The organism is Vibrio sp. 10N.222.47.A9, assembly GCF_963872585.1.
GTDB classification, from domain to species: Bacteria; Pseudomonadota; Gammaproteobacteria; order Enterobacterales; family Vibrionaceae; genus Vibrio; species Vibrio splendidus.
The window spans coordinates 115,344-162,040 of the sequence record NZ_CAWNBB010000071.1; the positions used below are offsets into that span (position 1 = coordinate 115,344).

The following is a 46,697-nucleotide window of genomic DNA, read 5'->3' on the forward strand; positions in this document are numbered from 1 at the left end:
AATTCACCCTTTTCGTAACTGCCGTTTACGTCTTTTTCAAAAAGCTCGATCGCTTTCGCGATGTCACATGGATCGTTTTCGTAAGAAATAGACACAGGAACGATCTTCAACGACTTCACGTACTCAGGGAAGGCAATTTTCTGCTTACGACCTTCAACGTGGAACATCTTCAAGATTGCTGGCTCAGTAAAATCATTACCGTCTTTTGCACGGCCTTCCTTTTGAGCGATCCAGATAGAATTGCCCGTTTCCAAAGAATGCTTAATGTACGAAGACAACTGCCCTAGTGCTTTCATCATCTCACGCGGCCCTTTCAAAGAACGCTTTACAATAAAGCTCTTATTAAGGCGCATCAGTTCAGTCGCACATGGTTTCTTCAACAAGTTGTCACCAATTGCAATTCGGCAAGTTTGGTGATTGTTGTGATGCAATGCGTAATTAACTAATGCTGGATCCATAGCAATATCACGGTGATTTGAAATAAACAGGTAAGCTTGACTAGCGTCCAGTGACTCTACACCTGTGTATGTCACACCATTCGTGGTTTTCGCTAATGTATCTCGCAAGTATTTCTTAACTTCAATCTGAATGGATTCAACGCTGGTCAGCTTGCTCCATTTCATTTTCAAGTAAACGCGCAAGATCGGGCTCATTAATGCTTTAAACCAAGACGCATGGTTTGAAAAACGATAGTGCAGAATCGCACTGATAAATTCTTCATCATTAATAAGACGGTTTAGTGCCGCTGGAATTTCATCATCGCCGTAAGGACGAATATCAACATATGGATCGGTCGGAGAGGTCATTTTTTAATTCAAATAATAAAAATCTGGCTCATTCTACGCGTTGTTTTGACTTCTCGCAGCTACAGAGTCCATACTTTTGACAAGGTCAGACCAGAAAGATTGAAAATACCCTGTTATTGTTGGCATTCTTTAAAATTAACGGTAATCTTGACGCCCCAAAATTAAGGTACTATCTATGAACTTCGCTATTGAATATACATCGGCTTACTTTTCACACTTGGTGATCACACCTCGCAAGAAAGTACTTAAACATAGCCTTGTATCGGTTCAAAGTGGCTTGGTTTTGATAAAGCTGGGTAAACAAGAGTATGCCGTCGAGCCAGGCCAGAGTGTATGGATTCCATATGACTGCCTAACATCACTGACCTACTTTCCAAACACCCAGGTTAATCGTGTCGATTTCTCAGTTCGTTTGACCGACTCATTCCCGAGACAAGCAGGATACATCACGCAAACCAACCTCTCTTCTGCGTTACTGGAAAAGTTGGAGCTAACCAAAGCTCGCGCTTCAAATGCCAATAATACGGAGCAAGCGTTTAAAGATATGCTTTCTGTTCTCAAGCAAGAAGTGTTGGCATTTAAGCCACTGCTTTGCGAAAGTGCTTTGTCTCAGCGATTCAATCAGTGGAACATCGATGACTCGAACCTACCGCAAGAACACACCTTGGTGATGGTAATGCGCGAGGCAAAGAAACGTATGCAGTCGGGTCAGAAACGTGCACTTGTGATTGATGATTTGTTCTCAGGCAAAGAAGAAGAGTTTGAACAGCTGTGCATGCTTGTTTTTGGTGAAGATTTATAGCTTAGCGATAAGTTATAGCTAATATGAAAGCAACAAACCAGATACTAAAAAGCCGCAAAAACTCAGTTTTTGCGGCTTTTTTAATTCTTAGCATCGATTAATAACCTAACGGTCTAGAACGGCAATTCAACCTGCATCATTAGGTCAGCGTCTCGTGAGTCATGCCAACGGTAATCAAATCGCATGCGTGGTTGCCCTTCTACTTTATCACCAAAGCCAATGCTTAATTGAAGACCATGATTCATCAACCACTCTTCTGTCGACATATCATACTGATCATCTTCGAGATCTTCTGGGAACCACATACCTAATCCAACGTAGTTAGATTCAAGGCTTTGAGTTAATAGAGGCGTATCTTTGCTCTGAATAACCCAATCAGACCAATAGTCTGCCGTTGATTCAGATTCATCTTCGCTTAATCCACTGAGCTCCATCATACGTTGACCGAAGGATTCAAGGCTCGTAGACAAGTCTAAACAGTTATTTTCATCGTCAGAAGTCAGCATGATCGAATCTAAGCTAAAGAAATCACAATCAGCGTGAGCAGGCATACTGCATGCTGCAATGATCATCGTCGCTGGTATCGCGCGCTTTAGCATAGTCATCAGACCTCTTAAATTAGTGAATCTACATTATTGTATACAGTTCACCATCTTGCAATATCTTTGTAACTGACTTTGTACTCAATTTCGCAACATTGCTCCCATTTTGCAAAGCAAGGCGGATATCGGTACTACGAATCTTTACTTTTTCAGGGCAAGCCATCACAGACCACTGCTTGGTAATCTCATCTGATTTATAGAAAGATGAGAATTTAAAGAAGTTATCTGGGCCAATAACAAACGTCAGTTCAGCGTCACGATGTAACTTTTGGAGTTCACTGAGCACTGCATAAGTCGTGACGCTTTCACCTGGAGTAAACAAACTTTTTTCGATCAAAGAAAGCTCCACTTGATCCAGTGAAAGATCGCTAATAAATGCGTTAACTAACTGACATCTCGTATCAAAGTCTAGCATCTCTTTTCCCCAAGCATGGGCAATACTTGGAACAAGTAGAATTTTGTCAAAGTGAGCCAACGAATCAATCACACTTTTGTGCCCTAAGCTCGGCGGATTAAACGCACTACCGAAAATGGCTATTTTTTCCATTATTTATTACTGCCTTCTCTTTCTAAGCTTGTGCAAAGAGGTTTTTAAATCGGATGATTTAGGTATGATAACACTAGATTTTTAATTTGCTTGCAGGAAAGGAATACGAATGGAACAGTTAATTCGTGACGAAATGCGCGTACTACCTTCAATTGACCCTCACTTCGAAGTGACTCGCCGTGTGGACTTTATCAAAACTAAACTTCAGCAGTCAGGCTGCAAGTCTCTGATCCTTGGTATCAGTGGCGGTGTAGACTCAACGACCTGTGGCCGTTTAGCACAAATGGCAGTTGATAGCCTGAATGAAAGCGCTGGTAGCGACAACTACCAATTCATCGCCGTTCGCCTGCCTTATGGTGAGCAAAAAGATGAAGACGAAGCACAACTTGCTCTGTCTTTCATTCAGCCTTCTCAATCCGTTTCTGTAAACATTAAAGCGGGTGTTGATGGGCTTCACGCCGCATCTCACGTTGCTCTTGAAGGCACAGGCCTGCTACCAACAGATTCAGCAAAAATCGACTTTGTGAAAGGGAATGTGAAAGCACGTGCTCGCATGATCGCACAATACGAAATCGCAGGTTACGTTGGTGGTCTTGTCATCGGTACCGACCACTCAGCGGAAAACATTACTGGCTTCTACACTAAGCACGGTGACGGCGCATGTGATTTAGCACCTTTGTTCGGCCTGAACAAACGCCAAGTTCGTGAGCTTGCAGCAACGCTGGGCGCTCCAGAGCAACTTGTTAAGAAAGTACCAACTGCTGATCTAGAAGAGCTTGACCCTCAGAAAGCCGATGAAGCAGCATTGAACCTTTCTTACGATCAAATCGATGATTTCCTTGAAGGCAAAGAAGTCTCTCAAGACGTATCAGATCGCTTAGTTGGCATCTACAAAGCAACACAGCACAAGCGTCAACCAATCCCAACGATCTACGATTAATTTTTAAATTAGTCTCAGAATCAAAAAGGCCGGAAGCTCATTTACGAACTTCCGGCCTTTTCTATTTAGTGTTTTTCCTTTTGACCGAACGTGTCGTTAATCCACAACTTCGATATCGGTTTGAGGCACACTGCAACACGCCAGTATCTGACCCATATTGCGTTCATGCTCTTGCAATGCAGGCACATCAGGTTGATGAACTTGCCCAGACTCGAGGGTCACTTTACAAGCGCCACAGAAACCAGCACGGCAGCTTGAAGCGATAGACACACCAGCCGACTCTGCTTGCTCTAGCAAGGTTGACTGATTATTACCTTCGAACAAGTAGCCATTGACACTCAACTGAAGTTGCTTCACAGCTTCCTCAGTCGACTGAGCCACGCCAAACGCTTCTTGGTGGTAATGCTGAGGGTTGAGTCCCATTTGAATCAGCAGTTTCTTTGCATTATCCATAAAGCCGTCAGGGCCACACACGAACGCTTGGCGCTTGTGTAGTTCTTCAATTTTAGCGACATGCGACACGCTTAGACGCCCAGATAAACCATCCCACTCTTTGGTTGGTTGGCTTAATGAATAAATCACACGAAGACCATCGTGCTCACTGGCGATCTTGTCAATCTCTGCTTGATAAGGGATGTCTTCTTCGCTGCTGCATTGATGATAGAAAACCACATCATCAATTTGACCATGGTCTGCCAAGTAGCGAAGCATCGACAACATTGGCGTAATGCCACTACCTGCGGATAATAGTAGTAACGGGTGCGTTGGATTTTGTTCTAGATAGAAAGCACCATCTGGGTTTTGAGCAACAAGAGTATCCCCCACTTGGAAGTGATCAATGAGCCAGTTTGAGATTTGACCATCGTCCACTCGCTTTACAGAAATCGCTAAACGCCCTGCGCGTGATGGGCTCGAAGATAACGTGTAACGACGAGACACTTTTTCGCCATTAATTACCATTTCAATCGGTAGATGTTGCCCTGGCTGATAGCTTGGTAATGCGTGGTTCTCTTTCGCTGGCTCTAGCCAGAACGTCGTAAAGTCTCGAGCGATCTCTTCACGCTCAACGCAAGTTAAGTGTAGCGATTCTACCCATGTATCTTCGTAGTGCTCTTTTTCTTTAGTTTCTAATACTTCAACAACATCACCGGCTTTGACTAAGCCTTCATTTTTAGCCACAAGGTTTTGGCCAAAGAAAACGCCACCGCGCTCGTTTGCTCTGAATGATGAAAAGGTGTTAAGCGGCTCTTTTGTCGCTCTAAGCTCGCCACTCTCGACATCAACCGTGGTTAGGATACATCGTTCACAAGGCTTAACGGATTCAAATTCAACCTCACCAATTCGGATACGCTTCCAGCTATCTTCAGCAAAAGGTTCTGTGTTGGAAACAACAAAGTTGGTGCGGAACTGATCCATTGAATGGGTTTCAGGGCTGCGGCGATTGAGTTCATCAAGAGAGGCTTGGCTGATCACTAACATTGGGTAACCGTCGGCAAAGCTCACATTATGACCGAGCTTTTCTCGAACACGATTCGATTGCTCGCCAGAAAACAGTAGCTCAACGCGCACGCCCAACACATCACTGAACCAATCATCGGCTTCATCACATGTCGTGTATGCCGTGAAGCTGTCTTTCCACACCGTTGCTGGTGCTTCTTGCATCTTGAAGCTCGCATACTTTAAGCGCAGCGGTTCTTTAGCTTCATAAGTGAAGATCAAACCATCGGGTTGCAAGCTAGAAGATACTTTGACCATTTTAGGGTACTTACGCGCCGTCACCATTGAACCATCAGCCAACGCCAACATAAAGCGTCTGTCGAAAGTAAGACCTTGTTTTTCGACCCAAGCAGAAGAGAGTGCAATCCCGCCCACTGACTTAACCGGAAATACATTGATTTGAGATAGAGAAGGCACTTGCTGTGAAGCCTTTTGATCTGACGGTAGCTGCGACATAACGATTCCAATGTTTTGTTATTTGTCCCAATGCTAACAAATGGTTATAAATAGATAAACTGGCAGGCATTAAACACTTGATACTAAGCTATTATCTTGAGATGTTTAGCTTTCTATTTTGATACATTAAGGCAGCAATGCAGTAACACTCTCCATACGCTCTATACTTTGAACACGATTGCTGCTTTGAACTTTCATTGAATAAAAAGGATTTATCATGAACAAACTCGTCATTATCATCTTATGTGTACTACTTCCGCCTGTTGGCGTGTTCTTCGCTCGTGGTGCAGGTAAAGACCTATTGATTAACATCATCCTGACTTTCTTCTTCTGGGTGCCAGGAATGATTCACGGACTCTGGGTGGCGACTCGTTAACCCGCCTCCTAGCATCTACGAGAATTAATACCGAATAAAATACTCAGAAAAACAAGCTCCTAGCCCTGAAGAGTTAAAAATAGGATGAAATGAAAGTACTTTTCCACTATCATCCTGTCGCCTAAACGTAAGCGATTGCTTTCACAGATTTCGCTGAGTTTAGGCTCCAACTACATAACACTTCAAATGGTGGGAGCCTTCAATGACACAACTTACGATTACTCGTCCTGACGACTGGCACGTTCATCTACGCGATGGCGAAGTATTAAAAGATACAGTGCGCGATATCAGCCGCTACAATGGTCGAGCGTTAATCATGCCAAACACCATCCCACCGGTAACCGATACCGAAATGGCTTTAGCTTACCGTGAACGCATCATGGCAGAGCAGCCAAGCGAGCAATTCCAGCCTCTAATGGCACTTTACCTGACAGACAACACAACACCTGACGAAATTCGCAAAGCGAAAGAGTCTGGTGCAGTAGTCGCTGCAAAGCTTTACCCAGCAGGCGCAACGACTAACTCGGATTCAGGCGTAACGTCAGCGCAAAAGATTTACCACGTGTTAGAAGCCATGCAAGAAGTGGATATGTTGTTACTGGTTCACGGTGAAGTAACGGCTCACGATGTTGATATTTTTGACCGTGAAAAAGAGTTCCTAGACACAGTTCTAGCACCGATTGTGAACGACTTCCCTAACTTGAAGATTGTTCTTGAGCACATCACGACTGCAGATGCAGCGACTTTCGTTAAGAATGCTAACGACAACGTAGCAGCAACCATTACAGCGCACCACTTGCTTTATAACCGCAACCACATGTTGGTTGGCGGCATTAAGCCACACTTCTACTGCCTTCCTATTCTGAAGCGCAACACTCACCAATTAGCACTTATCGAGGCGGCAACAAGCGGCAGCAAGAAGTTCTTCTTGGGTACAGACTCTGCACCACACGCAAAAGGTGCAAAAGAGTCAACATGTGGTTGTGCGGGTTCTTACACAGCGCACGCTGCCGTTGAACTGTACGCAGAAGTGTTCGACTTAGAAGGTAAGCTTGAAAACCTAGAAGCGTTCGCGAGCCACAACGGCCCAGACTTCTACGGCATGCCACGTAACTCAGACACCATCACTCTCGTTAAAGAAGAGTGGAACGTTGCTGAAACCATGCCTTTCGGTTCAGACATCGTTGTGCCAATCCGTGGCGGCGAGACGATTGCTTGGTCCGTAAAATAAACACTTGGTCGGTAAAATAAGAACTTGGACAATGAAGTAAACACTTCCATTCCAAATAAAAAGGGCCACCATAATGATTATGGTGACCCTTTTTTGTTTCGTGGAGAGATGGTTTTATTAAGGTCAGTAATTAGCGATTACTTACCGCGAATTTTTCCAATCACAGTCCAAACAGCAACAACGATCAATCCAGCTAAAACCCCAATCACACCATTCAACAGTGTTGGTACCACCGCGGTTGCAATCGAATGTCCACTGAAGTCCATAATAATCGGTTCAATTAAATGATGAATCGCAGGAACGTTGTGCACCACAATACCGCCGCCAACCAAGAACATCGCCGCAGTACCGACCACCGCAAGCGTCTTCATTAACTTGGGCGCAAACGCGACTAGCCCGTTACCCAATTGAGTTTTAATGGTACTCCCATTCGATGTTCGCTGGAGATAGAAACCTAAATCGTCCAACTTCACGATCCCAGCAACTAAGCCATAAACACCAATCGTCATCACAACTGCAATCAAACTCACGACAAGAATCTGAGTGACGATACTTGTACCCGTCACGGTACCCAGAGCTATCACGATGATTTCCGCAGATAATATGAAATCAGTACGAATCGCGCCTGCGACCTTTCTCTTCTCATATTCCTCTATGGATTCGCCAGTACTCGTATCCTCTCCCTTTTCATCATCTTGATGAGAATGAGGAAACAGCTTCTCTAAGATTTTCTCTGCGCCTTCAAAACAAAGAAACAGACCACCAATCAAAAGCAAAGGCATGATCAGCCAAGGAATAAAGGCACTGATCAATAATGCCGCAGGCACCAAAATCAGCTTGTTTTTAAATGAGCCTTTGGCAACCGCCCATACCACTGGGATTTCTCTTTCAGCAGAAACACCGGATACCTGCTGAGCGTTCAGCGCTAAATCATCCCCCAACACACCTGCGGTTTTTTTAGCTGCCACCTTAGACATCAGTGCGACATCATCCAACACGGTTGCAATGTCATCCAGTAGCGTTAATAAACTTGCTCCAGCCATTTTATGGTCTCTTTTAAGGGATTAAACAATTGATAAAATGTAACACCATCAATCCACTCATCAAAGTTATGAGTCTGTAAAAAATAGAGTCACAAGTTGTGTTTTCTATTGCCGTCTCAGCTAGACAGGACTAGTCTGTCTTCATCTTTCACGAACATAAAAGAAGAAGTATAGATGAAAAGTGAATACTCCTACCCAATCGGTGAGCCAGGACAAAAATGGCAACAAGCAGAACGTCAAGCATGGTTCGCTCAAAGAACGGTTAAGCGTGAATATCAACAAGAAGTTGTACCAAAGATTAAAGCACTTGCAGACCGTTTTGATATCGAACAATACGGTGCACTAAGCTACGACGAAGCTCGCTTCCCACTCTTCGCAATCAAGAGCAAAAACTGGGACGAGTCAAAGCCTACGATTCTGGTAACAGGTGGTGTTCACGGTTACGAAACCAGTGGTGTGCATGGCGCGATCAAATTCGCCGCGACTCAAGCAGAACAATACGCAGCGCATTTCAACATTCTAGTAGCACCTTGTGTGAGCCCTTGGGGTTACGAAGTCATCAACCGTTGGAACCCAAATGCTGTCGATCCAAACCGCTCTTTCTACGATGGTACACCAGCAGAAGAATCAGCGAACCTACGTGCATTAGTCGCTTCTTTACCAGAAGTGTTGGTTCACGTTGATCTACACGAAACGACGGATTCTGACGAAACAGAATTCCGACCAGCACTCGCAGCGCGTGATGGTATTGAGTACATCGAAGGTATGATCCCAGACGGTTTCTACACAGTTGGTGATACTGAAAATCCACAACCAGAATTCCAAGCAGCGGTTATTGCTTCGGTCGAAAAAGTGACCCATATTGCACCAGCAGATGCAGACGGCAAGATCATTGGTTCTGAAGTTACCCAACATGGCGTGATCAACTACCCTATGAAGAAGCTAGGCTTGTGTGGTGGTGTGACTGATTGTAAGTACGGCACAACCACTGAGGTTTACCCAGACAGCGATAAAGTAACAGATGAAGAGTGTAATGACGCTCAAGTTGCTGCGGTAGTCGGTGCTTTGGATTACGTAATCCAACACGAATTAAACGCTTAAGCGACTACTTAAGACCTCGCACCAAGCACTTAATAGCGAGTTCCCCAATAACTAGTCTCCTAAAGCTAATCCCTAAAACTAAAAAAGAGCCATAAGTGACGATTCACTTGTGGCTCTTTTTTTGTCTTATCGGCTTGTCTTTGATTTCTTCTTGGGCATAAAAAAGCTCCCTTGCACACAGTACAAGAGAGCTTTGAAATAATACTTAGTAAGGAGTAACTAGCGAACTATCTACTCCCCATACTTAATTACTTTATTTAACGGTTTCGCTAACGTTTTCTTGTCCTTTATCTACTTCAGTCAGTAGACCTTTCAACAAGCTGAAACAACCAATCAGAAGAATGATCGTAAACGGCAATGCAGCAATGATCGTGATCGATTGCAGAGCTTGGATAGATTGAGTACCACCAATCCACAGCATCACCATTGCAATAGCACCTGAGATAACCGCCCAAACCACTTTCTGCTTCACTGGCACTTCAAGCTTACCACCCGCAGTCATACCATCGATAACAATAGAACCTGAGTCTAGTGTTGTAACGAAGAACACGATGATCAGCGCGACTGCGAGAACTGACAGAATGCTACCGAACGAGTAAGCATCTAGCATGTAGAACAAGCTTAGAGATACGTCTGTAATGCCTTGGTCGAGGCCAAGTTGTCCCACATGGTTAATCACCTGCTCGATAGCCACGCCACCGAAGATAGCCATCCAAGCCGACGTTACCAATGTTGGGATAATCAGTACGCAAAGTAAAAACTCACGAACCGTACGACCTTTAGAAATACGCGCTACAAACATGCCGAAGAAAGGTGCATACGCAACCCACCATGCCCAGTAGAACACAGTCCAGCCATGCAGCCATGTTGTGTCTTCACGACCAGAGCTTTGGCTCAACGCTACGATGTTATTCGCATAACCCGTCACCGCCGTTGCCACAGAATCAAGCACGGTTGTGAAGTTCAGAACAGCGATAAGACCAAGGAATACGAACGCAATAACCATGTTCAGGTTACTTAGGAACTTAACACCACCGTCCATGCCACGCATAACAGAGATGATCGCCAAGCCCATAATCAAAACGATAATAGATTGCTGAAGGTAGATGTTGTTTTCCAAGCCAAACACGTGGCTAATACCACTTGCTGCCTGCGTACCACCTAGGCCTAATGAAGTCGCAAGGCCAAACAGAGTAACCAGTACCGTTAATACGTCGATCACATCACCGGTTTTGCCCCATACTCGTTCACCCAGTATTGGGTAAAACACAGAACGCATTGATAGCGGTAAGCCTTTGTTGTAAACAAAGTACGCTAGACAAAGCGCCGTCATGCCATAGATAGCCCATGCATGAAAACCCCAGTGGAACAGTGTCGCGCCAAGAGCTAGTTCACGGCCTGCTTCTGTAAAAGGTTCTGCACCGAGTGGCGTTCCGAACCAGTTCGTGAAGAACGCGGTTGGCTCTGCAACACCCCAAAAAATAAGCCCGATACCCATACCCGCTGCGAATAGCATTGCTATCCAAGATGACATGGAGTAATCCGCCGTCGCGTCTTCGCCACCTAGACGAATTTTACCCAAAGGTGAAAACGCGAGAACAACGGCAAACGCTAGCATGATGTTAGCTCCCCACATAAAGAGGAAGTCAAACTTTGATAAAACAGCACCCTTGATAGAATCAATAGCAGCTTTAGCATCTGCAGGAGGAAGAGCAAGAAGAGTGATGATGAAGAGAAGAGATAAGCCTACTGAGGCTACGAAGACTGTGTTATGGACATCCATGCCCCATTTACTGACGTTGTCTTGACCAACTTGATAGTCAGTAGAATCAATACTGTATTTTTTTGATTTAAAACTCATAAATTATGATGTTCGCATATCCGAATCAACGAATATAAGGACGCTCTCCATATCCAATTACTACTTGATTGGCTCGCCGCACCACCTAAATAAAAAGGCGATAAAAATCACAATGATTGGTGACAAATGGACTTATTGGCTCAATCCCAAGGCGCGGATTATAGCACAGCTCAAAGCATTTTGACTGAGTTTTAGCTCAATAGTCACCCAAACCACCGTCAATAGTGATAGTTAAGCCAATAAAAACAGAATAAAATAAACAAATAAAGATCTTTAAATACAGTGCTTTAAATTAAAATAACGCACCGTAAAATCTCATTCAAACTTTCTAAAGATAAAATCAACAACAGCCTAATTTATTTATAGCTCTAACAAAAAAGCCCCGCTATAGGGGCGGGGAAATTACCAAAGGTAAAAGAGAAATCAGTATTCAAATGTCAGTGCTACGTCTAGCAGAGCAGCACTTCACATTTCAAAGACAGCACATTAGATCACGAAGCAAAAACCTAGGTTATAGTCTTCGCCATTTTTTGCCGTGAACTCTTTATCTTCACTTGAAGCGTTCGGTCGACCGCTCTCATCGCCTTTCACTAAGCTCACCCAGTGACGGATGCCAGAAGAACGGCTCGCCTCAGTTTGGCCAAACGTGGTGCATGTCTCTAACTGGATATCTTGAATATCAACCAATTCTAAGTAGCCAGTGCCTTTACGAGCACCGATTGTCACTTCAACGTGTGTACCGCTTTCATCACGAAATAGGATTGCTGAAGGCTTAGACTTATCGCCCGTGAAAGCAACAAAGTGCTTCGCTCGTTTTAAGCCAGTATGTTCGCCATTTTTGAAGTAAACCTGAACATGTCGGTAGTCAATCTCATAGCTCACTGCGTCTTCGTGTGAACCTGCCTCAAGAGGAAATAGAGTATCAAGCAACTGTTTCGCCATTTTTTGTTTTTCGAGCTGCTTATCTGCTTTCACCATTTCTACGGCAAAGACAGCTTCAGCAATAAATGTTGAATGGTTTCTGTGAAGTTCTGTTCTGTCTAGTGTCAGCATATTCATAGTCTTTCCCTCTTACGGCTTTGAATTTCATGTAGGTCAAAAATCCTGATTGACCCTTTTCAAAATTGTTCTTTACTGTGTTGCTTCCATGTATTTCATACTACTTGTATTTTAGAAACAATTTCACAACAAAAATTTCACAGTGTTAATTTTACTAAATTGCTTTTTTACACAAACCGGTATTTTGAGCCCCTAGCCCTTTATCTAACTGGGTTGAGGGCTCAGTAGAAACACTTTTACGTGTTGTTTGAATTTGTGTAATAACCAACACCAACCAACTTATTGTCGATCACTCGATAATAAGTGTGCTTGGTTTCCACTTTGCTCGACAGCGGGTTTAACCATTGATAGGTATAAACGCCTCGGCCATTTTCTTTGGCTAGGTTTAACATCTCAGTGAGAATTGGCTTATCGTCAGGGCTTAGGATTTCGTTGTGTGAACGCCCGACAAGCTCAGGGGATACACCGTGCGCGAGCAACTTTCCAGAGCTCATATCCATCACGAACACATACAAGTCTCCCTCAACAAAGCTGCCTTCGGTATCATTGAACTCCGCGAGACTGTCCTGCTCTGATTCCACTATCGCGGCCATCGCTCTCGCCAATAATCGCTTAGCTTCTGTTGCACTAGAGCGTTCTGGGTAATACCCCACGGCAACAATCACATCACCCACACGTTCAAAGAAAGTGGTTTTAGGCTCGCCCATGCGGTCAGTCGGATTAGTCCAATGATACTGAACTTCGCCAAACCCGTTGTGCACAGCCTTAGTGATCATTTCACGGAAAAAGGGATTACCGTAAACGTCTTGAGTATCCAAAACACTGTCGCCCACCAACACCATTGAAGAGCCGCCACTGGCAAGGAATTGGCCATCAATACCAAGAGCAAACACATAGAGCTCACCATCTATATATTCGGCATCACTCATGAAGTCTTTGACACTCTCATCGCCATCCTTTTGTACATGGACAACCGCTTTAGCAAGCAGGGTTTTGGCTCTTCTTTCAGCATCGCTGACCACATGTGGCTCTGAAATATCGAGCACATTAACTGGCTCGTTTTCTTTTGCTGTTTCTGAATGTTCGGCACGTAGTCCAATGCCACTGTTCACTGCAAATACGGCACAACCAATAAGGATAATTCTTGATATATTCATAGTGACTTCTCCTAATAGCCCACTAAGGACGGTAGCCAAAGCGTAATTTGCGGGAAGAAAGCGATAACGAAAACGCCAATGACGGATGCAAGCACAAAGGGATGGATCTTCGCGGTGATCTGTTCGACCGTGGCTCCGCCTATCCCCGAGGCGACAAAGATATTTTCACCGAGTGGCGGCGTAGCAAATCCTATCGAGAGCGTACATACCACCACAATACCAACGTGAGTAGGATCCGCGCCGAGCATGTACATAATTGGCAGCAAGACCGGTACGATAATCATGATCGCGGCTAACGTTTCCATAAACATGCCAACGAAAAGCAGTAACACAATAGTCAGTGCCCATACCATGTACATATTGTCAGTGAACCCTAACAGCGACTCCGCCACCACAACTGGAATTTTTTGTTCGATTAGCAAGCGACCAAATACCGTTGCCGCGAATAGAATCAGCAACACACGTCCAGTGATCCATGTCGTTGTCGACAATGATTTAATCGTGCTTTTGAACGATAACTCTCGGTGAATAAACACCCCAACAAACAGTGAATAGAAGATAGCCACAACCGCCGACTCTGTTGGTGTGAACATGCCACTGTAGATGCCCCCGAGAATCAAAAACGGAGCCAGTATCGACCAAATACCACGACGCAAAGAGTGTCTTACTTCGCCAAATGACCAGTTTTCAGTCAGCCCTTTGTAACCTTCACGTTTAGCAATAAAGTAGTTAGTGACCACTAGCGTCGACGCCATAATGAAACCCGGCACAACCCCAGCAACAAACAATTTAGGAATAGATAAAGAAGCAAATTGCCCGTGTTGAGCGATGGCTTCAGGCGGTGCCATTAATCCCATTGCTGAGATGCCGAAAATAACTAACGGGATGGATGGCGGGATAATGATACCCAATCCCCCTGAAGCGGCAGTCACCGCGGAGGCGTAGCTCTTATCGTAATCTCGCTTAACCATTGCTGGTACCATCAACATACCAACCGCAGCGGTCGTGGCTGGGCCTGAACCTGAGATAGCTCCAAAGAAAAGGCAGGCCATTACCGTTGCAGCGCCAAGGCCACCCGTCACGGGTCCGGCTAAGCTCTCTGCAATATCCACCAGACGTTTGGAGATACCCGCCGCCTCCATTAATGCGCCAGCAAGAACAAAGGCCGGCAGCGCCATTAACGGGAAGTTACCCACCGAAGTAAATGCGATTTGTACTAACGCGATGGGATTTTTGTCGAGCAACATATAGGCCGCCATTGAAGCGCCGGCCAGTGATACTGTGATTGGTGCACCCAGAATTAACAGGGTTAAGAAGCCACCAAATAAAATTAGAGTTAAATAGGATTCCATTATTACATCTCTCTATTACGGCTATTCTCTGCGACGACTACTGTGATGACTTTTGTGCCGTCATTTTTCGCAGTTCTTTGACTTCTGGATCTTCGTTCTTAGCGCCTTTGAACAAACGCTCATAGTTGTTCCAGATAATTCGAATCATCATCAACGAAAACGCGATAGGCAAAATCATATAGAAGTACTTCATTGGGATGCCTGTCGTTTGAGATTTCCAGAACAGGTTCATTTTGTTGAACACGAAATCGTAACTGAGATAGACAAAGTAACCGTTGAACAGCAACCATAAGAAGTCAGCGATGGTTTCACAGACGGTCTGAACAATCGGAGGGAAGAACTTGAAGTGAAAACTGACTCGGTTATGCGCCGACATTTTGGCCGCCACAACGGCGCCTAGATAGGCAAACCAAACGAACATGTAAGTCGCGACTTCATCACCCCAAGGTATGGAGTAATCGAAAAGCTGACGAGTAAGGATTTGTGTGAACAGTAATAAGACAAAGCTTGCTAGCAACAGACAACAAGTATATTCCTCGATGTTGTTAAGATGCTTTTTTATAGTTTTAGCGACTGACATATAACCTCCAATGTTGATTTCCACATGACAACCAGTCGCTCGCGGTACTGAGCAGATCAGGTACTAAACAGATCAACGAGTAAAGCCATGTAAATGCCCTATCTCACTGTTCTATCGCTAGGTGATTAAGTAGCGGAGAACAGCAGATAGGGCGTATCTAATCGTTACTTTCTACCTAGTAACTCAAGAACGTCGTCTAGCTTGTCTTTGCCCCCAATGCTTGAGTAGAACTTAGGCCAAACTGACTTCGTGACCTTGCTGATCCACTCTTTCTCATTGTCTGCTGGGTCTGTGAATACCATGCCTTTTGCTTGTAGCTCTTCACGGATCTTGCTTTCAGTATTCTCTAGATAAGCAAAGCTGTGTTCTGTTGCTTCCTGACCCGCTTCAAGAATGATCTTTTGCATCTCAGGTGTCTGTTGTTGGAAGACTGTTTCACTGACGATTAACGGCTCAAGTGAGAAGATGTAACGCAGGTTTGTTACGTACTTTTGTACTTCATTGAACTTCATCGCATGAACAGTGATGTATGGGTTGTCTTGACCATCAACCACACCTTGCTGCAGGCCAGTAAATGTCTCTGACCATGCCATTGGTGTTGGGTTTACACCCCATGCTTGGTACGAAGCAATCATAATTTCGTTACGAGGGACGCGAATCACTAACCCTTTAAGGTCTGCTGGCGAAGCCACTGATTTTTTAGAGTTGGTTAGAACCCTAAAACCAGAATAAGCCCAACCTACGATGCGAACACCTGCATCACGAATCGTGTTATCGACAAGATCTTGACCTACTTGGCCTTGAGTTAATAGCACCGCTTCTTCAGCACTTTGAATCACGTAAGGCATGGTCAATAGACCAACTGTTGGAGAGAAAGGCGTCACGTTGTTGATCGCCAATACTGAGAAGTCGAGAAGGCCGATTGCCGCGTCGTTGACGGTGTCTTGCTCGTTGCCCAATTGACCATTTGGGAACAGGTCGATTTTGACTTTGCCGTCTGTTTTTTGCTCCATCAATTCAGAAAATGATGTCGCTAATTCCCACTGAGTACCACCAGCAGCATCGCCGATAGCCATTTTAAAATTTGCTGCTGCCGCGGTATGAGATAGCATCGCTGTTGCTACAATTGTGACGCCAGCAATAATTTTATTTTTAATCAATTTCATAGTCTTAACCTTTCATATCATACAGACTTCCTGCCTGTACTTTGCTCACAAGGTGACCTGGTACAACTTTCCTGGTCGTAGTTCTATTTCCCTATTTTGGAAACAATGTTCGAGTAGCTAAAGCACTTCATCCTTTAACGAATACCACTGATAAAGGAACTGTTGCCCTACTCTTCGAAATGGTGCAAACATCTCAGATTCCACCACTTCCCTCACGTTGGGGAACGGAAGTTTTGATTCAAATATTGGCAAGTCAAGCTTATGGCCTTCACCTGCGATCCACTGGGCAAGGCGCTTGCCTGCTTGAGCGGAGTACATCACACCATTGCCGCCATACCCTAGTGCGTAGAATATGGATTGCTTTGGATTAGGCTGATAGATTCTTGGCATCATGTCGTGGCTAACATCCACCCAACCCCACCATGAATAATCGATTTTGATCTGATCGAGAGAAGGGAATTTTCGGGTTAAATCCGCTCTCAACATATCTTCGTATTTCTTTTCAGGTGCATTCTTGCCACTGATGGCACTGCGTGTACCAATCTGCACTCGGTTATCCGGTAACAAACGGTAGTAATGACGCAGAATTCTGGTATCAGTAATCACCTGATTGGTTTTGAAGTTACACGCGGCGATTTCGTCTTCAGTTAACGGACGTGTCACCATCGAGTTAGAAAGTACAGGTAATAGGCGATTCTTAAGCTCTGAATGCAAACCTTGGCTGGTATACCCGCCGGTACAAACACCGACAGAGCGAGCCTTAACCACACCACCTGGTGTTTTTAGGTAGTGCACACCGTTGCGCGTTTCCCACCCCATCACAGGGCTTGCTGGGTGAACTTTTACGCCGAGTGCTCTCGCCTTTCTTAGATAACCAAACGCCAGTTTCCCTGCATGGATGCCAATACCTTCTGGTTCGTGCATTGCGCCTGCCGCTTCTTGATCACCAACGTAATCACGTTTTACGGTTTCCGCATCTAAGATCTGCGCATCGTAATCGAACGTGTCACGCAGCAACTTGGCTTCTTTTTCAAGTGTTGCCATCACTTTGGGACGATGGGCAACGTATAAGTGGCCGCCCGGCTGTGGGTCACAATCAATGTCTTTGATCAGAGACTTAAAGGTGTTCATACCATCGACGCATTCGCGGTGCATTTTTAGCGCGGTTTCGAGCCCCCAACGTTCAATCCACTGAGAGCGCTTCAAACGTCCTGACGCACACTGAGCCTGACCACCATTTCGGGTACTGCAGCCCCAACTCAAACGGTTAGCTTCAATCACAGTCGCTTTAATGCCGTACATTTCAGCAAGGTGTATTGCGGTGCTTAGGCCTGTGTAGCCTGAACCGATTATCGCCACATCCACATCCATATCCGATGTAATTGGGCCATCATCTTCAGGTGGCGCGCCTGCGGTATCTACCCAATAAGTCGGGGCGTATTCCTTGCCGTGACCTGGGCTTTTATCTTTAAGTGGATCGTATTTTGGGTCGTATCTTTCTTTTGCTTGGGTACTTTCTTGTGCTTGGGTGCTTGTCACCTTTGGCGGCACATCGGCTGCCGGTTGTTCCATTACTAAACTCATAATTCGACTCTCCTAGTCATAACACGTGGACTGATTTTGGTTTCGTGTCTAGCTCTTGGGAGTATTGCTGGGAGTCAAAAGAGGTCGTGTTTTACGGAAGGCATTTTTTACGCTGATTTTTCCATCTTTCAGGGTAAACACATCAACCATACGAGCTTCGATGACGGTGCCATCAGGGTTAGTCGCAGAGAACGTTGATTCGCTTACTGCGCGGTCACCACACACAAAATGGACAGGGTCGCTCCAGGCTGCATCTGGAAAGTTCTGCCAAACCAATTCAAAGCTATTGCGAACGGCTTCGTACCCTTCGATAGTGTTTCCAAGTACGCCTTCTCCTGCCACGGTGTGGAAGACACAGTCTTCAGTCATAAACGACATTAGCGCTTCAATATCATGGTTATTCCATGCATCACTAAAAGACTGTAAAAAGGCGGTGTCGACTTGGTTTTCCAGCACGAATGTCGCTGCATTGGTTTGCATATTCATATTCCAGAATCCTTTATGTTTTCGTTATTGGTTTAAATTTCAGTAGCTTTGCGCCACTTTTTTATTAGAGTGTTTAAACTAGATCTGTGAAATTTAACAACTTGATAACAAGCTTCGCCACTCTAACTTCGAGTTACTTTATAAACAATCTTTAAGCTCACAGATTTCATCTTTTTATAAATTAATTAGTGTTCTAATTTTATTTACACAGTCACTCACTAGATTTATACGAGGTCTAAATAAAATAATTAGAAATATTAGACTTTAGTCGAAGTCAAAATCTTGATGGTACTTTCTGCCATACTGCTCAAGCTGGCGATCATGAGTATTAACTTGTAATTCGATATTACCCTCACCTTTATTAATTGCTTGATTGTTATCTACATGGGCTTCATTTTTCAAATCAGCCAGTTTCTCTTCAATATATTCTGTCGGTTCATTTAAAACATTCATGGAGGTTAATTCCTTTATCAGGTTTACTTTCGCTGATGGAAGAATATGAACGGACACTAGACCGTTTGAATATTCTTTCTCATCGTACAAAGGCTGAATGGCATCATTGCCACCTTCCTTAAATGGGTGAATGGAATACCACTTATCTTTTCGTTGCTCTTGCTGATCACAATCAGCCACATTGAATATCTGAGTTCTATTCAGGTCACATGGTGAGTTAAAAACACTAACCTTATGATAATCAATGGCTTTAATAATATTGATACAGTCTTTGCTTTGGCTATGACACACAGACCACAACGCATTTACCAGGTTATCTGTCCACTCAAGTAAACGGGTTGGAAACCCCTGTTTCTTGGCTAAACACATCAATAACCAATCGTTTATCTCGTGTGCACTCAACGAATGCCCGCCATAAACTCTCACGGTCGAAAGAAGCTCTTGTTCGACACGGCGAATATTCTTTCGATTTGAGCGACCTAAGCTTGGCATCAAGTTATTATTTTCATAATCACACACGTTATAAATCAAACCACGATGCCCACTACACTCTGTAATAAGTGAATCGATTATTTTATACAGCTCTTCGAGTGAGCTTATATAATGTTTATTTTTCACAACATGCATACTACGATTCACTTAATTTAAATTCTGTAAAATCCAAATATCAATAACCCTATCAATCGATGATAAAAATCAACCAATAATAACGATTGACCAATAGTCAACGAGTGTCGTTATTGTATTTTTCTAAAATGATAATAGGTATATATCTTCATAAAAAAGTATCAGTAATAGAACCATTCACTAAGGAGCTATGAGTTAATGGTCGATTAATAATAGCGAGTAACAAAGTTTATATAGCTAGAACCACTTATGTTCCTAATAAACATTTAATTAGTGTTCTAATGTTTAACTGGAAATTATTGAACTAAGCGTTTACGTTCTTAACCTAAGTACTTGCCAATACCCGTTGGTATTGCCCGACCACATTCTCGATAGCACTTCCTCTAACACTCTCGAGATATCTGCGGCCGGACAAATTTCCTATGACTTACACGTAATCTTTGTATTTATCTAGGAAACGAACCGGTGTTGATAGTGCATCTCGGCGGAACGGGTCGCCCAACTCCTGAGTACACATGATTTCAATGATGGTTGTTTTGCCTTCGTTCATCTGCATGTCGATGGCTTTTTGCAAGGTTGGACCTACATCTTCAAGCTTATCAACCGTGATACCTTCAGCACCCATTGCTCGTGCAATCTCTGCAAAGCTTTGGTTTTCAAGTTCACCGGCAACAAAGCGTCGGTTGTAGAAGTCGACTTGGTTCTTCTTCTCCGCACCCCATTGACGGTTGTGGAATACCACGGCTGTCACTGGAATGTTATGGCGAACACATGTCATGGTTTCCATCAAGCTCATGCCCCACGCACCATCGCCTGCATAAGAAATAGCTGGACGATGAGGTGCCGCCGCTTTCGCACCAATGATGGTCGGGAACGCATAACCACAGTTACCGAAACTCATTGCAGCAAAGAAACTACGTGGTTTCTCAAAGCGTAAATAGCTGTTTGCCACTGAGTTGATGTTACCGATATCCGTCGAGACCATTACGTCTTCAGGCATCGCTTTTTCTAGCTCACGCAATACTTGGCGTGGGTGTAGATACTCGCCACCAGAGAACGGAGTCTCGTGTGAGTTTTCTTCAATCATATCTAAGCTGAACGAGTCACGTTCGTGTGTCCACTCATCAAGCTCTTTTTCCCACAGTGCTTTCTCTGTTGCCACTGTATCTTGACGAGCGCCTTTGTTGTCATCACACAACAGTGCGCGGCCTTCCAATCTTTCAGATAGAGCAACCGCTGCTGCTTTTGCATCACCACAGATACCAACCGAAATCTTCTTAACCAGACCAAGCATCTTGTTGTCAGCATCAATCTGAATGATTTTGGCGTTCTTCGGCCAGTAGTCCATGCCATGTTGAGGCAAGGTACCAAATGGACCAAGACGTGTACCCAAAGCGATAACCACATCCGCTTGAGCCATCAATTTCATTGCTGCTTTCGAACCTTGGTAGCCTAAAGGACCACACCATAATGGGTGACTAGCAGGGAAAGAGTCATTGTGTAGGTAGCTGTTCACAACAGGAGCACCCAGTCTTTCTGCTAATGCCGCACACTCTTGAACTGCATCTGCCATGACCACGCCGCCACCAGAAATGATGACTGGGAACTTCGCTTCAGCAATCAAGTCTGCTGCTTCATTCAGAGATTTTTCACCTCCTGGACCACGGTCTAAGCGCGCGGGTTTAGGGATCTCGGTTTGTGTTTCACCGTAGAAATAGTCACGTGGAATATTTAGCTGAGTTGGACCCATTTCGCTCATCGCACGGTCGAAGCATCGGCCTGTGTATTCCGCCATACGATCTGGGTGCGTTACGTGACCTTGATACTTAGTAAACTCTTGGAACATTGGAAGTTGGTTACACTCTTGGAAACCACCTAAGCCCATTGTTTTAGTACCAGTCTCTGGCGTCACAATCACGACCGGGCTGTGTGCCCAGAATGCAGCTGCAATCGCAGTTACACAGTTACTAATACCTGGGCCATTCTGCCCGATAACCACGCCATGGCGACCCGATACACGGGAGTAACCATCTGCCATGTGGGCAGCGCCTTGCTCGTGTACTACTGGGACCAATCGAATGCCAGCAGGAGCAAAGATATCCATTGCGTCCATAAATGCCGACCCCATGATGCCGAACATATCGGTAACATCATTAGCAACCATAGTTTCAACGAACGCTTCTGATGGTGTCATTGTTACTGTGCCGGAAACAACCGTACGTTTTTCTTGCTCGCTCATTCTTCCATTCTCCTTGAGTTAACCAAAATTTCATTTTTCGGAATAAATTGTCTCTTTTTCGAATTCATTTTCACCTTAGTAGTAGAATTTTTGCGCGTCAACTTTTTATATTAAATTGGAACAATTCATTCCAATTAATAAAACTGGATCACATTATTGGTAGTTTTTCGTACAAAAAGTGCCGTTAACTTAACTGGAGCTGTTAATAATCGATGACATATCGCGATAGCAGCGACAAGTGATGAGCTATATAGAGGGAAATATGATGAAAGAGGCGGAATTGGTACCAACGCAGCCGGTAAGCGTGAGAGAACGCTTTGGCATCGACAGCAACCTAACGGTGATGGCATTTGAACATCCGGGTGAATATGTGCCGAGAGTCGATCCTAATTACTGTTTTGACCCCGAAGTGACGCTGGCTATATTGGCGGGGTTCACCTCCAATCGTCGCACATTGATACAAGGCACACACGGAACGGGCAAGTCGTCTCACATTGAGCAAATTGCCGCGAGATTGAATTGGCCATGTTTGAGGATCAACCTAGACGGACACTTAAGTCGATTGGATTTCATAGGTAAAGACAGCATCGTCATTAAAGACGGAATGCAGGTGACTGAGTTTAAAGAAGGCATTCTTCCACAGAGCATTCAACAACCCATCGCACTGGTGTTAGATGAGTACGACGCTGGTCGTCCTGACGTGATGTTTGTGATTCAACAGCTATTAGAACAAGACGGCAAATACACCTCTTTAGAACAAAACCGAGTGATCACACCTCACCCTTCTTTCCGCCTGTTTGCTACCTGCAACACGCTTGGCTTGGGTAACTTTTCAGGTTTGTATTCTGGCACTCAAGTGCTTAACCATAGTCAATTAGATAGATGGAACATCATCGCTACGCTCAACTATTTAGACCCACAACATGAAACCAAAATCGTGTTATCTAAGCTTCCGCAACTGAATAATGAAAGTGGCCGACAACTGGTCGAGAAAATGATCGCTACCGCAGGATTAACGCGTAACGGGTTTCGGGCTGGCGACCTTTCAACGGTGATGTCTCCGCGAACGGTGCTCACTTGGGCCGAAAACATCCAAATATTCGATGATGTAGCCACCGCATTTAGGTTGTCATTCTTGAATCGCTGTGAAGACGAAGAGAAAGAACTGGTTAGCGAATACTATTTCCGTTGCTTTGGTGAAGCCTTGGAAACGCATACTCAAAACTATTCGCACTCGGAGTCGTAAACCATGGCCAATGTTTCTTCCCAGCAGAAAAAGATCCTCGATATTGGTGTGTCTGTCGCCAGAGCAATCAGTGGTGAACTCAATCTGAACTATCGGGGAGAACGTCTCTATAAAGGCAATAGCCCCTGCTATTATCAGTCTGCGCATACTAACGATCTCACCTTTGTGTCTCGCCACGAGCTAAAAAACAGCAAGCTATCGATGCAAGGCAAGATCGATTCATCGGCACTGCGATTATTACTTTCAGACGCTGACCTCCATTATTCATTGCGCCCTCAAAACGAGATAGAACGCCTGCTTTACGACTTCTGCGAACAGGTTCGAGTTGAATCTCAAGTCCCACCTTATCTAAAAGGCGTGACCACTAGCATCCAATTCAACTTTGCGTATTGGAGCGACCAATATCATCAGAATGGCTTCACCGAATCACGAATCGGCATGTTGCTGTTTACTCTGATGCAAGTCATCCACACCCGCTTAACTGGCGTTCCGGTGTCTGAGCCCATCGCTGAGACCATTGAATCGACTCGCGCCGGCATCGTGCCTACTTTCGGGTACAGCCTGAAGCGCTTAAAGCAACATAGAACCGACCAACAACAGTTTGCTCACTGCGCCAATGAGCTTGCTGCCCTTGCACAAGAGCTCATCAACCAAGAGCAAGAGAGCGATAGCTCGGCTACGCCAACGGTTGAAGAAGACATAAAAATCCTTGCGCAGCTTGCCCTTATCGTTGATGGCGACATTCAAGATCAAGACGTCGATACTGACATCACAGGCAGTAGTAAGGTGTTCGAGCTTTCGGGCGCGAATTATCAGGTCTTTAATTCAGAATTTGATCAAGTCATCGCCGCAGATAAACTCGTCAGGCGCGCCCTATTACTCGAACTGAGGCAGAAACTCACCGATGACATCATGGCGAGACAAGTAAACACTCGCCGTTTAGCCGCTATGCTCACCAGCTTTGTCGCCACGCCACAAAGGAACCGACGTCAGGACCATTTAGAAGAAGGCATTGTTAACGCCACTACCATCACCAAGCTCATCACTGCGCCATTGGATCGCACTGTCTTTTATCAACCTGACATCGGCGCATCTCATCAATGTGCCATCACGTTTTTGATGGACTGCTCAGGTTCAATGCAGAAACACAGTCACAAGCTAAGTCTACTGATAGATACAATTCTCAAATCCGTTGGACTGGCCAACATTCCATTTGAGATTATTGGCTTCACCACCAACAACTGGAATGGTGGCAAGGTCTATCGACAGTGGCTTAAACAAGGCCAACCAAAGCACCCAGGCCGCTTGAACGAAGTTCGGCACATCGTGTTTAAGGATTTTGATACGCATTGGAGACGATCTCGCCTTGGCATTGCGAGTCTTCGTAAAGCAGACGTCTTTAAAGAAGGGATTGATGGCGAAGCGGTGCAGTTCGCTAGCCAGCGGTTGCAACAGCACACTGCTCAACGAAAGGTTTTGATCGTGTTCTCAGACGGCTGCCCAATGGATACCGCCACCAGCACCGCCAACGATCAGTTCTATTTGGATAACCACCTAAAACAAGTCATTGAACGTAAGTCGATCAAAAACGGAATTGAGATTCATGGCGTGGGGATGGGCGTCGATTTAAGCCCGTACTACCGCAGTAACATCACCTTAGATGTGCAGGAGAGCTGCTTATTTGGATTATCTAAGAGCGTATTTGAGATGCTAAAGCGCTGACGTGTCAGTGAGGAGGGTGTCATCAAGCATTAAACGAGAATCAAGCCCTCCTCCTTCAAAGATAATTTTGATAAAGAAAACGTTCTAAGCCAAAAACAACGACCATACAGAGACCGCCATCAAATACCCGCCTATCAACATCAACACAATAAACACTAACTTTCTGAGTTGATCATTAGACAACGGCGGTGGGAAACGTCGAGCAAACATCGTGACAAGCGCTACCAAGGGAACAGCAATAGCAGATAACCACAGTATGCTCTGTTCCATGTCGCCTGCAGCGTAGACATTGACAGTACGCGACATCGACGTACAAGCGAAAACCATCAGCAGTGTGCTTCGCACCAGATCGAGCGTAAAAGGCTGCCGATAAAGATGATAAACAATCGGTGGACCTGCCATCCCAAACAACCCACCCGCTAACCCAGAGCTAAAGCCTGAGACAAGGAAAGATACGGTTGTCGAGCGATCCTTTCTGGTTTTGGGTTTGAACATAAAACTCAAACCTGCGAATAGCACCATCGCACCCAATAGTCCTCGAAGAATATGCGTTGCCGAATCGCTTAACTCGTCCAGCAAGTACACCCCCATCGAAACGCCGGGAATAATACCGATGACCAACACCACCAGAATCTTGAGTTCCCCAAGCAGTGGCTTACCCATCAATGCGACCAAGCAATTGAACAAGGTCACAATACTGACCACAGCGGCTATAACGGGTAAGGAAACCAGATTGAGGCTAACCGTTAAACCAATCACGATGATACCGAGGCCAAATCCAGTGACAGTTTGAAAATAGGTACCTACCGCAATAGTGGTAAGAATGGCGAGTAAAACAGGTAACTCCATTAGCTATCCTAATTAGGTTGTTTGGGGGTTGATTTAAATGTGAGTATCAGCTTCAGGAGCTAGATTTTAGTATCTAAAATCAAATGTCGATTCATCTCTTTTTTCAGAATCAGCCGCCACGTCAGTCTTTGAATTTGCTGTTTTTCCTTGCTGCGCTTGTACCGCGGTCACCGCGATCACATTAAAGATGTCTTGTGCGTTACACCCTCTTGATAAGTCATTCGCAGGTTGATTCAACCCTTGTAACAGTGGACCAATCGCAACTGCCCCGCCTAATCTTTCCGCAAGCTTATAACCAATATTACCGGCTTCTAAATTGGGGAATATCAACACGTTCGATTGACCTTTCACCTCTGAATCTGGCAGCTTCTTCGCGGCAATCTCAGTGACAATCGCGGCATCGAGTTGAACATCCTGATCGACGGCGATTCCGGGACAACGCTGTTTCACGAGTTGAGCCGCGTTACGAACCTTATCGACCGATTCGTGCTTGGCACTGCCGTTGGTCGAAAACGACAGCATTGCGACTTTAGGTTCTTCCATCAGTAGCGTTTGAGCGCTGTTTGATGCGGCCACTGCAATCGATGCTAGCTCGGTTCCATTGGGGTTAATCACCAAACCACAGTCACTGAAAATCATGCCGCCTTTAAGATTATGGAAAGGCTCACACAACATCATCAGAAAGAAACTGGACACCAATTCACTGTCTGGCTCGGGGCCGATAATCTGAAGCGCAGCTCGCACCACATCAGACGTGGTATAAACCGCACCATTAACTGTGCCATCCACCAGGCCCTCTCTGACCATCAAATTGGCAAAAACGAGTGGGTCTAGAACCAGATCTAGCGCATCATCGTAAGTCATACCTTTCGCTTTTCTTAATGTATACAACCGCTCAGCGAGGACTTCTTTGAGTGATGACGCTTGTGGGGAGACAATGTGAATGCCTACAAGATCAATGTGATGTAATTCTGCAGCAGCGATGATCGCTGGTTCATCCCCGACTAGGGTGATGTAAGCGAGCTGTTTGTCTATCGCCATTCTTGCGGCTGCTAGTACTCGCGGGTCCTCAGCTTCACTCAAAACCACTCGCTTACGATCTAAGTGAGCCTTGTCAATAATCCGTTCAATCGCCTTCATCTTAAATTCCATTTATTGATATTAATTGTTCCATAATTTATATTTATATTATTGGAATAATAAAAAAGGTCAAATTTTATTCAGATAATTGAAGAATAATGATTTGGTATGTACACTCTTAGGCATAGACATATCGCAAGGATGGATCATTATATGCAAACAGAAACACCACCAGTTCAAGGGGATACACCGACTCTCCGACTTTTTGCACTATTAGAGGTGATAGCGCAAAAAGACGAGTTTATTTCTCTTCAAGGATTAGTCGAAGAAACTGGACTGCCAAAACCTACGCTGCACCGAATGCTTCAGCAGTTAGAAGCGGCAGGCATTATTCAAAGAGATGGCGATGAGAAGCACTACAGCTCAGGTATTCGACTCAGAAAGCTTGCCGAAAACCTATTGTTGAATAGCACCATGCACAGTGCCCGACGCACTATTCTTGAAAACCTGAGAGCAGAAGTTGGTGAAAGCTGTAACCTAACGGCGCTATCAAGTGGCGAGATCATCTATCTTGATCGCGCAGAAACTGAAGCACCCCTTCGTTTTCATCTACACCCAGGTTCTCGCGTCCCGGTGCATTGCTCAGCAAGCGGAAAACTGTTTTTGGCGCACATGTCTAAGTCACAGCGCAGACGATTAATTGAAAATGTGCCACTGACTCAATACACCGTGAACACCATTACCGACTATTCAATGTTAGAGAAAGACATCGAAGAAGCGAAAATCCAAGGCTTTGCGATTGATGACGAAGAATTTTTGCCGGGCTTAGTCTGTATCGCCGTGCTGATCCCGTCATCTACGGGTCAATCAAACCTCGGCCTAGCGATACAAGCGCCTGTAATTCGAGTCAAACCTGATGAAGCGATCAAGTACCTACCCGCTCTTCAGAAAGCCGCAAAAGCGCTAGCGAAAATAGAGTCTGATAATTGGAGTCAACAATAGATCATTTTCTTAGATCGCTTCGAGTGGCTATCGCTTCGAAAGTAACAACTTAAGCACTAACGAGCTAACGAGCTAACGAGCTAACGACCACTATCTTCGACCAATCAACGGTTGGTCGAAGTCATTTGAACACTCCCCAACCCGCATATAAGCAACACGTCTAAAGTAACCACAACAAAGGAATCACGATGCTAAACATTAAGAACCAGCACTTACTCTCTTTTATGGTGACAGAAGCGAACAACGCAGTTGCAGTCACAAATCCAGCGACAGGTGAACTCGTCGGACACGCACCTATTTCATCACAAGCAGAGTTAGCAAACGCGATTGAACGTGCTCATGTTGCACAGAAAGAGTGGGCCAAGGTTCCAGCTAAATCTCGTGCTGCATCACTGCACCGTTGGCACCAACTGATCCTTGAAAACAAAGAAGATCTGGCTCGAATCATGACGATTGAGCAGGGTAAACCGTTAGCAGAAGCGACAGGCGAAGTCGTGTATGGCGCGAGCTTTATTGAGTGGTTTGCAGAAGAAGCCAAGCGTACTTATGGTGATTCTATTCCTAGCACAGTCGCTGGCAAACGCTTGGTGACCATCAAGCAGCCTATTGGAGTCGCGTGTGCAATTACGCCATGGAACTTCCCTATTGCAATGATCACTCGTAAAGCAGCACCTGCCCTAGCCGCTGGTTGTAGCTTTGTCGTAAAACCTTCAGATGAAACACCGCTTTCTGCGTTTGCTGTGGTTGAACTGGCCTATCAAGCGGGTATCCCGAAAGATCTATTACAAGTGGTGCTTGGCGACAGCCCTGAACAGATCGGTGAACTTTTCACATCACACCCACGGATCAAAAAGATCTCTTTTACTGGTTCGACTCGAGTCGGCAGTATCTTGATGGCTCAAGCGGCAAAAGGCATCAAACGCACTTCTATGGAGCTCGGTGGCAACGCACCTTTTATTGTGTTTGACGATGCCGATATCGACGCGGCCGTTCAAGGCGCAATGGCGTCAAAATTCCGTAATGCGGGACAAACATGTGTCTGTGCAAACCGTTTCTATGTTCACAGTAAGGTGTACGATGAGTTCGTGGCTAAATTCGATGAAGCGGTTCAACAGCTTAAGATTGGTAACGGCTTAGATGAAGGTGTCACCATTGGTCCTGTTGTCAGTCAGAATGCGAAGAACAACATCCAAGCATTAATAGACAGAGCGGTAGAACAAGGCGCGACACCTGTGACGCCAACTCAAGAGCTTGATGGGCTTTTCCTTCAGCCTGTCATTCTGAAAAATGTGATACACAGCATGGATATTGTTCAGCAAGAGATCTTTGGTCCTGTCGCTCCTGTGATGCAATTCGAGACAGACGAAGAGCTTATTGAGATGGCAAACGACACCATTTATGGATTAGCGTCGTACTTCTACAGTCAGAACATTCATCGAGTATGGAACATCGCAGAGGCACTTGAGTACGGTATGGTCGGTATTAATGATGGCCTCATCTCAACCGAGGTCGCGCCCTTCGGCGGTGTTAAGCAATCAGGTATTGGCCGTGAAGGCGCAAAAGAAGGCATCGATGAGTACATGGATATTAAGTATCTGTGTTTTGGTAGTAACTAGGTTTCGGAAGTAGTTAGGCTTGGTCGTAACTAAGCCTGACTCTTAGACATCAGCAAGCTTAAACATCGAATAGCCCTACTAACACCTCTCTTCTGAGATTCCCCCACACACCAAAAAAAACAGCAAAAAAAAGCCGCGCTATAAAAGCGCGGCACCTTGGGCTCGGTTAAAGGGGGTTTCTTTTTTTTAGTATTTTACATTCTCTGTTTTTGTTATTGGGTTGCTTCTCTATCCCTGCGCTTTCAGTTTTAGACGCATAGCATGCAGCACTGGCTCGGTGTAACCACTAGGCTGAGCGCAGCCTTCGAATACCAACTGACACGCTGCTGAAAATGCGATGCTGTTTTCAAAGTCAGGTGCCATATTACGGTAGCTCGGGTCGCCAGCGTTTTGCTCATCCACCACTGCGGCCATGCGCTTCATGGTTTTCATTACTTGGGCTTCATTACAAATCCCATGACGTAACCAGTTCGCAATGTGTTGGCTCGAAATACGCAGCGTAGCGCGGTCTTCCATCAAACCTACATCGTTAATATCTGGCACCTTAGAACACCCGACGCCTTGGTCAATCCAACGCACTACATAACCAAGAATACCTTGCGTATTGTTATCCAATTCATTTTGGATATCTTGAGCGGTCAGCTTTTGATTACCTAATAGCGGAATAGTCAGAATATCATCGACGTTCGCTCTCACTCGCTCACGAAGCTCTTTCTGACGACTTGGTACACTCACCTTGTGATAGTGCAGAGCATGCAAAGTCGCGGCAGTTGGAGAAGGAACCCAAGCAGTATTTGCGCCCGCTTGAGGATGTCCGATTTTCGCGTCCATCATCTTCGCCATATTGTCTGGCTCTGGCCACATACCTTTACCAATCTGGGCTTTACCTTGCAGGCCACAAGCTAAGCCAAGATCAACGTTCTGATCTTCGTATGCGCCAATCCAAGTCATGGTTTTCAGCTGTGTTTTAGGAGCGAATGGTCCCGCTTCCATACTGGTGTGAATCTCATCACCAGTACGGTCTAAGAAACCTGTGTTGATGAACACAACACGATCTTTAGCCGCTCGAATACATTCTTTAAGGTTAACCGAAGTACGACGCTCTTCGTCCATGATGCCAACTTTGATCGTGAATCGATCTAGCCCTAATGCATCTTCAATGCGACCAAACAGCTCATTGGTGAACGCGACTTCTTCAGGACCATGCATCTTAGGTTTTACAATATTGATGCTGTTCGCGGTCGAGTTTTGGTAAGCACTGTTGCCTTTTAAATCATGCATCGCGATTAGCGAAGTGATCATGCCATCCATAATGCCTTCAGGTACTTCGTTACCGTCAGCATCAATAATGGCAGGGTTGGTCATCAGGTGGCCCACGTTGCGGATGAACAACATGCTGCGACCTTTCAGCGAGATCTCGCCTCCCGTCACACTGGTGTATTGACGATCTGGATTTAGGTTACGAACGATGGTTTTGCCGTTTTTCTCTAGCGACTCTTGTAAGTCACCTTTCATCAAGCCTAACCAGTTGCGGTAAGCCAATGCTTTGTCTTCACCATCAACCGCAGCTACCGAGTCTTCGCAATCCATAATGGTGGTGAGAGCCGATTCTACCAACACATCTTTAATACCAGCCACATCAACGCTACCAATCGGTGCGCTCGGGTCAATTTGAATTTCGATATGGAGATTATTGTGCTTAAGCAGAATGCTTGAAGGTGCACTTGCATCACCTTGGTAACCAATGAACTGGTTGCGATCGATTAGAGTGACTTCTTCGCCGTTGTCTAAGGTCGCTGTCAGTGTATTACCAATGCTGACGTTGCTGATGCTGTATTTAGTCACGTCTTTATGGGAAACACCGTTTAACGGTGCAGCGTCATCAAGGAAACCTCGAGCGTAGCTCACCACTTTAGCACCGCGTACCGGGTTAAAGCTTCCTCCCTTTTCCGCACCGTCACTTTCACTGATGACATCGGTTCCGTAGAGCGCATCGTATAAACTGCCCCAACGTGCGTTGGCCGCGTTAAGTGCAAAACGTGCATTCATAATAGGTACAACAAGCTGCGGACCCGCTTGTGTTGCAATTTCAGGCTCAACGCTGGCGGTCGTTACTTGAAAGTCATCGCCCTCAGGAACTAGGTAGCCAATCTGTTGCAAGAACTGTTTGTATTCTGCCGCATCTAGCGTTTGTCCCGCACGCTCTTGGTGCCAAACGTCAATTTGATGTTGAAGATCGTCACGCTTGATAAGCAGTGCGCGGTTCTTGGGAGCTAAGTCTTCAAGGATAGTTGCAAATGATTGCCAAAAGTCTTCAGCGACAATGCCTGTTCCAGGAATTACCTGCTCATTAATTAATTGGTAGAGGGTGCTATCAATGTTCAAGCTTCCCTGTTGAATACGACTGCTCATAAAATCTCTCTCAAACTAACTGATGACTACTCATTAAATCTACGTAACTGGCTTAAATTCACGTTACTAGCTCAAATTTACGTTACTAGATTAAACTTACGCAACGGACATAAATTTAGCTAATTTATGCCAGTTATACTGGATATTCACAAAAGAAATACCCTACAAACTGTGTTATTCCGTAACGCCACTCTCGATTTCATTAGCGACACTTTTAATCAAGCGACGCATCCACTGATGGTCGGGATTGGTTTGTAACAATGGACTCCACGCCATCTTCACCTCAAAGGGTTCAATCGCAAATGGCGCAGGCTTGATCAACAATCTAGGGTTATTGCGCTGCAGTTGAGCCGCTTTGGTTGGAATGGTCAGGATCAGATTCTTTTGTTGTGCGAAGAGAATCGCCGACAAATAGTGTCGAGTAAACACCGTGATATTGCGCGTTTTACCAATACGCATTAATGCTTCATCTATCCAACCGAGCTTTTGCGCTTCGCTTGGGTTGATCCCAACTCCAGTTCCCATTCCGGTCTTACTTACCCAGATATGTTGCGCCTTTAGATAAGACAAAATATCGAAGTTGTCGGCTATTGGGTTATCACAACTAAATAGGCAAGAAAACCCGTCGTGCCAAAGGCTCATCTGGTGGAACGACTGTGGAATATCGTCAAATCGATTGATAATTATATCAACGGTACCTTGCTCTACATCCTGATAACTCACGTCACTTGGCGTCATGATATCCAGTCGTATTTTCGGCGCGATCTCGCTTAACCTTTTCAGAAGGGGTTGAATAATGGTCGACTCAGCATAGTCACTCGCCATGATACGAAACACGCGTTCACTGTCTTCTGCATTAAATTCCGTGGTCGGCTGCAGTGTCTTCTCTACATTAACCAAGATGTTTCGAATCAGTGGCTGCAACTTATGTGCTCGTTCGGTCGGTATCATCCCTTCACTGGTTCTCACCAATAGCGGATCTTCAAACAGATCACGCAATCGGCGTAGGCCATTACTCATGGCTGGCTGAGTAATACCCAGCTGATTTGCTGCACGCGTTACGTTTCTTTCACGTAGTAACATGTCTAAATACACAAGTAAATTAAGGTCTACACGAGCAATATTCATAAGAAAAATACCGAATATAATAACTATAAATTAACAAAATTATCACATACATGGTTATTCTTTGTCCATGGTTAGATTTAATCCAAATCAAATGACCTCGCCAAATTGGCCAACATGTCCACGTGAAACTAAGGAATAGTTATGTCGCAAATTACACAAGATATCGAAAAGATTGAAGTTGCAAAAAGCGCTGCTGGTGCTCCATGGGATGCAATTAACCCTGAATCTGCAGCCCGTATGCGAGCTCAAAACAAATTCAAAACAGGTCTGGATATTGCGCAATACACGGCAGATATTATGCGTGCAGACATGGCGGCTTACGACGAAGATAGCTCTCAATACACTCAGTCTCTGGGTTGCTGGCATGGTTTCATCGGCCAACAAAAACTGATTTCTATTAAAAAGCACTTTGATGGCAAGACAGACCGTCGTTACCTATACCTTTCAGGTTGGATGGTCGCGGCACTTCGCTCTGACTTCGGTCCACTTCCAGACCAATCAATGCATGAGAAAACCTCGGTTGCAGGCCTAGTAGAAGAGCTATACACCTTCCTACGCCAAGCAGATGCTCGTGAACTAGGTGGTTTGTTCCGTCAGCTAGACGCGGCACGTGAAGCTGGCGATGTGAATCTACAAGACCGAATCCAAGACAAAATCGACAACCACGTAACACACGTAGTGCCAATCATTGCCGATATCGATGCTGGTTTCGGTAACGCAGAAGCGACTTACCTAATGGCTAAGCAGATGATTGAAGCGGGCGCATGTTGTCTACAAATCGAAAACCAAGTAGCCGATGAGAAGCAATGTGGTCACCAAGACGGCAAAGTAACGGTTCCTCATGCTGACTTCCACGCAAAACTTCGCGCACTTCGTTACGCTTTCCTTGAACTAGGCATCGACAACGGCGTTATTGTTGCTCGTACCGATTCACAAGGTGCAGGTCTAACAAAAGAAATCGCAGTAGTTAAAGAACCTGGCGACCAAGGTGATATCTACAACTCATACCTAGATGTTGAAGAGATCGATGTTACAGATATGGCTGAAGGTGATGTTTGCTTCAACCGCGACGGCAAGCTAGTTCGACCTAAGCGTTTGCCTTCAGGCTTATACCAATTCCGCGAAGGTACAGGCGAAGACCGCTGTGTATTCGACTGTATTGAAGCAATCAACGCGGGTGCTGACCTTCTTTGGATTGAAACTGAGAAACCACACATTGGTCAAATCAAAGAGATGATGGATGGCGTACGTGAAGTTCACCCTAACGCTAAACTGGTATACAACAACTCTCCATCATTCAACTGGACGCTAAACTTCCGTCAACAAGCATACGATGCATTGGCAGCAGAAGGTAAAGATGTATCAGCTTACGACCGTGCAAACCTAATGAGTGCGGAATACGACGAAACGGAACTGTCTGCAAGCGCTGACGAGAAGATTCGCACATTCCAAGCCGATGCATCACGTGAAGCGGGTATTTTCCACCACTTGATTACACTACCTACATATCACACCGCAGCGCTGTCTACTGACAACCTTGCGAAAGAGTACTTCGGTGACCAAGGCATGTTGGGCTACGTTGCGAATGTTCAACGTAAAGAAATCCGTCAAGGTATTGCATGTGTTAAACACCAAAACATGTCTGGTTCAGACATGGGTGATGACCACAAAGAGTACTTTGCTGGTGAGAATGCACTAAAAGCAGCAGGTGAAGCGAATACATCGAATCAATTTGATTAATCGCTAGCACTTTTGATTAGTCGCTAAGACTAAAGCCTCCCCCGCCCTTCTCTCTTACTTAGGTAAGATCCGGGGGAAGGCTTTGAGATAAAGCTACTACTGCCAGCTTTATCTCAAAGCCTCAGATTTGTGTTCCACACCACGGTTAACCAAACAACTTCTGTTTAAGCTAACTGTATCCATATTTGTTCAGATTCATATTTGTTCAGATTCATATTTGTTGAGATTCTTATTTTTTGAGAGTGCCTATGACTTCAATACCGACACACCTACAAGATGCAAAAACACTGTTATCAGAAAATGGTTTCGCAACGGGTGATACTTGGTATCACGGCACATCTTCAGCTTTACTCGCGTCTATTCAAGGTCAAGGGCTAAAGCGCTCTGGAGACAAATCGCTCAATGAAGCCGCTTTAAAAACCATGGCAACGATTGGCAATAACTACACAGAATCCGTTGAACCAGTGTTTCTCACCCAGAGCAAAGAACTGGCGTATTACTGGGCTCAGCAAACCATTCGCGAGCGCAGCACTCGTTTTGAGGGTGAAGAACAACCTATCGTGTTAGCCGTCAATCTATCTGACAAGCAACAAGCAAAAGTCAGACCGGACGTTGGCGCAATGAGCCTATTGATGATGAGTGTTGGCGAGCAATTCATGACTCACTTGACTGAGATCTATCAAGAGAACGACATTGCAGGCCCCGACATTGAGCTTCGCACAGCCGATCGCATGGACTATCTGAATAAACTTGGGATGGCCTACATTGATGAAGACATCAGCCGAGCTTGTGTTCAAGAGTTATCGGAACCCGCATTGGCAAACTAGTAACGTTTAAAAACGCCTCTAAGTAGAATAAAAATGGCTCCTAATTAGGAGCCATTTTTTATGTGCGAAGTTATTTACATGCTAGTTAATCAATAGACCTGTTAATTTATGGACCAGTAATCTATAGACACAGACGACCTTGCTGTGCAGGTTGCGTCATTTCAATGTCACCTTGTAGCGAGCGATACACAACGGTATTCCACACTTCACCATTATCCATTTCAAACTCGATAGCATAGTTCAAACCCGCGACAACCTGAGTTCGAACACTCAAGATCTGTTTGAGCTTAGCAGAGGTGTTCATTTGGCCAAGAACGACGTCTAACGCTTGCTTAGCTTGTGGTGTGATATCACTTTGCGACCAACCACCCGTCAGATTTTTAGTGCTACAAATCGGATTCGCATTCTCTTGTGATTGAACTGGAACCTCAGATTTCTGACTGCATCCTGCTAACACAGCGACACTAAGCAAGGTTGCTACTCCAAGTAATGATGTTAATCGTACTTTCTTCATAAATTCTCTCTACCTCTGTCATTCACGAGGCGTTACCCACAATGATGTTTCATATGCAGACAAGCTTAAACCTCGAATGTCATCACTTCATCAGAAATTATGCTGTAGCGCTCCCCTAAACACAGAACACTGTCAGAAAAACAAAGCCGAGCACTCATGCTCAGCTTTTTATCTCAATGGCTTAAATATCATTGATGATAAAAAGCCATTGAGGTTAGTGTCTTAATGAAAGTACACCAACATCTCGACATCATCCCCTTGTTGTTCAGCACTAAGTAAGAAGTGCACATAGCCTTCTTCTGTTACAGGGATTTGTAGGTACTCATTGCTACCACGGTAATCAGACGCATAGTCATGTTGCCCTGCCGTTGGCCAATATGAGTGACTGGCGAACAGATCAACGTTGCCTCGATTTGGTTGCTCAGTATTCTTATCGTTCAACCACACTCGAACCTCTTGTACGCCCTGTGGTACATAGACTGCTGCATAACGTCGTTGGTGCACGGTCAATACTTGAGCCTGACCGGATTCCAATACTACAGGCGTTAAATCATCTTGTTCTTGTGTTGGTGGTATTGGCGTTTCTGTTTCTAGCGAAGCCAACAGTGCCACATCATTGAAATCGGTACGCCCCGCAATACTCATGTAGTAGCGTCCCGGTTTGATATAACCTGATGCCTCTGGTTCAAACGTCACATGCTCATTGCTGCCATTACCATATTGGCTGAATTCAAAATCATAGTAATGCGCCTGTTTGTTGTAACTCACGTAGAGGTCAGCATCACCTTGGCTTTGTCCTAGAGCATTACCTTCAATAGAAACCTCGAAATGCTTGGTGTTTTCTGGCACATCAACATAAAACAACTGTTCGCTATACGCCTCTCCGCTCAGCACCACGCTTTGGTTCGCGACAAGCACCGTGAACTTCTCGGTGGAATCAGTTGGCTCTCCTGGGTTTGGTATTTCACGCTCGGTTGAGACAGATTCTAACCAACGCTCAAACTCACCATTGTATTGTTGCCCAAACACTTTCACTTGCTGCGCCCATTCGGCAAACTGACCAGAACGAGACAATGCCAATAAGCTTTCAACATCTTGCGGGTGTTCTTCCATCATAAAGCGCACCGCTAAGTAACCCCATCGGTAGATACGATTAGAATCGTGGGAGTAAGTGGTCGCAAACACATCCGACAAACTCATTTTTCCACTAGCAATCAAATTAATCGCGGCATCGTAGCCTTGCTGGTAATGCATGAACTCGGCAAAACCTTCTAGCCACCACACCACATAACCATGAGCCAAATTGTCACTAAAGGAACCATACTGGTTAAAGCGCGCATCGAGATAGTGAGTATATTCATGCTCTAAATTGAGAATAGAAAGGTCATCGCCATTGGCGTAACGGTAAGCAACGAAACGTGCCACGTTACCCACTTCAGCAGGGTTTCCTTCTAAATACTGACCGCCGTTATCGGTGGTGTTTCCAAACAAGAATGCAGAGTAATCGGTGTAGCTGCCTTTACTGCCAAATACCGCCACTTCAACGCGGTTGTTGTTATCGTTGGCGACAGGTTGTTGGCCCGTATTCGCCACTTGATGAAACTGTGCTTCTTTGGCCGCCAACACATCACACGCTTCAATGGCTTGTGACGCACTCAAGTCTTGAGATCGAATAATGGCAGGCCCTTGGCATTCATGACGATTAGGTAGAACACGCATCGCTAAATCACGTTTTGCTTGCTCAAGATCCAATCCGTTTAAGCCTTCAGGAGCGTAATACCCCATCATCTCAACCGCTGCTAACCAAAGTTTGTCGTGCTCACTGCCAAGCGGGTTTTGTGCCATCACTTGCTGCATAACTCGCAACGCTTTGTCTTTAGTTTCTTTGTTTGGGCTTGCAAGCAAGCGACCTGTTTCACGGACTGCGTTATAAACAAGAAAGCCGGCATCAGTATCCAGTGCCCATGAGTTATCACGAGCGAACGCTGCAAGTGTATCGATATGCTGGGTATGACTCGCCATATAATCGTAAAAATCATCTCTAGCCGCGTGACCAGCCATTGCTCGAAACAGATTGTTTAGCCCGTCGACCCATTGTGAGTCTTGCGCGGTCTCTCTATTGAAATGACTCAGTGCCGCAAGTTGTGCATCCATTGTGAATGGCAGTTGCTTTACGTTATCAACCATTAGCGTCAGGCTTTTCATTGCGCCAACTTGTTCACGACCTTGGTCTAGCGCATTAGGATTAGTAAGGAAGGCAATGGTTGACTGAGCAAACCGCTGGCTCAACGCTTCACTGAAGTCTTGTGCTTGCGCGTTATAGCGAACGTAATAAGCCGCACGAACAAACTCACCAAGGTTTTCTAGCCTGCGAGCTTGTTCAGGTTCGCCTCGATAACGGGCAATTTCTAGGTTCAGCGTAAATTGAATGAGACTTAAGCTCGCTTCGCTGTAGATATTGTTCAATGAACTTTCATCTGCCGAGAACCAAGCGCTATAACAAGCGTTCTCTGCTGCTGAAACTGAAGAAGCGGGATCAGATGCCTGTTGAAGATCAGCAACATCACATTGATTTTCAGCAAAAGAAAAGCTAGAAACACTGGCGATCATGCAAGCAAGCGCCAAACGATGACGTGGGAATAAACGGGGATGAGACATACGACACTCATTAGTTAATTGTATATTTAGGGTCGCCGTTATATTCCTTACAACTAGCAAGGTGAATTTACTTGCATATTATTTATGAGATTGGTTCAAAAAAATAGATATTTTTCGTTATTTTATAAATTCAAAAGTTTATGCTCAACTTAACTACGACTTGGATTGAAAATGGAACCATCCAACATAAACTATTGATAATGATGTATTTTACTCTCTCTTAAATTGATTCAGACATGACAAAGCTTTGTTGTTAAGGGTGAGCGCAAGTAGTAAAATCTCGCTAGATTATGCAACTTACCTCTCATATCAAGGACACAAGTAAAGTTACGATTGGCTCGATCAAAGTACGTAACTTCAAAATATACCTAAAATCATTGTCCTGTAGATAGTGCAGATCAAATAAAAATAATTATATAAACCTAGGCTAGGTTCGGTTAATCAAATGAAAATAACGTCGTCTTTAGGCTCACTGTTGGCTAACAGTCTGTCTATCGAAATAAAACAGCGAGCGCTGATAGAGCTCGTCATCAATACTTATCAGCCACAAGAGCGCACTGCTCTTTTCCAAAGCGTGACTGAATATCGTAGAAGCCAATTAGAATTGCTTTTCCCTGAGCATCAAAACAAAAGCTATTCGGTATTGTTTGAGGTGATAGACTACCGCGATCTGATTCTGCGCTATCCAACTACACTATCTACAGAGGTTGCTCTTCTAGAGCAGGCCGTAGGCCAGTGCTACATGCATTGGTTAGATTTTTGGTGCGAATGTGAAATTGCCGCAATCAAAGCAAAATCACCATTGAACACCAAGTCCCCTTCTCCTGTCGATCTGCCCATTAAAGATAGTGCCTACTACGGTGCAATCGTTGAACACATCGAAGATGCTCAACTTGTAGTGCAAACGCCCTGTCACCCACAAGGAATGTCAATCAGCGATGCCATCGCCTTAAGTAATCTTGAGGTATTCATCAAGGGCGAGGAATGGTTTGAGATGCTGCCTTTGTTACACCTTTCTCAGTCAGGTAAGCATTTTATTCTACTCAAACATCCAGTTGATGAAGCCTTTCCGACACTGGTTTCCTCTGCGCTGATTCAAGACTGGTCTAAGAATGACACTTGGCTAAGTTACGCACCGCCGTTCAGCAATGAACAATGGCACTACTGTTTATCCAATCACGGTTACGACGAGCTGGCGAAGCTACAACTGTTCACACCGCCTACACTGTCAAAGTGTTACTCTCTGCCAGAATTTGACCAGCAATTCCAGTTACAATTGTCTGCTAAACACGCCCTATGTGAAGTACTGCGCCTGACAGTCAGTGGCAAGACTCAACAAAAGCTCTATTTCCTCTATCTTGCTCAAAAAAAGATGCTTAGTTTACTGTATCAAACAGGCTATAAAATGGGCTTCACCATTATAGACCAACCTTTGATACTCAATTTTTACAAAGCAATCGGACCAAAAGCATATTTACAACTAGGGGCTTGTGACCTGAACGGAAATAACTTACAGACTTACCGCGGGCTATGGAATATTGAACTGATGCTTAAAGCATTCGGTCGCGTAAACTTTCATGACTATAGGCGCTGTCTTCGTGAAAATAAAAACACAGCATGGTAGAAAATAATGAACATGTTTGATTTCGGACTAGAGGCAATAGTCTATGCGAAAGCAATCACACTGCTTGCAACTGTAGCCATCGTCGTGATGTGGTTACTCTACTACTGCTATCGCCTTAGACAAAAGAACAAAGTTATTTTTGGAACACACCATGCCCCTTACATCGCGTATTCCATCTGTATTGTTGCGTGGATCTGCAGTAACGCCTACTTCCATACCGACTTATTACCAGAGCTTGGAGCCTCAGCCGCCGTATACGCAGCAAAATTGGCCAACCTAGCCTCTTTCTGTGCGTTTGCCTTTGCCTATTACTTCTCGTGTAAACTCGCAGCCGAACAACGTAATAGTAAGGTTCACCCGTGGCAACAGGCAATTTTTGTCACACTGACTGTCTATTCCTTCTTTATCAATTTAAGCCCGGGATTAACCGTTGAACATGTCACGATTGCTGGCCCAAGCGAGTTCGTGATTGAGTTTGGCCCGTACACGCCGTACTTTTTTACAGGAGTAATAAGCTTAATTATCCTGACGCTACTCAACCTCCTGGCCATGCGCGCCAACAGTAGCAAGTTAATATTAGCCAAAACCAACTACATGATTACAGGCATTTTGGTTTTCATGCTATCTACTGCAACAGTTCATATTGGTATTGCCTATTTCATCCGCGACTTCTCACTCACTTGGCTGCCACCCGCCTTGTCGATCAGTGAGATGTTGTTCGTTGGCTATGCTCTACTGACCTCTCGCTTCTATAGCGTGAAATACCTTGCGTACATGAGCTTAAATACGTTGTTGGTGTGTGCAATTTTGGTGATACCTTTTGGCGCGATATTTATCCCACTGACAGACGATAACCAATGGCTCATTGCTATCCCGATCTGCGCGGTTATCGGCATCACTTGGCATTTACTCTACAAACGTGTGAGCGACTACGCCTCCTTCTTTATCTACGGAAACAAGAAAACGCCAGTACAACAGATCCTCGCGCTAGAAGAGGATTTTAAGCTATCAATTGATGATGCAATGCGTCGTTTGGGTAGCCTACTGCAAATTCCAGAAGATAAGCTACGTCTAGTGAACAGCAACTACAACGAAACCTTCTACGAAGATTATCTGTCTACTAACAAGTCCGTTTTAGTGTTCGATGAGTTGTCTCAGGAGCTTGATTACACCGCACCAGCCAAGCGCTCAATCAAAGCCCTGTATGACAAAATGAGCTCCAACGATACCGCTTTGGTGATGCCTCTATTCGGCCAGGGTAAATCGGTCACGCACTTGTTAGTATCGTCACACAAGAGCAACGATCAGATGTTCTCTAACGAAGAGATCTCTGCCCTGCAAACCTTGTTAACTCGAGTACAAAGCACTATCGAAGCCGATAGACGCATCCGCCAAAGCCGTGCCCTTGCTAACTCAATCGCTCATGAAATGCGTAACCCACTGGCTCAAGTGCAATTGCAATTTGAACTATTAAAACAGCACATTGATAATCAAGCACCAGCGAAACAGATCCTACTTGATATTGAGAACGGCCAAGCTGCGATTCAACGTGGTCGACAGCTGATTGATATCATCTTGCGAGAAGTCAGTGATAGCTCACCCGAGCATGGACCAATCACCATGACCTCTATCCACAAAGCCGTGGATCAAGCCGTCAGCCATTATGGCTTTGAGAACGAGAAGATCATTGAGCGAATTCGTTTACCACAACATGCTGATTTTGTGGCAAAACTGAATGAAACCCTATTCAACTTCGTTATTTTCAACCTGATACGTAACGCGATCTACTACTTTGACTCTTATCCAGACAGCCAAATTGAGATCAGCACCAAAACTGGGGCTTACGAGAACGTCCTCACATTCCGTGATACTGGCCCCGGCATTGACGAAGCCATCGTTCATAAGATCTTTGATGACTTCTTCTCTTACCAAAAAAGCGGTGGTAGTGGTTTAGGTTTAGGCTACTGCCAACGTGTGATGCGTTCATTTGGTGGCAAAGTTGAATGCCATTCCAAACTTGGTGAGTTTACTGAGTTCCACCTGTACTTCCCTGTTGTGCCCAATGCACCCAAAGCAGACGCGCTTCGTACGCCTTACTTCAATGATTGGAAAAGTAATCAAACCGCAACTGAAAACAAAACCAACGTAGAAGCGAAGCCAGATAACCAAGCGGCAACGCAAAATTCAGAACCAACAAGCACGCTAACCCCAGGGAATCATTTGGCTCCAACCGTACTGATCGTCGATGATAAAGAAGTACAACGCACGCTTGTTCAAATGTACTTGAGTCGACTTGGCGTCAATAGCTTGCAAGCCAAAAACGGTGAGAATGCCGTCGAACTGTTCAAAACACACAAGGTCGATTTGATCTTAATGGACGTACAAATGCCGATAATGAATGGTTTTGACGCAAGCCAGATCATCAAGGCACGCTCTCCTCAAACGCCAATTATTGCTTTGTCTGGCGAATCAGGACAACACGAGTTAGATATGATCAGCAAGTTGATGGATGGTCGCCTAGAGAAGCCAACCTCTTTGAAGGCACTGCAACACGTTCTGGACAACTGGCTAGAGAAAGGCTGGGCGTCAAGCGCTTCCAAAGAAACAGAAAGTGAATAACTGGCTACGGTAAAGCGGAGCAATGGTTAAACAAATCAATGGTTAAATAGTTAAATAGTTAAATAGTTAAATAGTTAAATAGTTAATAAAAAATGCCCTCAAGAGATGTATTGAGTGCATTTTTTTGGTCAACTCATTGAATCAATTAAAAACAATCACAGTTAAAGCTTACTGATGGTTGGCTTCAACCATCGCCGTTTCGATCAAATCCAGTAACCATTTGTATTTGGCAGAATGTTGGTTTTTCTTATGAAGATAGGCAAATACCTCCATTTTCTCTGCATCTTCTTCTAATCCTTCAATCACAATCGAGCGCAATACTCCCTTGTGCTGTTCGATCACCGGAGGCATGCAGGGTGCGATCATATTGGAATGCTTAATCGTTTCTATTAACCCAACAACTGACGTCGTTCGAAGCGCCATATTAATCGATTTACCTTGGCTTAAAACTTCTTCTTCCAATCGCGAGTGTTTGTTTTGGTCGAAGTAAGCAAGATCAACATGCGCAAATGGAAAGGACAACAAATCATCTATCTGTGCTACATCCTCTTTAAAAGGATGGTCGACTCTTACTGCCAATACAAATTTTAGGGTCACGAGAGGCACGGCAATGATCTCGGCGGGCAGGTTTTCAGCTTCAAAGTGAATAACAAAATCAATCTCGTCACTCTTAAGTCTTTCCAGTGAATCTTGGGAGCTAGTATGACTAATCAACCTCGAAAGTGGACTTTCATCTGAGAGTTGATGAAACAGAGAGGGTGTTAACCAAGGCAAAAGATGCGGGTTCGCCTCTATCTTAAAGTCTTCGCTTAGTTCGGCAGGAGTAAACTGTTTACCCTCTTCTATCGCCGTGACCAACCCGTCCAATAATGGAAAAACACGTCGATACAGTTCATCAGAATAAGGCGTCGGGAGAAACTGCTTATTGGACAAAACAAATAGTTCTTCACCTAACGATTCCTTAAGCTTTTTGACGCTTTGGCTTACCGCTGGTGTCGAGACAAACAGCTTTTCAGCTGCTTTGCGCAAGCTTTTTTCCTGATATACCACCACAAACACTTTCAATAAGTTCAAATCGACATTATTCAGTTTCATACCCAAACCATAAACCAATACTTAACGAATGGTCAAGTTTATATGAATTAACTTAACGATGTCCACTTTGTATAGTTACCTCACCTTCACGCAGTACACGGATGTAGTGAGATAAATTTATGAGGCATCTATGTTATTACAACGTTCAATCCTTTCTCTAACTCCTTTGTTTCTGGTGAGTGTCGCGTTCGCGGAAGAAGCCGAAATTCAAGATATGTCAGACCCGTTAGCCGTCTATACACAAGGTGGCTTCGGTTACACAGACAAAGGCTTAAACCTGAAAATCGGGCAAACCTATGACACTGGTAGCGATACGACCATGGGTATGAATGTCTTCGAAGTCAAAGGCATCGCTGGTGAAGCCATTGGTTGGAATAACCGAGGCGCAGATGACAGTATCGATTCGATTCGTTTCAGAAACTTCGGCGTAGACTTAACCAATGGCCGAGGTACACAAGTCGATATGTCTTGGGATTTCGATAGTAATCAAGGTAGTGCGTCATACAGCTTTATACAGGCTCTTCCACAAATGGGCATGTTTAATTTCTATCCGCTTGCGGGTGTCGGTGTTGCTGCAGGTGAAGAGTTGGTAGAAGGCTCTGGAGGTAACCTCGACGCAGATCAACTTCGCGACCGCTACAACATGCACGGTACCTTTTACGTGGCGGGTATGTACGCAAAAATGCAACTTACCGACAAGATTTGGTTGAACTATAACCCTATGTATTTAGGCACAATGTCTGGTTCATCAACGTTCAAAGATTATGGATTCGAGGGCAGTGATTCTGTACTCGCACATGAGTTTGCTGCGAGCTACCAGATTAACCCAAGGGCGAACGTTCGTTATTTTGCAAACTGGACAGAAAACACCAGTATCGAAGACGGTGATCACCGCATCGAATTTAACTATCAGTTTTAAGCAGTCACTTTCTGCTTGGATGAGCTCTTTCAGTTTGAACCAATGATTTCGGTTCGACGAGCCATTCCCGTTTTGACGAATAATTTTGAGTTTTTGAGGACACATTATGAATATGATATCTAAAGCCTTTGTCGGTAGTTTCACTTGCCCATTACGCTCAGCTGCCATGCTAGTTTCTGTAACAGCCTTGTTTTCAGCCACAGCGATAGCAGGCAACGGTGATGCGACAGAAACGATCCAAACGCGAGCAGGTGACTTTACTTTCGAAACAGACTTTCTTCATGGCATTCCAACACAAGAAAGCTCAGCAAAACTGTTTGAACTGATGGACTATCAACGCGCGTCACAAGCTTACATTTGGTCCGTGCCTTTGGTGTCAAACTACGCATGGAAACAAGCCTATGCCGACATGGGTGCAGAGGATGGTCAAATTACTTATGTTGAGTCTCATGAATCTAAGCTAGGAGGCTTAACTTACAACACCTCTACGCCTTACGCGATTACTTGGTTTAACGTAGAAAAAGAGCCCGTTATTATAGAAATCCCCACAAATGAACTGCGCGGCGCAGTACACACCATGTGGCAAATCGGTATTTCTCAGATGACTGAGCCGGGCGTCTACGTGGTAAAAGCCAAAGGGTCTGAAACACCGAGCAACCTGCCAAAAGGCGCTAAGGTTTTTGAGTCAGACACCAACTATGTTTTCTTGGGTGTTCGCTTAATGGCAGATTCAGACCAACAACGTATGAAAGACTTAGAAGCATTAAAAATTACTGACCTTAACGGCAAGCCACTGAGCGATAACGGCGTGAACTTCCCTGAGCGTGGTGAAGATGCTAAGCACCCACGTGGTATGGCATTTTGGGAGACGTTGAATGAAGCGATCCAAGCCGAACCGGTGGCAGAGCGCGATCGTATGATGCACGACATGTTACGCCCACTAGGTATTGAAAAAGGCAAAGCATTTACTCCATCAGCTCAGCAGCGTGACATCTTAGAACAAGCTGTAATCATGGGTGAAGCTATGGTCAAAAACATCGATTTCAACAAAACAGAACGTCTACCACATGCGGCTTACGGTAAAGAAGGGAATTCGTGGGAAGTCGCAACGGCTTCAACACCAAACCAAGACCGTCACTATGGTATGGACCTCGATGGACGTGCAGCTTGGTTTTATGAAGCCGTCACTAACGACATCGCAATGCATGGATTTGAGAACGGCGGTTGGGGACAGATCTACCTAGACAACTACCGTGACGACAATGGCAAAGGGCTAAATGGCAGTAACCACTATACTTTGACGCTAGATGGAGATGTAAATTTCGCCGATTTGTTCTGGACAATTACTGTCTACAACGTAGAGAACCGCGCCATCATCGACAACGATATTGAACGTGCCGACGTGGGTTCAAATATCGAAGGAACAGTTAAAGATGCGCAAGGTAATTACACGTTCCACTTCTCGCCAACTAAGCCTGCTGGTGTAAATGAAGCGAATTGGGTGCAAACCCGAGAAGATGAAAACTGGTTTGTTTACTTCCGCGCTTACTCACCAAGTAAAGCGTTTGTAGCGCAGCAGCCAGAAACCTTACTGCCTAACTTTAAGCGTGTGGACTGATCATCTAGAGCGAATCACAGATCATTTATCTATGCGTCTAAAAACTAATACCAATTCCATTAA

General features: G+C 44.9%; 37 protein-coding genes (1 of these 37 only partly in view). 15 read left to right on the forward strand and 22 right to left on the reverse strand.

What is annotated here, in order from left to right; translation table 11 throughout:
• A protein-coding gene (locus AACT19_RS22215; protein WP_076648801.1) for a 1-acyl-sn-glycerol-3-phosphate acyltransferase crosses the window boundary here: on the reverse strand, positions 1–806 show its 5' portion. It extends 301 nt beyond the left edge of the window; the window shows 806 of its 1,107 coding nt (coding positions 1–806); the start codon lies at positions 804–806; the stop codon falls past the left edge of the window.
• 175 nt (positions 807–981) lie between these two features.
• Between AACT19_RS22215 and AACT19_RS22220 the strand changes: the two genes are divergently transcribed.
• On the forward strand, positions 982–1,608 hold the full coding sequence (locus AACT19_RS22220; RefSeq protein ID WP_017077381.1) for a hypothetical protein: 627 nt from the start codon (positions 982–984) through the stop codon (positions 1,606–1,608).
• 113 nt (positions 1,609–1,721) lie between these two features.
• Here the strand turns inward: AACT19_RS22220 and AACT19_RS22225 are convergent, their stop codons facing one another.
• Both AACT19_RS22225 and AACT19_RS22230 read right to left on the reverse strand, forming a co-directional pair.
• The gene (locus AACT19_RS22225; protein ID WP_076648803.1) at positions 1,722–2,213 is read right to left on the reverse strand and encodes a hypothetical protein; all 492 of its coding nucleotides are present in this window, start codon (positions 2,211–2,213) and stop codon (positions 1,722–1,724) included.
• Between the two features lie 22 nt (positions 2,214–2,235).
• The gene (locus tag AACT19_RS22230) at positions 2,236–2,757 is read right to left on the reverse strand and encodes a nicotinate-nicotinamide nucleotide adenylyltransferase (RefSeq protein WP_017081421.1); all 522 of its coding nucleotides are present in this window, start codon (positions 2,755–2,757) and stop codon (positions 2,236–2,238) included.
• Between the two features lie 109 nt (positions 2,758–2,866).
• On the opposite strand from AACT19_RS22230, the gene nadE reads away from it, so the two are divergent.
• Positions 2,867–3,697, forward strand: a complete 831-nt coding sequence (nadE, locus tag AACT19_RS22235; protein WP_076648805.1) for an ammonia-dependent NAD(+) synthetase — start codon at positions 2,867–2,869, stop codon at positions 3,695–3,697.
• A 96-nt stretch (positions 3,698–3,793) separates the two neighbouring features.
• Here nadE and AACT19_RS22240 read toward each other — a convergent pair whose 3' ends face one another.
• Positions 3,794–5,650 carry a hybrid-cluster NAD(P)-dependent oxidoreductase gene (locus tag AACT19_RS22240; RefSeq protein WP_076648807.1) on the reverse strand — a complete coding sequence of 619 codons (1,857 nt, stop codon included), beginning with the start codon at positions 5,648–5,650 and terminating at the stop codon, positions 3,794–3,796.
• 217 nt (positions 5,651–5,867) lie between these two features.
• Between AACT19_RS22240 and AACT19_RS22245 the strand changes: the two genes are divergently transcribed.
• Both AACT19_RS22245 and pyrC read left to right on the forward strand, forming a co-directional pair.
• Positions 5,868–6,026 (forward strand): YqaE/Pmp3 family membrane protein, encoded by a 159-nt coding sequence (locus tag AACT19_RS22245; RefSeq protein WP_004731890.1) that lies wholly within the window; start codon positions 5,868–5,870, stop codon positions 6,024–6,026.
• A gap of 202 nt (positions 6,027–6,228) precedes the next feature.
• On the forward strand, positions 6,229–7,257 hold the full coding sequence (pyrC, locus tag AACT19_RS22250) for a dihydroorotase (RefSeq protein ID WP_076648809.1): 1,029 nt from the start codon (positions 6,229–6,231) through the stop codon (positions 7,255–7,257).
• Between the two features lie 137 nt (positions 7,258–7,394).
• Here the strand turns inward: pyrC and AACT19_RS22255 are convergent, their stop codons facing one another.
• Positions 7,395–8,300: a DUF808 domain-containing protein gene (locus tag AACT19_RS22255; protein ID WP_076648811.1), complete on the reverse strand. Its 906-nt coding sequence runs from the start codon at positions 8,298–8,300 to the stop codon at positions 7,395–7,397.
• A 174-nt stretch (positions 8,301–8,474) separates the two neighbouring features.
• Here AACT19_RS22255 and AACT19_RS22260 point away from each other — a divergent pair, with 174 nt between their 5' ends.
• The gene (locus AACT19_RS22260; RefSeq protein ID WP_076648813.1) at positions 8,475–9,401 is read left to right on the forward strand and encodes a M14 family metallopeptidase; all 927 of its coding nucleotides are present in this window, start codon (positions 8,475–8,477) and stop codon (positions 9,399–9,401) included.
• 253 nt (positions 9,402–9,654) lie between these two features.
• Here AACT19_RS22260 and AACT19_RS22265 read toward each other — a convergent pair whose 3' ends face one another.
• From AACT19_RS22265 to xsc, 10 genes are all read right to left on the reverse strand, one after another.
• A complete protein-coding gene (locus AACT19_RS22265) occupies positions 9,655–11,262 on the reverse strand; it encodes a BCCT family transporter (protein WP_076648815.1) in 1,608 nt (535 codons plus the stop codon).
• A 486-nt stretch (positions 11,263–11,748) separates the two neighbouring features.
• Positions 11,749–12,321, reverse strand: a complete 573-nt coding sequence (locus AACT19_RS22270; protein ID WP_076648817.1) for a malate synthase — start codon at positions 12,319–12,321, stop codon at positions 11,749–11,751.
• A gap of 236 nt (positions 12,322–12,557) precedes the next feature.
• The gene (locus AACT19_RS22275; RefSeq protein ID WP_076648819.1) at positions 12,558–13,478 is read right to left on the reverse strand and encodes a cache domain-containing protein; all 921 of its coding nucleotides are present in this window, start codon (positions 13,476–13,478) and stop codon (positions 12,558–12,560) included.
• Positions 13,479–13,489: 11 nt separating this feature from the next.
• Complete coding sequence (locus tag AACT19_RS22280) at positions 13,490–14,830, reverse strand: TRAP transporter large permease (RefSeq protein WP_004731904.1); 1,341 nt, start codon at positions 14,828–14,830, stop codon at positions 13,490–13,492.
• A 37-nt stretch (positions 14,831–14,867) separates the two neighbouring features.
• Positions 14,868–15,410, reverse strand: coding sequence for a TRAP transporter small permease (locus tag AACT19_RS22285; RefSeq protein ID WP_004731905.1), 543 nt, complete (start codon positions 15,408–15,410; stop codon positions 14,868–14,870).
• A 164-nt stretch (positions 15,411–15,574) separates the two neighbouring features.
• Positions 15,575–16,576: a TRAP transporter substrate-binding protein gene (locus tag AACT19_RS22290; protein ID WP_017090585.1), complete on the reverse strand. Its 1,002-nt coding sequence runs from the start codon at positions 16,574–16,576 to the stop codon at positions 15,575–15,577.
• A 117-nt stretch (positions 16,577–16,693) separates the two neighbouring features.
• A complete protein-coding gene (locus tag AACT19_RS22295) occupies positions 16,694–18,160 on the reverse strand; it encodes an NAD(P)/FAD-dependent oxidoreductase (protein ID WP_076648821.1) in 1,467 nt (488 codons plus the stop codon).
• Between the two features lie 48 nt (positions 18,161–18,208).
• Positions 18,209–18,646, reverse strand: coding sequence for a nuclear transport factor 2 family protein (locus tag AACT19_RS22300; RefSeq protein WP_004731912.1), 438 nt, complete (start codon positions 18,644–18,646; stop codon positions 18,209–18,211).
• A gap of 264 nt (positions 18,647–18,910) precedes the next feature.
• Complete coding sequence (locus tag AACT19_RS22305; protein WP_065681633.1) at positions 18,911–19,726, reverse strand: FRG domain-containing protein; 816 nt, start codon at positions 19,724–19,726, stop codon at positions 18,911–18,913.
• A 427-nt stretch (positions 19,727–20,153) separates the two neighbouring features.
• Positions 20,154–21,965 carry a sulfoacetaldehyde acetyltransferase gene (gene xsc, locus AACT19_RS22310; RefSeq protein WP_004731917.1) on the reverse strand — a complete coding sequence of 604 codons (1,812 nt, stop codon included), beginning with the start codon at positions 21,963–21,965 and terminating at the stop codon, positions 20,154–20,156.
• A 262-nt stretch (positions 21,966–22,227) separates the two neighbouring features.
• Here xsc and AACT19_RS22315 point away from each other — a divergent pair, with 262 nt between their 5' ends.
• A complete protein-coding gene (locus AACT19_RS22315; protein WP_065206976.1) occupies positions 22,228–23,211 on the forward strand; it encodes an AAA family ATPase in 984 nt (327 codons plus the stop codon).
• A 3-nt stretch (positions 23,212–23,214) separates the two neighbouring features.
• Positions 23,215–24,933, forward strand: coding sequence for a cobaltochelatase CobT-related protein (locus AACT19_RS22320; RefSeq protein ID WP_076648823.1), 1,719 nt, complete (start codon positions 23,215–23,217; stop codon positions 24,931–24,933).
• 84 nt (positions 24,934–25,017) lie between these two features.
• Here AACT19_RS22320 and AACT19_RS22325 read toward each other — a convergent pair whose 3' ends face one another.
• Together AACT19_RS22325 and pta are read right to left on the reverse strand one after the other, a co-directional pair.
• Entirely contained in the window at positions 25,018–25,782 is a 765-nt protein-coding gene (locus tag AACT19_RS22325) for a sulfite exporter TauE/SafE family protein (RefSeq protein ID WP_076648825.1), read from the reverse strand.
• 66 nt (positions 25,783–25,848) lie between these two features.
• Entirely contained in the window at positions 25,849–26,922 is a 1,074-nt protein-coding gene (gene pta / locus AACT19_RS22330) for a phosphate acetyltransferase (RefSeq protein ID WP_076648827.1), read from the reverse strand.
• Between the two features lie 153 nt (positions 26,923–27,075).
• Between pta and AACT19_RS22335 the strand changes: the two genes are divergently transcribed.
• The gene (locus AACT19_RS22335) at positions 27,076–27,864 is read left to right on the forward strand and encodes an IclR family transcriptional regulator (protein WP_004731927.1); all 789 of its coding nucleotides are present in this window, start codon (positions 27,076–27,078) and stop codon (positions 27,862–27,864) included.
• A gap of 188 nt (positions 27,865–28,052) precedes the next feature.
• Positions 28,053–29,480 (forward strand): NAD-dependent succinate-semialdehyde dehydrogenase, encoded by a 1,428-nt coding sequence (locus tag AACT19_RS22340; protein WP_076648829.1) that lies wholly within the window; start codon positions 28,053–28,055, stop codon positions 29,478–29,480.
• Between the two features lie 228 nt (positions 29,481–29,708).
• Here the strand turns inward: AACT19_RS22340 and AACT19_RS22345 are convergent, their stop codons facing one another.
• Positions 29,709–31,892: a malate synthase G gene (locus AACT19_RS22345; protein WP_076648831.1), complete on the reverse strand. Its 2,184-nt coding sequence runs from the start codon at positions 31,890–31,892 to the stop codon at positions 29,709–29,711.
• Positions 31,893–32,066: 174 nt separating this feature from the next.
• On the reverse strand, positions 32,067–33,020 hold the full coding sequence (locus tag AACT19_RS22350) for a LysR family transcriptional regulator (RefSeq protein WP_017077357.1): 954 nt from the start codon (positions 33,018–33,020) through the stop codon (positions 32,067–32,069).
• A gap of 141 nt (positions 33,021–33,161) precedes the next feature.
• Here AACT19_RS22350 and AACT19_RS22355 point away from each other — a divergent pair, with 141 nt between their 5' ends.
• Positions 33,162–34,760 (forward strand): isocitrate lyase, encoded by a 1,599-nt coding sequence (locus tag AACT19_RS22355; RefSeq protein ID WP_017081883.1) that lies wholly within the window; start codon positions 33,162–33,164, stop codon positions 34,758–34,760.
• A gap of 248 nt (positions 34,761–35,008) precedes the next feature.
• Positions 35,009–35,587 (forward strand): hypothetical protein, encoded by a 579-nt coding sequence (locus tag AACT19_RS22360; RefSeq protein WP_076648833.1) that lies wholly within the window; start codon positions 35,009–35,011, stop codon positions 35,585–35,587.
• 121 nt (positions 35,588–35,708) lie between these two features.
• Here AACT19_RS22360 and AACT19_RS22365 read toward each other — a convergent pair whose 3' ends face one another.
• Both AACT19_RS22365 and AACT19_RS22370 read right to left on the reverse strand, forming a co-directional pair.
• Positions 35,709–36,101 (reverse strand): cystatin family protein, encoded by a 393-nt coding sequence (locus tag AACT19_RS22365; RefSeq protein ID WP_076648835.1) that lies wholly within the window; start codon positions 36,099–36,101, stop codon positions 35,709–35,711.
• 222 nt (positions 36,102–36,323) lie between these two features.
• On the reverse strand, positions 36,324–38,759 hold the full coding sequence (locus AACT19_RS22370) for a M9 family metallopeptidase (protein WP_076648837.1): 2,436 nt from the start codon (positions 38,757–38,759) through the stop codon (positions 36,324–36,326).
• A gap of 445 nt (positions 38,760–39,204) precedes the next feature.
• Here AACT19_RS22370 and AACT19_RS22375 point away from each other — a divergent pair, with 445 nt between their 5' ends.
• Positions 39,205–40,383 carry an acyl-homoserine-lactone synthase gene (locus AACT19_RS22375; RefSeq protein WP_076648839.1) on the forward strand — a complete coding sequence of 393 codons (1,179 nt, stop codon included), beginning with the start codon at positions 39,205–39,207 and terminating at the stop codon, positions 40,381–40,383.
• A gap of 12 nt (positions 40,384–40,395) precedes the next feature.
• Complete coding sequence (gene luxN, locus AACT19_RS22380; protein ID WP_076648847.1) at positions 40,396–43,002, forward strand: quorum-sensing autoinducer 1 sensor kinase/phosphatase LuxN; 2,607 nt, start codon at positions 40,396–40,398, stop codon at positions 43,000–43,002.
• A 168-nt stretch (positions 43,003–43,170) separates the two neighbouring features.
• Here luxN and AACT19_RS22385 read toward each other — a convergent pair whose 3' ends face one another.
• Positions 43,171–44,097, reverse strand: a complete 927-nt coding sequence (locus AACT19_RS22385; protein WP_004731949.1) for a LysR family transcriptional regulator — start codon at positions 44,095–44,097, stop codon at positions 43,171–43,173.
• Positions 44,098–44,227: 130 nt separating this feature from the next.
• Here AACT19_RS22385 and AACT19_RS22390 point away from each other — a divergent pair, with 130 nt between their 5' ends.
• Entirely contained in the window at positions 44,228–45,016 is a 789-nt protein-coding gene (locus AACT19_RS22390) for a hypothetical protein (RefSeq protein ID WP_017091728.1), read from the forward strand.
• A 106-nt stretch (positions 45,017–45,122) separates the two neighbouring features.
• Complete coding sequence (locus AACT19_RS22395; RefSeq protein ID WP_076648841.1) at positions 45,123–46,634, forward strand: DUF1214 domain-containing protein; 1,512 nt, start codon at positions 45,123–45,125, stop codon at positions 46,632–46,634.
• Positions 46,635–46,697: the final 63 nt, after the last annotated feature.

Coding starts and splice junctions, on each gene's coding strand:
- AACT19_RS22295 (WP_076648821.1), bottom strand. CDS start 18,160: ATGAGTTTAGTAATGGAACAACCGGCAGCCGATGTGCCGCCAAAGGTG.
- AACT19_RS22365 (WP_076648835.1), bottom strand. CDS start 36,101: ATGAAGAAAGTACGATTAACATCATTACTTGGAGTAGCAACCTTGCTT.
- AACT19_RS22325 (WP_076648825.1), bottom strand. CDS start 25,782: ATGGAGTTACCTGTTTTACTCGCCATTCTTACCACTATTGCGGTAGGT.
- luxN (WP_076648847.1), top strand. CDS start 40,396: ATGTTTGATTTCGGACTAGAGGCAATAGTCTATGCGAAAGCAATCACA.
- AACT19_RS22285 (WP_004731905.1), bottom strand. CDS start 15,410: ATGTCAGTCGCTAAAACTATAAAAAAGCATCTTAACAACATCGAGGAA.
- AACT19_RS22300 (WP_004731912.1), bottom strand. CDS start 18,646: ATGAATATGCAAACCAATGCAGCGACATTCGTGCTGGAAAACCAAGTC.
- AACT19_RS22345 (WP_076648831.1), bottom strand. CDS start 31,892: ATGAGCAGTCGTATTCAACAGGGAAGCTTGAACATTGATAGCACCCTC.
- AACT19_RS22240 (WP_076648807.1), bottom strand. CDS start 5,650: ATGTCGCAGCTACCGTCAGATCAAAAGGCTTCACAGCAAGTGCCTTCT.
- AACT19_RS22270 (WP_076648817.1), bottom strand. CDS start 12,321: ATGAATATGCTGACACTAGACAGAACAGAACTTCACAGAAACCATTCA.
- pyrC (WP_076648809.1), top strand. CDS start 6,229: ATGACACAACTTACGATTACTCGTCCTGACGACTGGCACGTTCATCTA.
- AACT19_RS22370 (WP_076648837.1), bottom strand. CDS start 38,759: ATGTCTCATCCCCGTTTATTCCCACGTCATCGTTTGGCGCTTGCTTGC.
- pta (WP_076648827.1), bottom strand. CDS start 26,922: ATGAAGGCGATTGAACGGATTATTGACAAGGCTCACTTAGATCGTAAG.
- AACT19_RS22395 (WP_076648841.1), top strand. CDS start 45,123: ATGAATATGATATCTAAAGCCTTTGTCGGTAGTTTCACTTGCCCATTA.
- AACT19_RS22340 (WP_076648829.1), top strand. CDS start 28,053: ATGCTAAACATTAAGAACCAGCACTTACTCTCTTTTATGGTGACAGAA.
- AACT19_RS22245 (WP_004731890.1), top strand. CDS start 5,868: ATGAACAAACTCGTCATTATCATCTTATGTGTACTACTTCCGCCTGTT.
- AACT19_RS22230 (WP_017081421.1), bottom strand. CDS start 2,757: ATGGAAAAAATAGCCATTTTCGGTAGTGCGTTTAATCCGCCGAGCTTA.
- nadE (WP_076648805.1), top strand. CDS start 2,867: ATGGAACAGTTAATTCGTGACGAAATGCGCGTACTACCTTCAATTGAC.
- xsc (WP_004731917.1), bottom strand. CDS start 21,965: ATGAGCGAGCAAGAAAAACGTACGGTTGTTTCCGGCACAGTAACAATG.
- AACT19_RS22375 (WP_076648839.1), top strand. CDS start 39,205: ATGAAAATAACGTCGTCTTTAGGCTCACTGTTGGCTAACAGTCTGTCT.
- AACT19_RS22315 (WP_065206976.1), top strand. CDS start 22,228: ATGATGAAAGAGGCGGAATTGGTACCAACGCAGCCGGTAAGCGTGAGA.
- AACT19_RS22260 (WP_076648813.1), top strand. CDS start 8,475: ATGAAAAGTGAATACTCCTACCCAATCGGTGAGCCAGGACAAAAATGG.
- AACT19_RS22360 (WP_076648833.1), top strand. CDS start 35,009: ATGACTTCAATACCGACACACCTACAAGATGCAAAAACACTGTTATCA.
- AACT19_RS22280 (WP_004731904.1), bottom strand. CDS start 14,830: ATGGAATCCTATTTAACTCTAATTTTATTTGGTGGCTTCTTAACCCTG.
- AACT19_RS22265 (WP_076648815.1), bottom strand. CDS start 11,262: ATGAGTTTTAAATCAAAAAAATACAGTATTGATTCTACTGACTATCAA.
- AACT19_RS22305 (WP_065681633.1), bottom strand. CDS start 19,726: ATGCATGTTGTGAAAAATAAACATTATATAAGCTCACTCGAAGAGCTG.
- AACT19_RS22335 (WP_004731927.1), top strand. CDS start 27,076: ATGCAAACAGAAACACCACCAGTTCAAGGGGATACACCGACTCTCCGA.
- AACT19_RS22220 (WP_017077381.1), top strand. CDS start 982: ATGAACTTCGCTATTGAATATACATCGGCTTACTTTTCACACTTGGTG.
- AACT19_RS22275 (WP_076648819.1), bottom strand. CDS start 13,478: ATGAATATATCAAGAATTATCCTTATTGGTTGTGCCGTATTTGCAGTG.
- AACT19_RS22225 (WP_076648803.1), bottom strand. CDS start 2,213: ATGACTATGCTAAAGCGCGCGATACCAGCGACGATGATCATTGCAGCA.
- AACT19_RS22350 (WP_017077357.1), bottom strand. CDS start 33,020: ATGAATATTGCTCGTGTAGACCTTAATTTACTTGTGTATTTAGACATG.
- AACT19_RS22390 (WP_017091728.1), top strand. CDS start 44,228: ATGTTATTACAACGTTCAATCCTTTCTCTAACTCCTTTGTTTCTGGTG.
- AACT19_RS22320 (WP_076648823.1), top strand. CDS start 23,215: ATGGCCAATGTTTCTTCCCAGCAGAAAAAGATCCTCGATATTGGTGTG.
- AACT19_RS22290 (WP_017090585.1), bottom strand. CDS start 16,576: ATGAAATTGATTAAAAATAAAATTATTGCTGGCGTCACAATTGTAGCA.
- AACT19_RS22385 (WP_004731949.1), bottom strand. CDS start 44,097: ATGAAACTGAATAATGTCGATTTGAACTTATTGAAAGTGTTTGTGGTG.
- AACT19_RS22355 (WP_017081883.1), top strand. CDS start 33,162: ATGTCGCAAATTACACAAGATATCGAAAAGATTGAAGTTGCAAAAAGC.
- AACT19_RS22255 (WP_076648811.1), bottom strand. CDS start 8,300: ATGGCTGGAGCAAGTTTATTAACGCTACTGGATGACATTGCAACCGTG.